Genomic DNA, 57,671 nt, shown 5'->3' with positions numbered 1-57,671 from the left:
GATAAAAGTGAGCATAAATACGAGCAGGTCTTTTTCCTTTTACAAGCTTCGTAACGAGTTCCATCGTTGGCGGAAAGTCTAATAAGATCACATTTTTCTGATCAAGTACCAGTTGTTCTGCATCGATTCCATTCTCCACTACTACCGTATTCGCTAGTAAGTCATTCCATGTGAATAGATCAAGATGATTTTTTTGAAAAAGGACAATGACATTGTTCGCGTCGTCAATGCTTGTTATCCATTGTTTCAACTGTTTATTTCCTCTAATATCAAAAAGCTGCCATTCGTTAACAGCTACATCTTTAAGAAAAATTTGTGGCTTTCTTATATTGTTCCACTCATTAATGGCTAGCTCGCCAATGACGGATATTTTTGAACCTTGTGCAATCTCGTCTACGATCGATCCAAGATGGAAGCCTACCCCATCAAGTGAATGACCAGGCTCTTCAAGTGTAAGCTTAATATGTGTTTGATTCGCACCAATCTTGCGCATCCCAGATATGGCTGTATTTTCAATTAACACCTTCGGTTTTGGATTTTTCATGCCATATGGAGCAAGCATATTTAGTTGATTAATCGTTTCAATACTCGCTTCTTCAACTGTTATTTCAGCATCAAGTTCAGTGATCGGAATATAATCATCGTCTGTTAACTGTTCCTTCGCTCGTTCGTTTAATCGGATTCGAAGCAGATCTACATCCTCAAGCTTTAACGTCATGCCAGCCGCCATTGAATGCCCGCCAAAATGTGGAAGCAGTTCAGATAATGCGGATAAGTTTTCAAACAAATCGAAGCCTTGAATACTCCGTGCGGAACCTTTGGCTAGGCCGGTTTCTTCGTCATAACTTAAAACGATCGCAGGCCGATAGAATTTTTCAACGAGACGAGAAGCAACGATGCCAATGACACCCGGGTTCCAACCCTCTTTTCCAATCACAAGGACATGATCATCATCTGATTGATACTGCTTTTCGACGATTTGAATCGCCTCATTAGCGATTGTCGACACGATCGATTGCCGCTCCTTATTCAGTAAATCAAGCTCTTCCGCTAATTGAAGTGCTTCATCTTCATCATTTGTCATTAATAACTCAACAGCGGGACCCGCATGCTCAAGTCTTCCCGCAGCATTCAATCTAGGAGCAAGCATGAACCCAATTGTTTCTTCATTTACTTCAGCAATTTTTGCTCCAGCAATCTGACAAATGGCTTGAATACCAGGTCTTTCTGTCACAGCTAACTGTTTTAAACCAATTTTTGTTATTAAACGATTTTCTCCGTGCAGCGGCACAAGGTCAGCAATCGTACCGATTGCAACTAAATCAAGCAAATGCGTTGGAACTTCCCCCATTAATGCATGTGCAAGTTTAAACGCAACACCGACACCTGCAAGCTCCTGGAATGGATAGCGCGAACCAGGCAATTTAGGATGAATAATCGCAAAAGCATCTGGCAATTGCTCCCCCGGTTCGTGATGGTCGGTAATAATTAAATCGATTCCAAGCTCTTTTGCAAGTGTCGCCTCTTCCAATGCAGAAATACCCGTATCAACCGTAACAATCAGCTTAATTCCAGTCTCAGCGGCCATGCGAAAGGCGGGTGCATTCGGTCCATACCCTTCCGTAAATCGATTCGGTATGTAATATCTGACATTTGCCCCCATTTCTTTTAAAACCATCATTAAAACGGATGTACTTGTTACTCCATCCGCATCATAGTCACCAAATATAAGAATTGGCTCTTGGTTCGCGATCGCTTCTTTTATTCGCTTCGTTCCACTTTCCATTCCTTCGATCAGAAAAGGATCGTGGAACGGTTCATTTTCGATATACAAAAACTTCTTTGCTGCTTCAACATCATCTAACCCACGATTCACTAATAAAGTCGCAACAAGCGGTGCAATGTTTAAAGTGTCTGCAATATATTTGCTCGCTTCTTCGTTTCGTTCTTTTACTACCCAGCGTGTTTTTGAAAGTAACATTCGCTCACTCCTCTAGACTTACTAATTATACAAAAGTGGCATCATGCTTTCAATGACGAATAGATTTATGTTTACTGATTTTCAAGACAGAAATCGTTTGATTGATTGCTAAAAGGTTGGTGTGGTGGGATGAAGGGCTGGTTTTCGTTACAGGCGCACGCTTTCCATGGAGAGGGTGAGCTTCGGGCCAACAGGATGTTGGTCACGAAGCCGTTGCCACACGATGTGGCGACGGCTTCGTTCCTTAAATTACGCTCCTGCGGGATCTCACCAGGCCCGCCCATCCCACAGGAGTCGGCGCCTTCCACTCCAATCAACACGTTTCAAAATAAGTATGTAATACACCAGAATCAATAAGAAGCTTTGCATCCAATTTCTTTCAATCAAAGTTGGGGCGCATATCGAAGAATATAATCAATGATTCCCTTTTTCATCTGGATTGTATGGATTAATATGAACGAACACATTGTGAACATGTGAGTGGCTCATCAATTGATCTTTCACCTTTTTCCCAATTTGATGCCCTTCTTCTACGGTCATGTATGGATCAACTGAAATTTTCAAATCGATAATGACATAATACCCGTGTTCGCGAGCGTGTAACTGATCGATCGCTTTTACTTGTGGCACCGATAAAATCAACTGTTGAAACTCAATGGTATCTTCTTCATGAAGCACGTGATCAAGTGTATTATGAATCGCATCTGCACCTAGCTTCCAAGCCATTCTTAAAACAAGTAAAGAAACAATCACACCTGCTGCTGGGTCTCCATAAATAAGCCAATTAATATGTAGCTTTGCACCAATGATCGACAGTCCAATTCCAATTAATGCAGCAATTGATGAATACACATCTGAACGATGCTCGTATGCATTGACGATTAATGCATCACTATTTAGCTTTTTCCCTAGTTTGAATTTATAGCGAAACAATGCTTCTTTGACGAGAATTGAAAAAACGACAACATAAATTGCCATTCCACCAGGTGCGATCATCGGGGTAAAAAAAGCTTCTAGCGCTGATTTACCTATTTGCAAACCAGCAATCACTAAGATGACTGCAACGATAATCGCTGCAATCGACTCGGCTTTTCCGTGTCCATACGGATGGTCGTCGTCAGGTGGCTGTTTTGCAGCCCTCAGCCCAATATATACGGCGAATGAACCTGCAATGTCGGATGCAGAATGGACCGCATCCGCAATCAATGCCTTACTATTCGCCTTTACACCTACAACTCCTTTTAACACAGTTAATATAAGATTGATGCCAATGCCTAACCACGCGGCAAACTCAGCTTGCTTGAATCGATCCTCCTGCTTCATGTAAACGCTCCTTTAAAAACAAACTACCTTTATATCTTGCCCAAGGCGACAAAAAACCGCAGATTTTTCTGCGGTTTTTTCTGTTATAAATCATTAAACCTGTGGCTCATCCGACCATTTTTTCTTTTCCTTTACGGTATTAATTGGCCCATTTTTTCTTAATTCCCTTACTTTCAAATCGTACCAAAGCTGTGCGGAAATAAAAATGGATGAGTATGCTCCAGCTAACAATCCGACAAGCAAAGCAATCGAAAAGTTTCGAATGGATTCACTACCTAAAATAAGTATAGCAACAACCGTAATAATAACGGTTAGCACCGTATTAATCGAACGTGTCAATGTTTGGTGCAACCCTTTATTAACAACCTCAGCAATATCTTCTTCCGTCTTCAGGCGTTTTTTCGCAATCATATTTTCCCGAATTCGGTCAAATGTAACGATTGTATCATTAATCGAATAACCAACGATCGTCAAAACAGCCGCAATAAACGTAATATCAACCTCAAGCCTTGTCAAACTGAAGATAGCAACGATAAAAAAGGCATCATGAGCAAGACCGAGGACGGACGACAATCCCATCGCAAATTCGAAGCGGAACCATACGTAAATAATGATCCCGATTCCCGCAACGAGCAATGCGTAAAATGCATTTTTCGCCAGTTCCTTCCCAACTGTTGGGGAAACCGTGCTTACACTTGGATCCAAACCGTATTTTTCGTGAAAATGGTCTTTTAACTGGGCAATGGTATCTGTTGAAAGCACACCTTTAAAGCTAGCCACACCGATTTCTCCATTCGCACCGGAAAGGACAAGGTCATCAGGAACCAGATCGATCGCTTCTAACTCCACCATTACTTCTTCCGTTGTTAATGGCTTGCCACCATCAATTTCAACACGAGTACCACTTGAAAAATCAATACCTAGATTCAAACGGAAAATTGCAAGAATGATTACACCACTTACGAGCAAAATCGTCGATAATGTATAAAACTTTTTCCGATGTTTGACAAAGTCAAAACGATCAAACGGTGTTTTTAAATCATGCGGTGTCAGATTTTCATTCAGACGATGAACCGATGAACGCTTTACACCAAACCAGCCTGGACGATCTTTAAACATTCCACTATTGATCCAGAATGAGAGCAATAAGCGTGAACCATATACTGCCGTAAGAAAGCTTAATAAAATACTGATGATTAACATCGTCGCAAAGCCTTTTACCGAGCTTGTTCCAAAGTAAAATAGAACTCCGGCCGCAAGTAACGTCGTAAGATTTGCGTCTAAGATTGCAACAAACGATGATTTATTGCCCGATTGGAATGCTGATTTTAACGAGCGCCCTACTTTTATTTCTTCCTTCAATCGCTCATACGTTAAAATATTGGCATCGACCGCCATCCCGACTCCGAGAATTAAAGCCGCAATTCCCGGTAATGTTAGAACAGCGTTCATTAAATCGAAAATAAGTAAGATTAAATAAATATAAATGGACAGCGTAATCGTTGCAATTACACCTGGCAGGCGATAAAAAACAATCATAAATAAGAAAATGATTGCAATTCCTACAATACCAGCAGTAACTGTTTGATTCATCGCTTGTTCGCCGAATTTAGCGCCAACAGAAGTCGAATATACTTCTGTTAATTTTACCGGAAGGGCACCTGCATTAAGTAAATTGGCTAAATTTTCGGCTTCTTCTTTCGTAAAGTTTCCTTCAATTGACACACTTGTCGTATTGAATACTTCCCTTACATTCGGAGCTGATAAAAGCTTTGGATGGTTTGGATCCTTGATCGCTTCTTGAAAAGAATCAACTCCTTCTTCGAAATCGAGCCAAATCGCAAGCTGATTATTCGGTGCCATGCTGACGATCTTTTCAGTCACATCACGGAATTTTTTTCGGTCCTTTAATTCAACTAGCACAATGGGCTGATTTGTGTTCGGATCAAACGTTTGCTTTGCAGCACCTTCAACTAGATCTGTACCATCCATCATCATTTGATCATTGACATCACGGAATGTCAGGGTTGCTTGCGTACCGAGCATTTCCCGTGCTTGGTTTTGATCCTCTACACCAGCAAGCTGAATACGAATTCGATCATTGCCTTCAATCTGTATGTTTGGCTCGCTTACACCTAATACATTAATTCTTCGATTCAGTGCTTCTGTCGTATGTACTAATGTTTCTCTGTCGATCTTTTGATCTTTGTTAATTGCTTCAACTTCGTAAAGTACCTCAAAGCCACCTTGGAGATCAAGCCCTAATTTTATATTATTAACGATTGGATTCGATGTCGTTCCGATGATCCCAGCCATAAAGATGACAATGAGGAAAAAGGCAACGATTCTACTTCTTTTTACCATGAACAATCTATCCTTCCTGAACGGTATGCAAGTACATGCCTATTATGAAGTACGGAAAACAGGCTGTCAATTCATGTTATTGCTCTTTGGGGTTAAGCAATGCTTGCAATTCCTCACTTTCCAAATCAGCGAATATGTTTGGCGATTTGAATGCCTCAACAGTTGAAAAATTCATATAATCTCCAATGTTTAACGAAATCACATCTGAAACTAATTCGTATATTCGGATGCCTTCCTTCGGATTCCGCCAAATCTTCTTCGTTAAATAATACCATATATCTGCTTTTTCTACTTTTCCGTATCCAAGAACGGCAAATTCTTCAACCTTGCTCACGAGCGCAGGGGTTAATACGTGAAAATATGAATCATATGGATGATCTGTCCCTTCCATCTTTTTATCCCACCTCCCAAAAATGTGATCGATTATTTGACAACTTGTCATGCTTTGTCCACTTACTCGCATATACTTCATTGTAATCGAACGGAACACATTTGAGAAGGCAGGGAATCAAATGTCAAAGTTTTTTAAAGGGACGCTAATACTCATGGTTGCCGGGCTTTTAACAAGATTGCTCGGATTTATTAATCGAATCGTTATTAATCGAACCGTCGGCGAGGAAGGGGTAGGTCTGTATCAAATGGCAATCCCCACATTCATCCTTGTCGTTACACTGACACAATTTGGATTGCCTGTTGCAATCTCGAAAGCAGTTGCCGAAGCAGAAGCAAAGGGTGACCAAAAGAAAATAAAAAAAATTCTTGCTGTATCACTGGCGGTTACCGGTTCTTTATCGCTTCTATTCACACCTGCACTCATTTTATCAGCCCGTTTTTTATCAGAAACGCTTTTGACAGATCCGAGAACCTTTTATCCGCTCGTGGCAATTGCACCGATTATTCCAGTCATTGCGATTTCCTCCGTGATTCGCGGATATTTCCAAGGCAAGCAAAACATGAAGCCAGCAGCGATCTCACAAGTGATCGAGCAAATCGTTCGGATCGCCCTGATTGCACTATTCGTTAAAAAGTTTTTGCCGCTCGGAATTGAATATGCAGCAGCAGCGGCGATGGTTGCATCAGTCCTTGGGGAACTCGCTTCTCTAGCTTACCTATTTACCATGTTTAAAGTAAAAAAGAAGTTTCCGATTCGCAGAAACTTTTTTAAATCGGTTCAAAGTGGCAAGAAAACATTGCAAGAGCTGCTACAAGTAGCCATTCCAACAACTGGAAGTCGAATGATCGGCTCGCTTTCCTGGTTCTTTGAACCGATTGTCGTTTCTCAAAGCCTACTTATTGCCGGTGTTGCAGCTGGAGTTGCAACGAAACAGTATGGATTGCTTACTGGATATGCTTTACCATTATTAACACTTCCATCATTTATTACGTACTCACTGTCGACAGCACTCGTTCCCGCAATAAGTGAGGCAAATGCGATGAAAAATTATAAATTGGTTGAGCATCGATTACAGCTCGCATTAAAGTTCGCTTTGTTATCAGGTGGACTGGCTGTCATCATTTTATACGTTTTTTCCGAGCCTTTAATGACCATCATGTATGGATCCTCAAACGGTTCAGAATTCATTACACTCATTGCACCATTTTTTATTTTTCATTATTATCAAGGTCCACTGCAAGCGATTTTACAAGCACTTGATTTAGCTAGAGCTGCCATGATTAATAGTCTGATCGGTAATACCATCAAAATAGGTGTTATTTTCGTTCTTGCCTCACGACCGGAATTTGGCATTAACGGTGCTGCACTTGGAATTGCAACAGGCACGGTGTTAATTACAATGCTCCATTATGCAACCGTCTTAAAACGTATTCAATTTACTGTTTATATTCGCGAATATATAAAATTTATTATTGCTTCCTGTTTAGCCGCGTACATTGGATTACTCTTATATTCGCATACATTTAGCCAGATTCACGATCTTCTTCGACTTTTAATAGGCATTGCCATTACGTCGGTTTTATATATTGTGCTTATTTTTTCATTAAAGCTTCTCCGGAAAAGTGACTTAGCACGATTTAAATAGCTTCCTTTTACTCATCTTTTTCGTCAATATAAAATTGTCCGTCTTGATGACTGCAAAAGCTAATGCTGTTTATATCATTGTAGCCTCTCGAATTCAGTTCTTTTCGCAGCCATTGCTCATTCCTTCCGATTTCCTTTAAATGGTCTTGTTGAATATCGCCATCGATAATGAGAGGAAGCGTATAAGAACCGGCTCTACCCTTTTTTCCTTTTTTTATAATCGAAAGCTCTCCGGACGTTTCTAATATCGCAAATTCAACATCCGCGATATTATCAATGTCTTTTGTACGCATCTGCATAAGAAGATCATCGAAATTATAGCGAAGTTTTTTCATTGCTTTTTCGTCAATCTTTCCATTTTTTATAATGATGCTTGGCTCCCCATCAACAAGTTTACGAAACTTCCGGCTTTTTAATGATCCGTAAGCCATACCAATCTGAATAATGAGAAGGACGGCCATTGGAGTGATTGTATGCATGATCGGATCCTTGTGGTCTTCAATTGCTATCACGGCCATTTCACCAAGCATAATGAAGACGACAAGATCAATAACGCTTAGCTCTCCAATTTCACGCTTTCCCATCGCTCTAAAGATGACGAGTATTACGCCGTATAAAAGAATCGTCCGCAAAATGATAATCATATACTTTTCCATTCTGTTTCCTCCTTTTTACCATAGCAATGATTAGTATGCTCAGCGGACGAAAAACAATGAAAAACATATCGATTTAAAATTTAAGTATCGTACTTTTTGAGAGTGTCTGTACTGACTCTTGAAAATAAAAATATTAGATGGAGAGTTTTTTTACAGGACTTTTTAAACATTCTCTTCTAAATCTTAAAATTTCGAATATGAATATGGAAGACAAGTCTTTTTAGGACATCCTTTCTAAGGGTGAGATATGAATAGTTAGCTATATTTTCCGATGATTTTAAAAAGGAGTGGGTCGAAATCGAAGCGAAGAAATTTGGTGTATCTATTATATATGGTGTGACAACCATTTTATTGCTTGCCGCAATCACAAGTCTGATTTTTTCACTTATTTTACATTTTACGAATACTCAGGAACAATCTATCCGTTTACTTATTACAATCATTTCTTATTTTGCCGTATTTGTTGGAGGGTTCATCTGCGGGGGAAAGGCAAAGCAAAAAGGATGGATGATCGGCGGTGCAACCGGGATCATTTATAGCTTCATCGTATTTATGTATGAATATTTGGGCCATGGACTTTTTTTCACGCTCGAACAAACGATCTTTCATACATGTTATATTTTAACCGCCATGATGGGAGGCGTGTTAGGGGTTAACATCTTGTCACAAAAATGAAAAGAAGCGTCGTCAATTTTGACGAGCTTCTTTTCCGTTAATTGATTAGTTATCAGCGTTAATTACATCGCGAATCGCTGCTCGATCGTATGTAAGCCTGCTGCCGTCACCACATAAGATGACAACTTTCCCTTCATCAACAGCATCAACCGTGCCGTGAAGGCCACCAATTGTGACGATTTTATCGCCTTTTTGCAAATTGCTTTGCATATCTTGAACCTTCTTTTGCCGCTTTTGGTTTGGTCTGATCAAAATAAAATAGAACAGAACAAACATTAAAATAAATGGTGATAAGTTAGCTAGTGTTTGCATGTTTCTAGTCCCTCCCTTCGCTCATTGATTGCATATTTAGAAATTTTTCGCGTCAGGACGGTTAAATCCATAGCGCTCAAAAAATTCTTCTTTGAAGTCACCTAAACGATCTTCACGAATCGCATCCTTGACTTGCTCCATTAATTTTAACAGAAAATGCAGGTTATGGTAAGTTGTAAGTCGAATTCCAAACGTTTCGTCACATTTTAATAAATGACGGATATATGCACGTGTATAATTTTTACACGTGTAGCAATCACAATTCTCATCAATCGGGCTAAAATCACGCGCATATTTCGCATTTTTCACAACGAGGCGTCCCTCGCTCGTCATCAATGTTCCATTCCTCGCAATTCGAGTTGGCAATACACAATCAAATATATCGATACCGCGGATTGCACCATCAACCAATGAATCTGGTGAGCCTACGCCCATTAAATAACGCGGTTTATTTGTCGGTAGAAGCGGTGTTGTAAATTCAAGTACACGATTCATCACATCTTTCGGCTCGCCAACCGATAAACCACCGATCGCATAACCAGGAAAGTCCATAGACACAAGATCCTTCGCACTTAGTTTACGAAGATCTTCATATTCTCCCCCTTGAACAATCCCGAATAACGCTTGATCTTGCAGACGCTGATGCGCTTCAAGACATCTTTCTGCCCAACGAGATGTTCGCTCAACAGAATTCTTCATATATTCAGGCGTTGCTGGAAACGGAGGACATTCGTCAAAGGCCATCATAATATCCGCCCCAAGCGCGTTTTGGATTTCCATCGCTTTTTCCGGTGATAAAAATAATTTATCCCCGTTTAAGTGATTGCGGAAATGAACCCCTTCTTCTTTTATATCGCGGAACTCACTTAATGAAAAAACTTGAAAACCGCCTGAATCGGTAAGAATCGCTTGATCCCAATTCATAAATTTATGAAGTCCGCCTGCTTCTTTGACGATTTCATGTCCAGGACGAAGCCATAAATGATACGTATTGCTTAAAATGATCCCTGCCCCCATTGCTTTTAAATCTTCTGGGGCCATCGTTTTCACCGTCGCCAATGTTCCAACTGGCATAAACATCGGCGTTTCATATGATCCATGTGGAGTATGAATCATTCCTAATCTTGCACCTGTTTGTTTACATGTTTTAATTAATTCATAGGTGACTGCTGCCATTCTGCTCAACTCCTTGACGTAGTTGTTGATTTCCGCTGCAGATGCTCGCTTTCCGCGGGCGTAACGGTAAGCCTTCACGGCGCTTCACGCCTGCGGGGTCTCACCTGTTCCGTTATCCCGCAGGAGTCTCACATCTTCCGCTACAATCAACGTGTTTAAAATTAACAAAATATACGATCATAGCCTCACTTAATCAACATCGCATCGCCAAAACTGAAAAAGCGATAACGTTCCCTTACTGCCTCTTCGTATGCATGTAATACATTTTCCCTGCCAGCTAGCGCGCTAACGAGCATAATCAGCGTGGACATCGGTAAATGGAAATTCGTAATCATCCCATCAATCGCTTTAAATTCATAGCCAGGATAGATAAAAATATCTGTCCAGCCATCCTCAGCAACAAAACGGCCATCGTGTTTCGTTGCGATCGTTTCAAGTGTTCTCGTTGAAGTTGTCCCAACCGTAATGATTCTGCCGCCCGCTTTTTTTGTTTCATTTAGCAATGCCGCTGTTTCCTCGGAAACACGATAAAACTCCGCATGCATGTCATGCTCATCAATATTTTCGACGCTGACAGGCCGGAACGTCCCTAACCCAACATGAAGTGTGATAAAAACAATATTAACCCCTTGACGTTTTAACTGCTCTAACAAGTCAACAGTAAAATGCAAGCCAGCTGTCGGTGCTGCCGCAGACCCACGCTCTTTTGCAAACACAGTTTGATAACGCGATTGATCTTCAAGCTGCTCTTTAATATATGGAGGCAATGGCATTTTTCCAAGCTCATCAAGCACCTCATAAAAAATTCCATCATAGCGAAATTCAAGTATTCGCCCTCCATGTTCTTTTTCAGCGATGCAAACCGCCGTTAGCTTACTATCTCCAAAGGAAATAATCGAACCTACTTTAATACGTTTGGCTGGCTTGACAAGTGTTTCCCACTCGTCACCTTCCAACTGCTTTAAAAGTAGCACTTCGATTTTTGCGCCTGTATCAGCCTTCATCCCTAATAATCGCGCAGGAAGAACTTTCGTATCATTTAAAACGAGACAATCACCCGCCTGTAAATACTGATGGATGTTGCGAAATTGTTCATGCAAAATAGCGCCAGACTGTTTATCTAGCACCATCAGCTTGCTCTCCGTTCGATTTTCTAAAGGGGTTTGTGCAATTAACTCTTCTGGTAAATCAAAATCAAACATTTTTACTTCCACTATTATTTAAGCCTCCCAATAAAATACAAAACTGCGGACACGATCACGCTTAAAATGATCGATGTAACGATCGGAAAATAAAAGGTTGTATTGCCTTTTTTAAAGACGACATCGCCAGGTAGCTTCCCCAACTTCAGAAAATGAATGAGAAACCCGACAATGAAGAGGGCAGCTCCCGTAACCATTAATAGTTTAGACATTTTCCTCATCCTTCAGGCACATCAATTTTAAAATGATCATACACCATCTTTGTCACCATTCGCCCGCGCGGTGTTCGTTGTAAAAAGCCAATTTGCAGTAAGTATGGCTCATATACATCTTCAATCGTTGTCGACTCTTCACCGATGCTGGCCGCAATCGTATCAAGTCCGACTGGTCCACCCCTAAACTTTTCGATAATCCCCATTAATAATTTATGGTCAATATGATCAAGTCCCAGTCGGTCAACTTGTAATAATTCCAATGCTTCATCTGCGATTGAATATGTGATCTTTCCATTTCCGCGAACTTGGGCAAAGTCGCGAACCCGTCTTAAAAGCCGATTAGCGATTCTCGGTGTCCCCCGCGAACGCTTAGCAATTTCGACCGCACCATTTTCATCGATATCCGTATCAAGAATGGCGGCTGTTCGCACAACGATATCTGTTAGTTGCTCTTCATTATAATATTCAAGCCTGCTTAATACACCAAATCGATCTCGCAATGGTGCTGATATTGCCCCTGCTCGCGTCGTTGCACCAACCAATGTAAATGGAGGCAAATCAAGTCGAACCGATCGAGCTTCCGGACCTTTACCAATAACGATATCCAAACAATAATCTTCCATCGCAGGATAAAGTACCTCTTCGATCGCACGTGGCAAGCGATGAATCTCATCGATAAAAAGCACTTCTCCTGGTTCAAGCGCCGTTAAAATCGCCGCTAGGTCGCCTGGACGTTCAATGGCTGGGCCTGAAGTCGTTCTCACATTCACACCCATCTCATTGGCAATAACAACAGCGAGCGTCGTTTTCCCTAAGCCAGGAGGACCATATAGAAGAACATGGTCAAGCGTTTCTCTCCTCATTTTCGCAGCTTCAATAAAAACAGCTAAATTGCTTTTTACTTTCTCTTGCCCAATGTATTGAGCAAGCGTTTGCGGGCGGAGGCTTTGTTCAAAAGATTGATCATTGTTTAATGCTTCTCCTGACAATACCCTTTCTTCCATTTCTCCCCCTCCTTTTAAGCTAGTTATTTGATCAGTAGCTGCAATGCTTGTTTAATATATTGATCAGTCGTTAACTCGCCATCTGTAAGCTTTGGACGAATCTTTTTTAATTCACGTTCAGAGTAACCTAATGCAGCAAGAGCTAACATCGCTTCATCTAACGCAATATTTGTTGATACAGTAGAAAGTTCATCCGTTTCAAAATTAGCAAACAAACCTGTCACATCTGCATCAATGACATCATGCAATTTTCCTTTTAAATCGAGGATCATTTGCCGCGCTGTCTTCTTACCTACTCCCGGAAACTTCGTTAAAAACTTTTCGTCTTCATTTTCAATTGCTTGGATCACTTGAACAGGCTCGCCATATGCTAAAATCGCAAGCGCTCCTTTTGGTCCAATCCCCGAAACACTAATAAGTTTTTTAAACATTTGCTTCTGTTCAGCTGTTTCAAATCCATATAAAGCAAGAGTATCCTCGCGAACATGCTGATATGTATAAATAATCGTATCCATTCCCTTTTTGCTCGAAAAAACAAATGGATTTGGGGTTAAAATTTGATAGCCAATTCCGTTATTGTCAATGACAACATGTTCTGGCTCTGTATGTACAATCGTCCCTTTAATATATTCGTACAATTTTTTCTCTCCTATCATATCGCTATCCATCATTGTACCACAAAAGGACGATAATCTCGAAATGAAAAACATACGTTCTTTTATTATCATAAGGAAAAACAAAACATGTTTTCATAAATCCTACATAATCTAGGCAATACGCAAAAAGGGACTGACAAATTTGTCAGCTCCCTTTATCTTCATTTATAACAAATTGCTTCATCGCTTCAAGGACATCTGTATACTCTTCTTTTGACTTCACACGAATCCCTTGTTTTAATTGTTGTTGTTTTTTACCTTCAAGCTTTTGCACATCAATTTGAAAAAAAGATTGAATGACATTTTCCATCTCGGGCTTTCCGTTATAGATGGATAAAACACCATCATCCGAAATACCGAAAAATCCATTTACTTTTAATAAAGGGGAAATATCATCTACTTCTTTTTCAAAAAGCAAGGAGCTATCATCCATATCGATAAGCTGCCAATCTGCATATTTTGCCCAAAAATCATCAAGCGCCCAAATCGTTTCTTGGACAATTTCCTCACTTACCTCACCATCTACATAAAGTGTACGTAAAACAACCTCCAATGTCATTGGACCTTCGATATGCACAACATCTTCTTGAGCCAGCGACTTCGAGTAGGACGGAACGATTAGGCTTAAAGCAAACGCCATGCATATGATGATTCGGGGAAAGGTACTCATTCTATTCACCTCTATCACATCAATCTCTCATTCATAGACTGTCCAAATTTTTACATGAATATTCGAAGTTTCTGGTCTAAGATACAAGTACTTAGACTAAGATGCGAGCCAATCTAGTGATGATACGTGCGCTCAGGTCAAAATACGAAGCACTCAACCGAGTTTACGAGCCGCTTCAGGGAAAATACAAGCCACTCAACCGAGTTTACGAGCCGCTTCGAGCAAAATACAAGCCACTCAACCGAGTTTACGAGCCGCTTCGAGCAAAATACAAGCCACTCAACCGAGTTTACGAGCCACTTCGAGCAAAATACAAGCCACTCAACCGAGTTTACGAGCCGCTTCGAGCAAAATACAAGCCAATTAACAAAAAAACTGCACCTCCCTGAAATATAGGAGTGCAGTTTTTCCGTCATTCACCTTTAGGCTAGGGGAATGTATACAGTATCAATGCTCATAGTTATGATGAACGTCTTGAACATCGTCATCATCTTCAAGCATGTCGAGCATTTTTTCCATTTTCGCTGCTTGTTCTTCGTTCAGCTCTGTTGTTGTTTGAGGAATCATTGTAATTTCTGCGGATGCGAATGTGATTCCTTCCTTCTCTAACGTTTCCTTTACTTCGATGAAGTTCTCTGGATCTGTATAAATTTCAAACACTTCATCGCTTGTTTCAAGCTCTTCTCCGCCTGCTTCAATGACTTGTAGGAGCAAATCATCTTCCTCCATGTCAAATCCTTCTCGATCAATCGCGAGATAGCCTTTGCGATCAAACATATAAGAAACGCAGCCAGTTTCGCCTAAATTTCCACCATTTTTATTGAAGGCTACTCGAACATTTGTCGCTGTTCGATTTCGATTATCGGTTAAACACATGACCATCACAGCCGTTCCACCTGGGCCGTAACCTTCATATAATACTTCTTCATAGTTATCAGCGTTTTGATTACCGCTCGCTTTATCAATGGCCCGCTTAATATTATCGTTCGGCATATTCGCCGCCTTCGATTTTTCAATGACCAAACGAAGGGATGGATTCAAATCCGGATCGGGTCCACCCTGCTTCGCTGCAACATATATTTCTTTCGCTAACTTTTGGAAAATCTTCCCACGCTTCGAATCCTGTGCGTTTTTACGATTTTGTATGTTTTTCCACTTGGAATGCCCTGCCATCCAAAATACCCCTCTCATCATTGTATATTTCTTATCATATATCAAAAGGGGCTTATTCGTAAACAAGCAGACATAATGGCGGGCATTTTTAAATATTCTTAAGCTTTTCCATGGTGGTTTGATAAAATTGCATTCGTTCACGATAATGGTCCTTAAAAGTCCTCTCGAATGATAAGCGAGCATTTCTTTCATTTAAATGACGAACGAAAAAGTTCCATTCGCGAAAAATATCCGTTGGGTACACGAGTGCTGCTAAGAAGGTTTCGTTCTCTACGAATGGTCGCAATTGAGGAAACGAAAGCAATTCCTCCGGACGCCAGCGCAACGCAGGTAAAATACGATTGCAAAATTGAAGCCAATCAATCATCGCCGGCGCAATGCGAATAAGATCAAAATCGATCACATACAACTTTCCATCTTTCCCCCGAATAAAATTATGGTAGGCAACATCCCCATGAATAATACAATACGGTTCCCTTTGGAAAAAATCAGCATCTGCCTTCATTCGTTTAAGTGCCCACTCACCTATTTTCGCGATATTTTTTAAAGTAGGAGAATAGAAGACTTTTTCATTTTCTCGGATAGACTGTTGAAAATCAGTCAAGCGGTTCTCCCATTTTGCGATTTGGTCAAATCGCTGGATTTTATTCTGAAATGCAGAAACAAAGGAACCCGTAGTGAGATGAAATTTCTCCAAAAGCAAAAGCGTCTCGTTCATATTTTGCCGCGAACGATAATGAAACATATTCGTATCATCCCGTTCAATATACTGTATCAACCCAATTATTCTCTCTTCTATGAGAAGTGGATATGGATAAAATAAGTATGATTGATCAAATCCTCCATCCCTCAATTCAGCTGTAAAAGCCATCTGCAATTCTAATCGAGAAAGAGTGGGAAATTCCTTGGCTATCCACATATTCGTTCCGCCTGACAGTAGCCATACTCCTTGTTTTAGTTTATTGATCCGTGTAACTGGAAGCTTGACCTCTTTTCTTATAAAAAGAAGGAGACGACTGGAAAATCCGCCTCTCCTTCTTTTCATTTGTTTATTCATCTTTTTCCTCATTTTGATGACGCATCGGCATCGCATATGTGCCAGCACTTCCTGGCATCATTGGGGCATAAGGCATTGCCCCCGCATAAGGCATTGGTTGCATCGGCATCATATGATGTCCATGCATTTGTCCGTGCATATGTCCTTGACATCCACAGCCGCAACCCGGTTTATGCATCCCTTGAACAGGAGCCCCGTAAAAAGGTTGATATGGCATTTGTTGCATTGGCATCATCGCTTGCGGCTGCTCCATCCCATAATGTGGATACGATGATGACTCACCATCCCATTCCGGATACGCTCCTTCCGTTCCTGGCAAAACCGTTGGCATTGGGGCTGGTTGTGTCATCATTCCCTGAACTTGCGGCATCCATTGTTGAGCAGGCATCCATTGTTGCGTTGGCATATACGAATGCGGCTGGTAACATGGATCACAAATAGGCATCATTGGCATTGGATAGCAAGGCTGATACATTGGCGGTTGGTAAACTTGAGGTGCAATCTCTGGCATTGGAGATTCTGCCTCAACAAATTCCTCTTTTGGCGGTACTGGCGCGGACTGTTGAATTTGAGCCTGTGTTTGACTCATATTCATCATGTAATAGTTATTAATATCAATTTCAGGTAGTGTTGGTGGCATAACCGGATGGTAAATATGCTTCGGCATAACAGGCTGATATAGTTGCTGCGGCTGCTCCTTCGGCTTTTCTTTTGGCGGAGTTACTACCGCTTTTGGAGCCTCCTTATGTTGGATGATAGGATGCTCTGCTTTTGGCATTTCCTTATGACCACCATGGTGATGTCCGCCATGATGTCCTACATGATGACCGCCGTGTTGGCCGCCGTGCGTATGGTGCTGATGTCCACCGTGTTGACCGTGACCACCATGTGTATGATGATGACCACCATGCTGACCGTGTCCGCCATGTGAATGGTGATGACCACCTTGATGGCCGGTCGGCACTTTAATTTTCATTCCAGGCATAATCATGTCAGGGTTAGACAATTGTCCATTCATCTTTTTTAATTCTTCAAAATCCACTCCATATTTTTTGGCGATGTTCCATAGTGTATCTCCTTTTTGCACGATATGGATCTTCACTCAATTCCCCTCCTCAGGCATAAGTCCATATAGTGTATGAACGTGTAGGCAAAATGCTAATAATCTTCTCAAAAACATATGACATCACATTGAAAAATATGCTGGTTGAACGTTTTATGGTAAGCTTTTTACAAGGTTGATTTTTTTAGGAGGTAAAAAAATGGATGATAAAAAAATGCTCGGGGATGAAAGAAGGGAATGGATTCTTTCTCAATTAAAAGAAAGCACAAATCCGATTACAGGTGCGACACTAGCTAAGCATTCAAAAGTAAGCCGACAAGTAATCGTTGGGGATATCACATTGTTAAAAGCAAGAAATGAACCGATTATTGCAACGAGCCAAGGATATATGTATATGCATATTCCAGCTACACAAAAACGGGTTGAAAAAACGATCGCTTGCTTTCATCAACGCGAACAAGCCGAGGAAGAATTACATATCATTGTTGATCAGGGCGTCACTGTGAAAGATGTAAAAGTGGAGCATCCGGTATACGGAGATTTAACCGCCTCGATTATGGTTTCTAACCGTGGGGAAGTTCAATCATTTCTTCAGCAAATTAACGAAACGAACGCCGCTCTCCTTTCAGATTTAACTTCTGGATTTCATCTTCACACACTTTCTGCCGATAATGAGGAAGCCATCGAAAGAGCTGAGCAAGCATTAAAGTTAGCTGGTATTTTAATTGTAGATAATTAAATAAGCTGGAGTGCCATTTTAGGCATCCAGCTTATTTATGCTCCTGAGCTTAATACATCGACCTTATCAACGAATTCTAATCTTCGGAGTTTCACGAGCAACATGTCTAAATCAACCGACATATTCGTCACATCTAGAGATAACGTAACGTTTGCTCTTCCTTGCAGCGGGATTGTCTGGTGAATCGTCAGCACATTACAGGAATTTTCCGCAACGATCGCAAGTAGTTTTGAAAGAGCGCCTGGTTGATCGTCCAAGTAGAAAAACAAAGAAATGATTTTTTCTTTCACAATTCGATGAAATGGGAAGACCGTGTCCCGGTATTTATAAAAAGCACTTCGGCTCAAATCCACCTTCTGAACCGCATCCCACACAGATTCAGACTTCCCACGCTCAAGCAGTTCTTTCGCTTCTAATGTTTTCTTAATTGCCTCAGGTAATACGTCTTCCCGAACTAAGAAAAACCGATAATTTTTTTCATTTTTCTTCTCCACTCATCTTCTCCCCCTACAAAGAAGAACTAATCAATAAACTCAAATTCAAATTCAAATAAACGAACTGTATCTCCATCCTTTGCCCCACGGTTTCTTAAGGCTTCATCGACTCCCATTGAGCGGAGCTGACGAGAAAAACGGCGGACAGATTCATCTCTAGAGAAGTCGGTCATTTTAAAGAGTCGCTCTAATGCATCCCCTTCAACAACAAAGGTACCATCTGACTCTCTTGTAATAACAAACTGATCTGATGCTTGCTCGTGACGATACAAGACGCGATTAACTGTTTCATCTTCTTCTATAATTTCATGAAGTGGAAACTCCGGTGTTTTTTCAAGTTGATTAGCAATTTCATACAATAGATCACGTAATCCTTGCCTCGTCACAGCGGAGATCGGGTAAATCGGATAGTCTTCCTCTACCTTTTCTTTAAACAGTTTTAAATTTTCTTCAGCATCGGGCATGTCCATTTTATTGGCGACAATGATTTGCGGCCTCTCCATTAATCGTAAATTATATTCTTCCAATTCACGATTAATTGTCAAATAATCTTCATACGGATCTCTGCCTTCTAATCCAGACATATCTAGGACGTGAACGATGACCCTTGTTCTTTCAATATGGCGCAAAAATTGGTGTCCTAGCCCAACACCTTCATGCGCACCTTCAATCAGCCCTGGCAAATCAGCCATAACAAAACTGCGCCCATCATCGGTTTCAACAACTCCAAGATTAGGAACAATCGTCGTAAAATGATACTCGGCAATTTTTGGTTTTGCAGCCGAAACGACGGATAATAATGTTGACTTACCAACACTCGGAAACCCAACTAGCCCGACATCTGCTAGCACCTTCAACTCAAGGACGATATTTTTTTCCTGGCCCGGCTCTCCATTTTCCGCCAGTTCAGGTGCTGGATTGGCAGGAGTCGCAAATCTCATATTGCCCCGTCCGCCCCGTCCACCTTTAGCGATGACAGCCTGTTGCTCATGCTCAACTAAATCAGCAATCACTTCCTTCGTATCATCGTCCGTTACGACGGTTCCAGGCGGAACTTTTATAATGAGGTCTGATGCCCCTTTTCCGTGCTGTCCTTTAGACATTCCGTGCTCTCCACGCGGCGCCTTAAAATGACGTTGATAACGGAAATCCATTAAAGTGCGCAACCCTTCATCCACTTGGAAAATGACGCTAGCTCCTTTTCCGCCATCGCCACCAGCAGGTCCGCCCATCGCCACATATTTTTCACGCCGGAAAGCAACCATTCCATTTCCGCCATCGCCGCCTTTTACATACACCTTTACTTGATCGACAAACATTTTTTACCTCACTCCAATCTACCGTCTGGTCACTTAAAAATGGCCTCTACTTGAATGTCCGTTTCATCATTTTTTTGGAATGAAACTTGTTCGACCTTATCCTTATGACATGTAAGCCATTTTTTTATACGAGGTATATCCTTTATTATTCCTGTTAAATGCAATTGTAATCGAAGCTTCCCATCGTTTACATGGATTCCAACATATAAATAGTTATCATTCATTGGCTCATATGCTTGATCAAGCTCATTAAATAAAGAGCGCATCCAAGCAGTCAAACATTCATCATTAAAAAATAGTGGTCCATTTTGTTCAAGGATTTCATATTTTACCTGAAAATGATGCCCTTCCCAATTATGAGTAAGAAGCATCAAAGCAAATTTAGGCAGTTTCAAATTTGTCAATCTGGATTCCTGCCGCATTTGCGCAACCACTTCCTCGATAACTTCCTCTGCCCGCTCTTTTTTCCCAAGTGCTAAATTTCCTTTTATTAATTGAAGTTGATTCAACCAATCATGTCGCGATTGCTGAAGCACTTCAATTACTGTCCACTTTGATTTCATTTATGCATTGCCTCACATTCTGACCAAGTGTTTCTTTAGTATATCAGAAATCGATTGTATAGCATATTCAAGACCTTAATTACAGAAAAAAAGATCATTTATTCGGTTAAGTATTGTCAGAAAACATATGTAATCCTTCTTGAGATTAATAGTAATTAAACCATTCACTTTTTAGTCCTTTTACAATTGTTCAAACCCTCACATATACTGTTGAACAAAAACGAAAAGTTTGTATGAGTTTCTTGGCAAACTCTATGATAGCCTCGACTCATTCCTTGTAGAATGTATCTTCCAAAACGGTATTCATCATTAATTACAAATCGGTTCTTGAGAATTCTGCCCGCTTTGAAATTTTCCAACTCGATTTTCTCCCTCTTTTAGACCAAGGATCTCACTTATCACTTTCGTCGATACTCGCATTCAATTGAACACAACAAATAAAAAAACAGCCGTAATGACTGTATAGATGCAAATTTCTATTCGTTTAAAAAAGCTCTGACCTTTTAAAAGATCAGAGCTTTTTTCATACTTACGCTTCTTTTGCTTGTGGATAAACACTTACTCTTTTCTTGTCGCGTCCTAGACGTTCGAAACGTACTACTCCGTCAACTTTTGCAAAAAGAGTATCGTCGCCACCACGTCCAACGTTTTCACCTGGATAAATCTTTGTACCGCGTTGACGGTAAAGAATTGATCCACCTGTAACGAATTGACCGTCCGCACGCTTTGCGCCAAGGCGTTTTGCATGAGAGTCACGTCCGTTTCTCGTTGAACCTACCCCTTTTTTCGATGCGAAAAACTGAAGATCTAATCTTAGCATGTGTTCCACCTCCTATTTCTGAAAAGTAACCCGTATATATTTCTGATAATCTCGTTCAATCGTCTGCAAAGAGACGATCATCCCCTCCAATAAAAGCTGGGCTTTTTCGAAGGATTCATCCGACAGATCATCAGGAATCGTACATGTTAAGTATCCGCCCTCAGACTGCTCAATGACTGGTTCAACTTCAGTTAAAGCGAACAATGCATTGATGCTGCCAAAAGCGACCGCCGATGCCCCCGCACAGACAATATCCTGTCCATGTTCAGCATAGTCAGCATGACCTCTCATCGTAAAAGAGGTAATTGTACCGTCTGCTTTTCTTACGACTTGTACTTTAATCATCTGTCTTATGCGTTGATTTTTTCAACGACAACTTTTGTGTATGGTTGACGATGACCTTGTTTTTTGTGGTAGTTTTTCTTTGGCTTGTATTTAAAAACAACAAGCTTCTTTTGACGGCCTTGTTTTTCAACTTTAGCTGTTACAGTAGCTCCTTCAACGAAAGGACTTCCTACTTTCACATCTTCTCCGCCAACGAAAAGAACTTTGTCAAAAGTGAATGTTTCACCTTCTGCAACGTCCAATTTCTCAACGTAGATCGCTTGACCTTCTTCAACTTTGATTTGTTTTCCACCAGTTTCAATGATTGCGTACATAGTTGCACCTCCTTAATTAACTCAGACTCGCCATTACAGGTGCTTTGATCATTTCAAAAGCTTACTACCTGCTCTGTGCGGTTGTAGCACGGGTGCTACAAACTAACATAAAAATATTATCATAAGTTCGTATCAAGTGTCAACAACATTCCGCTTTATCTCTTCATTTGTCCCAAAACGCCGGATATAATATTCCGGTTTGCAAAAATGCGTTTGTTTAAAATAAAGACGCAGTTGTAAAAATTCTTCTAACTTTGATACATATTCATTATTTTTTCCAGTAAAAGCATTCCTCGTTGCTTGATCGCATTCAATTAAAACAGCTTCAAATTCTCCTTTCGGAAATCCAAGTAATTCCCGCTCCAGGCTGAAAGCAACTGCTTCCGGACTTTTTACCATACCTGTACCGTGACAGACTGAACATGTTGTTTGGATTGCTTTTGAAAGCGACTGCTTTGTTCGCGCTCTTGTCAGCTCAAAAATCCCTAATTGTGTAAAGCCTCGCAAACGAATATGCTTAGGATCCTGTTTCACTGCCTCTTTTAGAGTTTCTAATACTTGCTGACGATGAAGGGATGAAGTCATATTAATAAAATCAATTAATATCATTCCTCCATAATCTCTTACACGAAGCTGCCTCGCAATTTCCTTTGCAGCGGTAATATTCGTTTTTAAAACGGTATCTGCTGCTAGTTGCCGTCCCGTATATTGTCCCGTATTCACATCAATAATGACCGCTGCTTCCGTTTCATCGATAACGAGATATGCCCCCTCATCTAGTAAAACGATCCGACTTTGCGCTTTTTCAATTTCTATTTCGAGATTGTAGTATGAAAAAAGCGGTTCTTGTTTTAAATGCTGCTGGAATTTCCACTGGGAACGGAATTCGGAACTGATTTTATCGATGATCGCTCGATTTAATGCAATGATCGTTCCACCCTTTAATCGTTCGACTTCCTTATGCAATTCCACTTCAAAGTTGGATTGTTCAATAACTAAAGCAGGGGATTTTACTGTTTTCACTTGCTCAAGTAATCGCGCCCATTCCTCCCTTAATCCTTCCATATCGTGAATAAGCGTCTCCTCTGACTCATTTAACGCTTCTGTTCGAATAATGAACCCTTCCCGACCTTGCTGCTGTTTTTTTAGTCGGGATTTCCATTCCTTTCTCTGCTTCTCACTCGCTTTTCTCGATATCGATATGTATTTTCCTTCGGGCATATAGACAATTCTAGGATTCGAAAACTCAATAATTGCTGATAATAACGGCCCTTTTTCATCCGTTTCATCTTTCTTTACTTGCACGAGAATTTGTTCCCCTTCTCTTAAATAAGAAGAAATTGGAGCGGCTTTTTCAGCATGTAAAAAAGCCGGGAGCTGATCCATTTTTAAAAATCCATTTTTCCCGTCATCAATTGTCACAAATGCGGCATCCATGCCAGGCTTTACACTTTCAACCCGACCAAGATAAATATTGCCTACCTTTGAACGATCTTGTGGTTGCTCAACAAATATCGTCGTAATGGTATTTTGCTCTTTTACGACAAACCGCTTTTGCTCCGTTGATAAATCAATATATATTTCGTTCATTTATCTCATCCTTTTAACAACAAACAGACTAGCAATTCGCTAGTCCGCATTCCATTTCTTTCACTTTAACTTTTCCAACCTGCCGAGTCAATCATGATAAACAATATCCTTAAATTGGGCATGAACTTGCTTTTCTGTAAAATAGGCATAAAGCAATTCATTCTCATCTAATTTTCCAAACAGCGAATTCTTGCCACCTACATTAATAAAATGCTTACAATTCCGTTGAAATTTTTCCATCGCTGTATAAAGAAAATCATCACCTTGCGCAGTAATGGGCTGCAATTGTTTAAATGCTTGATGTTTTCCATAATGTCTTTCAAGCAAAAATCGCATAAACACATATCTTCTTTGCTTCCATTGCATATATAAGCAAAAATATAAATAAATAAAAATTGCCCAAACTTGTAATTGAAATGGTGCGACAAATAGGAACGCCCCGTGAAGCAATAATAAGGCAATGAAAGAGCTGACGAGAGATTGCTTTTGTGCCTCTAGGTACGGCTTCGTCGATGCGAGATATAACTGAATTAACTTTCCGCCGTCCAACGGCCAAATCGGAAGCAAATTAAAGAACAAAATCATCCAATTACATTGAAAAAGAAACGCAGCATCGGTTACTGGAATAAGCGCCAATGATTTTAATACAAAAATAACGAGCGCAATCAAAAGGTGTTGAAGCGGTCCAGCTAAAATAATGATCAACTCTTCTTTAATCGGGCGGTTGCCGTGCTCATCGACTTCACAGAAGCCACCGAATGGTAAAATCATAATTCGATTGATTTTCCATTGAAAAAATTGGGCTGCAAACGCATGTCCGATTTCATGTAAAAAAACAATCATAAATAAGCCGAGCAATTCCCAAAAAGATCCCGTTATGATTGCTAATCCGGCAATGAGCCAAAAAAAGGGATGAACATGAATCTTCCTTACCAGCTGGATATATTTATTCAAAGCTCATCACCTGAATTGGATCGATAAATTGATCCTCTTGCTTAATCGCAAAATAAAATTGTCCTTTTCCTCCATCATCAGAGGAAACAGTACCAAGTACTTTACCTGCTGATACTTTTTCATACGGTTTTACGACAATCTCATCCATTTTGCCATACCATGATTTCGTTTGATCCGGATGTTGAACGATCACTGTATTTCCCGTATCTGCCTGTTTTCCAGCAAAAATAACTGTTCCTTCTGTCATTGCTTCAACTTCAGCATCGCTACCCGTTTCAATGATGATTCCTTGATGATCGTCGGAAAATCCCTCTAATATTTTCCCAGAAACCGGTAGAGAGTAACTCATTTCCTTACTATCTAGCGCCACTTGCTCTTGATTGCTTGTTGGAAATAGTGCGAGCGGTTTGCCAAACGTCCCTTCATACCAATGGGAAACAGCCGCGAATTGAAACTCCTTTTTCATCGTCGTCGTAATCGCCGTTCTCGCTTTATCTAAAGTCGGTGATGGTGATTCATATATAATCGCAGCGATTAGCACTAATGCCGCTGACATAAGTATTTTCAAAATAAATACATTTCTATTCCAAAGCGGATGAAATGAGGTATCCGGCTCTGACTGAAAAATTGCTTGATCCACATCATGTTCATAATCATATGCATCCGATATATTGCTTACTCTTGCATCTCTATAAACAGGATATTGTTTACGTCGTTTGGCTAACCGCTTCCGAATCTCATTCGCTCTCTCATTCATCCCTCACCACCATCCTCCTTATCCATTTCTATTACAATATGACTTGTCCTTTAGAAATATACGGATCATTCATTTTTTAAAAATAGAAATACGACTTGGATGAACGACCTTGAAACATCCGAATGTACATATTTTGAATAATTTTTGATTAATTACACCATCTCAGGTAATTCGACTTGTAAATCAAAAAAGCTCCCGCAACAAAATCGTTACGAAAGCTTTGATTCTCTTAAGCTCGCATACCAAAAAACTTCTTGAAACGAGCGAATACACCTGTTTTTTCATCCTTTAATGATTGCAGCGGCACTGATTCACCTAAAATTCTACGTGCGATGTTACGATAAGCAATCGACGCTTTGCTATTAGGGTTTAATGCGATCGGTTCCCCTTGGTTTGCCGTTCGAATCACTTCCTCATCATCTTGAACGATTCCGAGTAAATCAATCGATAAATGTTGAGCAATCTCATCAACATCAAGCACATCGCCACTTTCCATCATTTGACTGCGAATCCGATTAATAATTAATTTTGGGCGCTCAATATGTTCTTCTTTTTCAAGCAATCCGATGATTCGGTCTGCATCACGTACAGCCGATATTTCAGGTGTTGTAACGACAATTGCTCGATCTGCTCCAGCGATTGCGTTTTGATAACCTTGTTCAATTCCTGCGGGACAATCGATAATAATATAATCGTAATCCTGCTTCATCTCCGTCACAAGTTCTTTCATTTGCTGCGGATTGACAGCTGTTTTATCACTCGTCTGTGCTGCTGGAAGCAAAAACAACTTATCTTCGAATCTCTTATCCTTCACAAGGGCTTGATGTGGTTTGCAACGACCTTCGACGACATCAACTAAATCATAAATGATTCGATTTTCAAGTCCTAATACGACATCAAGATTTCTAAGACCAATATCCGTGTCGATTAAACAAACCTTCTTCCCTTGGAGGGCAAGCGCAGTCCCCAGATTAGCAGAGGTGGTCGTTTTACCAACCCCTCCTTTACCTGAAGTGATTACAATCGCTTCACCCATTATAGTGTCCCCCTTTGAATCTAGTAATATTCGGTCTCAAGTGCTTTAACACTTGTAAACGGTCTATAACAATTTGATTCGTTCTATCTATGTATGCGCACTCCATTTGATGGTGTTCCTCTTTATCGTAATGATCAGGAGCGCGACTAATACAGTCGTAAATTCTTAGCTGGGAGGGTGTCATGAATGAAGCGACAATGACAGATTCTGCTTTACCCGTATAGCCAGCATGTGCTACACCTCTTAATGCCCCCATAATAAAAATATTGCCTCCTGCTTTTACCGTTCCTCCAGGATTCACATCACCGACAAGCAGCAAATCACCCTCAACTTCTAGAACTTGGCCAGACCTGACAATCGTTGCAACGGATGTAATTTCCTGTTCATCAATATATTGTTGAGCTTCCGCTTTCGTAACCACATTGCTCTCAATATGATCAACAATTAAATTGCGTTTTTGGCGAATTAACTCTTTCAACTCTTCCTGTTGTTGCTCATCCAAATAACGATTTCCCGCTTGAATGCTAACGGAAATAAGCGGACGATCATCATCCACTCTATGTAATTCCGCAAGCTTTTCCTCCAGTTCTACTAATAACTCTTTATAGGAACAGCGATCATTCAATTGCAATGAAAGTCCATTTTTCGTTCCTTTAATCATGATATTTTGTTTGTTTTTCATAATGTACGGGCTACATAAGAAATGCAGAAGCACCTTGGAAAGCTTCACAAAGCAAAAGGTTGTGACAGCACTAACGTAAGCCTAAGTGGATTGCCACAAGGAATCGACCTGTGACTTTAAATCGTCCAAGTCAAAAACTAATCATTTCTTATCATTTAAAAAGGATTTCTGCCCTCATGTCTCCTTTCAACACCAAACAATCAAGTCCATACCTTCATCATACATAAAATTGATCCTTGCGTCATCTCTCTGCTCCATTCGACACATACTAGCGTTTTTCCTCTTTTCCAGGAAAAATAAAGGAGTTATTCAGCTAATTTTTCTTTTTGGCTCGATTGTAACCAGCGGGAAAAAGGAAAATAGATTATCAAACAAAGAATCGCATTACAAATAAGTGTTGGCCAGAGCCGCAATGACGCAAATTCCGCTGGTGGCATACTAACTCTTAAGACGAGAACCGCGAATGCATATACAAGCAATTCAACAATCGCCAGATGCAACGTAATAACAATCGTTGTTGTGAGTATATTGACATGCAGTATCCTAATCATTTTCGTCGTTAAATAGACAGCAATTGGATATAAACAAAGGTAAATGCCGATTGTCCCTGTGTAATAAACATCGAAAAGCAGACCGAAAAGCAGCGCATATAGTAATGCCTGATTTCTAAAATAATAAATACCCGTCATCATTAATAACACGAGGATAAAATGTGGAATGATGTGACGTTCTTCTCCAAAAAGAACATGTGGCGTGAAATTAACAAATAGACTTTCTCCATAAAAAGCAAGGATGAAAAACAGAGGAAGAATAATGCGCTTCATCATTCTGCCTCCTCTTGCCCATCTTCTGGACGGACGATCACTAATACATGCTCAAAGCCATAAAAATCAGCTGAAGGTTCTACATAAGCGATTTGAGTGAGGCCATATTGATCCAAGCCAAGCTCCTTCACTTTTCCAACGTCAAGCCCTTTTGGAAAAACACCACCTAAACCGGATGTAATAATATTTTGTCCCTCTTCAATTTCTTGATCCAATGGCAAATCCTTCATTAATAGCAGTTTTTTTTCACGGTCATAGCCGTCAATGAGTCCATAAATTTCCGTTTCCCCTTGAATAAGTGCGGAGACTCGATTTTTCGTGTTCTCAGAGCTTAATAATTCAACGGTTGCCGTCATTTCTGACGTACTAATTACTTTTCCGATTAACCCTTTTGAGGTCATGATTGCCATATCTGGTTTGACCCCGCTTTTCTTACCTTTATTAATAATAATTTTTTCATACCAACGATCAGGGGTCCGGCTAATTACAGTTGCCTGAATCGCTGTGTAATCACGGAGATTGTCCGTTTTATTTAAAACTTCCCTTAGTTCCTCATTATCTCTTTTTAAATCCGATATTTCCTTTTCAAGCTTTGCCAGCTCCTCTAAGCGCGATTTAAGCTTTTTATTTTCTGTGTATGTATTTTGCAGATCCTTTATATTTTCAACAAGTACGACAAGTTTTTGCGTGGGTATTGAAACAAGAGACTGACCGAAGCCGATAACGTCTTTAACGAATTGCTCCGGTCGAGAAATATTTTCTCTATCTCTTAAAGAAAATCCGATCAGTGACACGAGAATAATAATGCTGACAAGCAGGATAATCAGACGCTTGTTAAGAAAAAATTGCGGCATTATTTCCACCTCTTACTATTCTGATTCCCCGACAAACGCACAATCAGACATGTGCTTGCGCTTTTCTTATTATCTTGAATCCCTTGCCTTATTTTTGAATAAATCAATATGATCCAAAGCCTTGCCTGTCCCAATTGCTACACAGTCAAGCGGCTCTTCGGCGATCAATACAGGCATTTTTGTTTCCTCACTAATGACCTTATCTAAATTATGCAATAATGCGCCGCCGCCAGTTAAGACAATTCCACGATCCATTATATCAGCAGCAAGCTCTGGTGGAGTTTTTTCAAGCGTATTTTTAACCGCATCGATAATTGTGAATACCGTATCATGCAAGGCACCTGAAATTTCTTCCGCTGTAATTTCAATTGTTTTCGGTAATCCCGTTAACAAATCACGACCACGGATTTCCATTGGTGCAATTCCCTCTGTGTCACCAGCAGATCCGACCTCCATCTTGATTGCTTCTGATGTGCGATCACCGATTAGCAAATTATACGTTTTTCGAATATAAGTAATAATCGATTCATCGAAATTATCACCCGCTGTTCGAATTGACATGCTCGTCACAATTCCCCCTAGTGAAATAACGGCAACTTCCGTCGTCCCACCTCCGATATCAACGACCATGCTCCCTGTTGGTTCCCAAACAGGCAAGTTCGCTCCAATTGCCGCAGCAAATGGCTCTTCAATCGGATAGGCATCACGTGCGCCAGCCTCTCTTGTCGCATCAAGAACAGCTCGTTGCTCAACTGCTGTAATTCCCGATGGCACACATACCATTACGTACGGTTTTCCCCCAAAGCCTTTCGCTTTTGCAGCACTTTTAATGTAATACTTCATCATCGAAGCAGTCGTTTCATAATCGGCAATGACGCCATCTTTCATTGGACGAAGTGCAACAATGTTCCCAGGTGTACGCCCAATCATATTTTTCGCATCATTTCCTACTGCAACAATTTTTTTCGTATCTGTTTGTAATGCAACAACAGACGGCTCCCGTAGCACGACACCTTTTCCTTTTACAAATACAAGTGTATTTGCAGTACCTAAATCAATCCCTAAATCTTTCGTTCCGAATCCAAACATCGTAATGTATCTCCCTTTCTCTTTCCAAATGCCATGCTTTATTTATAAATTGGACTTATTTTTACTCTTTGTCCGTATTGCTTTTATTTAATCGAATCATTATCTTTTTAGACGATTTTTGTAAAAACATAAATACAATTATATCTTATCGCTTTAAAAAATCATAGTGTCACATATAGCCTTTTTCCTTCATACTGACATATTTTCGATCGCCAATGACTAAATGATCAAGAATTTCAATACCGACCATTTTTCCGCATTCTACAAGCCGCTTCGTCACCTCAATGTCTTCACGTGATGGTGCGGGATCTCCGGAAGGATGGTTATGGAAGCAGATAATTGAGGCTGCTGAACGGCGAAAAGCTTCTTTGAAAACCTCGCGCGGATGCACAATCGAGGCATTTAAACTACCAATGAAAATTGTTTGACGGTGGATTACTTGGTTTTTGGTGTTAAGATAGAGGCAAACGAAATGTTCCTGACTTAGGAAACGCATATCGTTCATGACATAATTTGCCCCGTCTTCAGGGCTGCGGATAACAAAACGGTCATCATAGCTGAGATTGCTAATTCTTCGACCTAATTCAACTGCCGCGGAAAGTTGAACGGCCTTCGCCTGGCCGATTCCTTTTATATTCATCAGTTCTTCAATCGCGGCATCTTTTAGCCACATCAGTCCGTCAAACTGGGTAAGTAGACGGTTCGCTAGTTGGAGAACGGACTCTGACTTCGTACCTGTTCGCAATAAGATCGCTAATAACTCTTGATTTGATAAGCTTTCAGATCCATTATTAATAAGCCGCTCTCGCGGGCGATCTTCAGCCGGAAAATCACGAATCATCAGTGTTTCTGTTTCCAATCATTGTTTCCTCCTTTATCTACCTCGGTGGAATTCCGACGAAGATATATCGTTTATTTAGCGTGAAGGAGTGACACCCATTTCAGCCAAAACGCGTGCTAGCCGAGAAACTGGAAGACCGACAACGGAATAATAATCGCCAGATATCGATTTTACAAATAAAGCTCCGAGTCCTTGAATCCCGTAAGCCCCAGCTTTGTCGAACGGCTCCCCGCTATCTATATAACGCTCAATTTCTTCCTCTGATAATTCCCAAAATTCCACATCGGTTTTTTCATAAAAAACATATTCGACGCCGTCATGTAAAACGGCTACACCAGTATAGACTGAATGAACCCTACCGGACAATGTCCTTAGCATTTGTCGCGCTTCTTTCTCATCTTTAGGCTTTCCAAGCACAAGCTGATTACTCACGACAATCGTATCAGAACCAATGATATACGATTGCGGATATTGTCGGCTAACAGCGGCCGCTTTTCTTTTTGCAAGGACGGTTACAATTTCAGATGGTGATAAGCTAGTTGAAACGGTTTCGTCTACATCGCATGAATGGGAAATAAAAGGGATGGATAACTTTCCTAGAAGTTCTTTTCTGCGCGGTGATGATGAAGCGAGTATGAGGTTTGACATGATGAGGATCCTACCTTTCTAGTAGATCGGGAGATACGTTCTCATCGTACCAAAATATGTACAAATAAACAAGCTACACTTCGCGTCCTCCTAAGTCTTTTTAGGAGGATGCGTCGTGATAAAGCACAATATATTCTAATAAAGCTTGTTGAGCATCATTCACTTTTCCCGCATCCGCCGAATTATTTGAAAAACTAGCTAAATGAGAATGAGCTGCAACGAGCTTCGTATGTAACTCTTTTATTGTTTCTTCAACATTGTTTTTTTCAGATCCTGCTTGCAGTACTTTATCAATTTCTACAAGTATATCTGCATTTACTTTTCCAGTTAATAAACCACTTGCAGCTTCACCCGCTAACTTCAAAAACACTTCATGCTCCGCCGTAAATTGACGAGCTTCATCCTCACTTGGAAAAGTTAGCTCTCCCCCGCCTTTTAATGTAATCTCCTTCGGATAAACGATTAGTTCTTCTTTTGTTTGCACATGCGTTGCTAATGATTTCACAGTCGTATACGTGTCTGCACTGCCAACCAGTACATAATACATACCATCCATCGACAGATTTGTTGACGAGATGCCACGCTCAGATAATTCCTTTAAAAACTGCTCTGCTCCTTCACTTGCTGTATATACATTAGCTTGTAAAACTGGAACGATAAAAGAAGGCAACTCCATTGAATAGGCTGAACTGTTCCCTTCGACAGGTGTCTCATTTGTATTTTCCGCAACTTTTGTTTCCTCAACAAGAGCAGACTTCGGCTCTACATCCTTCATCATTTTCAATAATAAGACGCCAAGTAAAAGTCCGACAGCAATCGCTGTAATGATCGAAATAATGAGAACAGGCAAACCTGGAGCAAATTTACGCGGTAAAGAAGCAGTAAAAAAAGATGCGCGTCGTTTCGAAGCATGATTCACCTTATGAAACTTTGGTACTTCCTGCACATTTGTTTCCGGAAGCACCCAATCGAACTCCTTCTCATCTGCCTGTTCGTCTGCTGCGGCGGATGCTTCTTCGTCTGCTGTTTGCCAATGATTAATAATTACATTTTCATTATAGTCATGTTCTTCTCCATTAATTTTTATTTTAACTGTTGGTCGTTCTTTTTTTTTCTTATTCATTTGATCCATCCCTCCGCCCGCAAAGTTTGTTTTATGCTATCACATCGGTAAAAAAAAAGGACAAGACATTTGTCGTCTTGTCTTAAAAGCTTTTCGTCATTTTTTTACTTTTTAAGCATAGATAAAGAGGATGTTACCGATTATGACGTTACAAATGTGATCAATCTTCAACATTTTCCAAAGCTGAAATATTTTGATGCAAATTTGACCAGAAGCGATCGCAAACCACACCTATTTTCGCTATAATAGATAGGTAGAATTAGCCTATAAAACGGGCCAAAAGTCACAGGAGGATTTCAATGAAAAAAGCTAGAAAAAAAGTTTCTTCAAATGAGCTAATAAAGAAGCAATTATTATTTTCTATTTTCGATAAAACCAAGGACCTTAGCCCTACTTCTTCAAGAGATTTGAATAGCGGTCGCTTAACAAAAATACAACATGCCTTTCATTTGATTGATATACGATGAAAACGATTATTTTCGTTTACGCGTTGTTATTCGGATCATTTTATAATGTTGTCGGTCTACGTGTCCCGCTAATGCAATCAATCGTTCGACCGCGCTCCGCATGTCCAAATTGCCATCAAACTCTTTCATATCGAGAGCTGATTCCTGTTTTTTCTTATTTGATGCAACGTGGAAAATGCCGACACTGCCATACACGGATTTCCCCCGTTTATCCGATGATGGAGCTTATTACAGCAAGCTTATTTGTTTTCGCCTTCGTTAAGATCGGTTGGTCATTTGAATTGCTTATCGCTTGGACACTTATATCATTGCTTGTAATCATTACGGTCTCTGATCTTGCCTATAAACTAATCCCTAATAAAATCCTTCTCGTATTCGCGGGAATTATCCTAGCAGAACGGGTTGTTCAGCCCCTTTTACCTTGGTGGGATTCTTTATTAGGAGCAATTGTTATGTTTGCGATTTTACTGACGATTGCGGTTATAAGTAATGGAGGGCTTGGCGGGGGCGATGTCAAATTGTTTGCAGTAATCGGACTTGTTCTTGGTTTAAAGTTAAGTTTACTTGCCTTTTTTTTCGCCAACCTTATTGGGGCCATCATCGGTGGAATTGGAATGGCATTACGGATTGTAGAACGGAAAAAGCCGATTCCTTTTGGACCGTTTATCGCCATCGGTACATTGATTACATACTTTTATCATGAGGCGATTTTTTCATGGTATTTTGCACTTATTTCGTTCTAAAAGATTTTAAATCTGCCAAACTCCATTCCCATCGGCATGTACGGGCATATTGCAGACGAAGCACTTGCCCATAACGCCCGGCACGTTCGTACCTCTATGAATGCAGATCTTTGTTCCTATTCAATTAACGGAATCAATCCAAAGCTTGCCTTTGGATCAGCTATATTTTTGGAAGTGTTTACACTTTTTCACTTAGTCAACTCATTGGAATATTGTCATGGGAGAGGTAGGGATATTTATAGATGCCAAAGAGGAATTTTCAATTACAAATTACTGTTTTACTTATTGCCTTTTCCCTTTTCATTACTTTTGTTATCGCCTTTATTGACCATAATAAACTAAAGAGCAGAGTGATTGAAGAGCATAAACTTAGATTGACTTTAGCCGAGTCAACCATTTTAACTTCGCTTCATACAGTTGACAAAGCCTATCATTTATTTGATGACGAGCTGGCAAATAAAATGAAAAAAAACTCAGAAAGATGGCTTGCTTATTACACTGAAAATCCAAATGTAGATCAGTGGGATATGGATGCTTTAAAAGAAGAGTTTGGTATGGATGTGTATATTATTAATGATAAAAATGTCATTATCCGTAGTTCTTTCAAAGAGGATATAGGCCTTGACTTTCAAAATTGCTGCGTTGAATTTTCAAAAGTATTGGACAAAAGAAGAAATGGGCATATTTTTGCCGATGATGGGTTGGACGTTCAACAAAAAACAGGTGAATTAAAAAAATTTAGTTATATGCCTACTCCTGATCACAAATATTTGCTTCAATTAGGATACGCACTCGATGACGAACATATTTTTAATGAATTCAATGTGTGGAAAGTAATTGCCGATTTAGAAACATCATTCGATTTCCTTTATAAAATACTGATCCGCAATTCGGAAGGATATGTATTGAGAGATCGAATTGAGGCCGAAATGCCCGCTGATCGGTTGGCCGTTTTTCAACAAACCGTCGATTCAGGCGTTACTCATGAAATCGACGGAACATGGAATAACAAAGCGGCAAAATATCGCTATCTCCCATATAAAGCTGATGAAGAGAGAGGAATTTCGACCAATCGAGTCGTCGAAATCGCTTATCACGAAAACGAATTAAACAGACAGCTAAGCAAATATAAGAATGAGTTTATCATACAGCTACTCGTCATTTTAACGATCGCTCTCTTTATTTCTTTTATTATTTTCCGCTGGGTGGCAAAGCCGATGCATCTAGCTTTCCATGATAGTTTAACAGGACTTAAAAACCGAGCAGCGTTTGAAGAAATCGTAGAAGAACGACTCAAACGGAAAGATCATCCTTTCGCATTAATGATGATCGATTTAGATAACTTTAAATTAGTGAATGACCATCTCGGACATTCCGAAGGCGATCAACTGCTGATCGTGACCGCCGATACGATTCAACATTGTATTGGCAAAGATAACATACCAGCAAGATTGGGCGGAGATGAATTTATCGTTGTTTTCCCTCAGCATAAGGAACAAGACATTACAGAAATTTCATCGTTATTGATTCATCAAATTCGTAGAGAAATAAAGGGCATCATTGGTTCCGACCATATAGATGTAACGGTTAGCATCGGTATTGCCTTCTCTGAAGAAGGAGATAGTTTAAATACATTGTACGAAAAAGCAGACATCGCTTTATACGAATCAAAGAAACGAGGGAAAAATCAATATCAAGTATATGGCGAAAACACTCGTGAACGATATGGATAGAGTAAAGGCTGTTCGCAAATAATACGGATCGGAAGGACTGAAAATTGAGATGCTTTTCTTCTAACATCATGGACTGTTTCCATTATTCAATTGATATAGTGTTTGGCATTCTAGAGGATATGTCATATTCGAACTGCTTTACATGAACTTGTACAGTAAAGGATACTAAAAAAAGTGAACTCCAGCTTTTCATAAACTGGAGTTCACTTGTATAGGTCCTTTTTGAACACTTACGATTTATGTTTTCCCCTTGAATTAATTTTGTTTATATAAACAACGGACGGACTTATTATGATAGTTCTTCTTCTAATTGGGATAATAATGTAATTACAACCTCTGAAAATTTTAAGACTTGCTCAAAAGCTTCTTGAGACGCTAATAAATCACCTTGTTCATAGCATTTAACTGCTTCCTTCGCAAAATGGTGTACGGCTTTATGAGGCTCTTCTAACTGAATAAATGCAGGCCTTTCTTTCACTCCCGAAGATAAATTACTATAGTACCATTTGCCTAGTCTACACGTTTTATGTGAAATTACCTGCTCAGAATTCAACTTTTCTATTCCTAGAACCATATTATAAACTTTCCATTTCCAGAGAAGATGATCGGTTTTCGCAACCTTAATAATGTCTTTTGAAGATAAGCGAATATTTGTTGTAAAAAAAGTATTACGATATTCTTCCATCTGTTTACTTAATTCAAAAGTAACTTTAGCAGTTTGCTTGGCAATTTCTTGTGAACTATTGCTTAATTCAAAAACAATCGAGTTACGTTGTGCAATTTCATCCACAGCTGATGTTTGTTCCTCTGACATTGCCGCAATTTGTGACGTAGCCTGATTGATGTCTTGCATTGCTGACACAATCTTGTTTAGCGCCTCATCTGCAACCTTTGCACCATCCACGCTTTTTCTAATCAAATTTTCTGTATTACTCATTTGTTTAGTTACCAGGCTTGAAAAGTTCTGCAACGTTTCCATATTCGTCGATATTTGTAATGTTTGTTCCTTTGTATGCTCAGCCAATTTCCTTACTTCCTCTGCCACAACCGCAAATCCTTTTCCATGTTCCCCAGCTCTTGCTGCCTCAATACTCGCATTTAATGCAAGTAAGTTTGTTTGCTCCGTAATTTGCTTTATCACTTCAACTATATGATATGTTTTTTCTATCTCCTGATTAAGCTTGTCTACTTGATTAACCACTTGTTCATAAACTTGGCCGACTTGTTTGATATCTCCCATCGTTTCATGGACAATTTGCTTGCTCTCTTCTGCTGATTGAAAAGCTGCTTCTGTTCCTTCAGCAACTTTAATTGCATGATTTGCCACTTCCATAATCGAAGCATTCACTTCTTCTGTCGCACTTGAAACACTAAAGCTCTCAGCATTCATATCATTCATCTGTGTGATTAACTGTTTTGATGTATCGAGTTGAGTAGTGTAATTCAGAGTATCGGAAATGCCAAACAAAAAAGATTTGAACGTTTCTTCCATGTAAACTTCAACGATAAGCTGCTGATCAAATGCAGCTAATTTTTGAATAGAGAGAACGGTGTTCATCATCCGGTTTGGTTGGCCGTGAAATTTTTCCATTACAATGGAAGTCATAATCTGTATTAACAGATGGTGCGCTGAAATAAAGTGTTCCGCAGTTAAATTAATGTGACTGTGCACCTGCCCAATTGTTATTCTTGTCGAGATATACTCTTTATTTACCTCAGCTTGCAAAAATTGATCCAAGTATTTTTCCATTGTTATTCTTAAACGTTCAACGGTTGAGTAACTAGTGATAATATCTTTTAAATGTTCAACCGCTGTAATATTATTATAGAATTGATTAACGATTTCTTTTTTATAAGGTGAAAGGATTGAAGAAGCCTCGCGAATATCAGCTAAATTCTCTTTGCTAATATTCATAAAGGCGAGTCGCTCTTTTATCCGATTTCCCACTTCTGTAATCTCAGTTTGATCTGAACGATTAATATATTCATCCCATGATTTTGTTTTTTTCATAAAGAGCCTCATTATACTCTTTACCCCCATTATGTTCTATTTTTTTATAGTACCTTGCTTGGTAAAGTTAATATTGATTTACCTTAGATGCAGCCTTCTTAAATAAAAAACAGAAAGCCGCTCACTGCTTCAGTTACTTTGGAGCTATTATTACCTGTCCTAAAGTTTTCTATTGAAATATAAATACCGAAACTTTCTAACATCTTAAAGCATGAAAAAATTTAGGTTATCTGATCACATAAGATTTTAAATGCATAAAATACCCTCGGCGCTTTAATTGATTTGCGAGTAGCATAATGATCTAGTTTGAATTTAGGATTCAATCAATCAGTCATCAGGTAGATTTTCCACCTTTCTGTGATGTGTTATTCGGTTTCTTTAACAAATTTATAGATATCCCCTTATATTGCAGAGTTTATATCTTTTGAAATTTATATAAATCAGTAGGTTCCAACAATGGATCTTGATCTTTAAATAATTGATCATTTTTACGAAATAATCTTCTTTAAAACTTTTTCACCAGCCTGCCAGCAAATATCCGATTTCATTCGCATATAATTTAATAAAAAAACCGCCCCCAAAAATTGAAGAGGTCGGTTGCACTACTAGCTCCTAGACAATCAAGTACCCATATAGGATTGCCTGTTCATCACTCTCATTATTAGGTATTGAGTCTTGCAGTAATAATTTTAACTCATCGACAATTTTATACTTTTCACTTAGGTAAGTCTAGGATAACTTTACCAAAATTGTAAAAAGGATTTAGATATACCGTTTGTTCAATAGGTTTAAAATATTGGCTATTATAATTGCATTTCTTACTCATATAAGTCAACAGAATTTCATACTAAATCTAACTTTACATAAAACTACTAAATTAAAAAGTCCATCTGGGGGAACTTTTTAATATCTTTCTACCTTAGAGCTAACATATCTCCTACTAATTGAAAGTCTATCCGATTGTTATTGAAGAGAGCGCCCTTGCGGAAAAGTTTTATTGTTCGTATGGTACTTCCTTTACAAATTCAAGCGGTATACCGGTGCTATTCCCTCCCCCGCCAGCAGAAATTGGCCCTTCAGTAAATTGCATTTTATTATAGGTTAATGTAGCACCACCGGTAATTTCATATGATTTCGCAACAATCGTTCCTTTTATCGCGCCATTTGTATGCTCGAATTTCGCGTTCGGTGCGAGAATTATAGGGGAAGTGCTCCACGCGCCCCCTGCCATTTCGAAAAGTGTTCCACCCGTAAACAGATTTCCATTGAATCCTCCCCCTGCCGTAAATCTTATATTAGCTTTTTCCGCATAGATAGAGCCGTAAAGCTTTTGGCTCCCCGCCAATATAAGTCGATTATCTGGTTGCTTAGATCCTTTTAAAAAAATATTGATCCGACTAACATCTCCACCGTCGTTAATGGAGCTTCCACTCCCAAAACTAATTTCATCTGTTACATATATCGTAAGTTTTCCAGTGCCTAATAATTTAATATGACCTGTTGGAAGCAGAAGTTTATCCACCACGATTTCCTTATCTGTATTGCCCACATTTATATTTAATGTAAGGTTGCTCTCAATCTTAATTTGATTAAAATGCTGGGATTGACTTAGTTCAATCGTTCGACCTGTACCACCACTTAAAAAGATGTTTCTCTCATTTGCAAAAGGAAGTGTGGGGAACTCTGGGAAATTAGGAAGTTTAGGAAATTCCACCAGATCAGCCCCAATTGCTTTTGGAAATGATGTCATCCAATCTGGCTTATTGATCGCTATTCCATCAAAACCTTTTGGTACATAAATCCCTCCAGTAACGTTTGGACCACCACTAACGATAATACTACTTGCTCCAGCTTTTCTAGTTCCAATATCGCCAGAAATCGTTCCGTTTTTAATCGTTATCGTATCCTCAACAAATAATGCCATTTCAGGAATAACTAGATTGCCACCATTATTTTTCGGCTGCCATTTGAGTGAAAACTTCTGTTCTAGTGTTCTTTTTTTATTGTCAATATATCCTTGGGAAGTAAGTGTATATTCTCTCCGGTCGCCTTGATTTGTCTCAGTAACGCTTATTTCTGCCCTTGGTTTCTGTCCAAAATGTTCTTCAAACTCCTCGGTGCACGGTTTGCTCATAACGATCCTTGAAGCGAGTGTACTATAAAAATTTTCTGCATTATTTGTGTTACTGTATACTTCATCAATGATTTCTTCGATTTCTGCCATTTCTAATGTCATGCATGCTTCTGCAATATAATAGGCAGACTGATCGCTTCTCTCCCCAGCTGTTGTTTTCACTGAATTGGTCGTCATTGTAACAAGCCCTAGTCCTAGTGCGGAAAATAGAACGATTAGCAATAAAACACTAACGAGTGAATATCCTGTTTCATTGTGAATTAATGGATTGTGTTTTCGAAAGTATTTCAAGCTAATCACCCTTTCTGATCGTGATTTTCGTTTCCACTTTTTTATCTATCTGATTAATGATCTTTAATTCAAATCGTTTATTTCCAAATGAGTCTTCTACTAGTTCCCCATGAAATTCTTTGATCTTCTCACTGAAGATTACTCCATCCTTTTCGATTGATTGATTATCGGAATTATATTCATAGACAGTATCATCAAGCGCAATCCTTCCACTTTCCGCTTGAATTACTTTCGCCTGCCGAATTTCCTTTGTCATCACTTTTGCTACATAAGTAATATCAAATAGGGAACCGTTTTGGTCATATTGCTTTTTATACTGGTTTTGCATAGTGGTGATGATACTTGTTAAAAATAAAAGGATAATCACTCCGATAACTGTCACAGCAAGAAGCTCGACAAGTGTCATGCCTTCTTCATTTTTCATTAATTTATTCATTCAGATTCATCCCTCCAAAGGAGGATCGTTTCCATTTTTGCTCGTACGGCGTTCTTCTCAACAATTTCCACGATTACATGATTCATGTTTGGCTTTATTTCATCTTTCTGGAATCTGATTCGCGCATACATAGAGGTATCCAATGTTTTTTCAAAAATGAGCTCTTTATTGGAATCATTAATGAAAGTATAGCCTAATGAAAGAATCGCATTTTTACTCCCATTAAAGGAAGTGCTTATGCTAGATGAATAGACTGCCTCCATCTCTGTTTGCGCAAGATAGGTAGCATCCTGTATCTCTTCAGCTGTTTTATGCGTTGTCGCGGATTGAAAAAACACCGTAAAAAAAGTCATTAATATTATCGAAATAAGTACGATAGAAGCGAGTAATTCAATAAGTGTTACGCCTCTCTCCTCTATTAAAATGATTGAATTAGAGTTTTTCATTAAATCACCGAATCCGCTTTTTTCTATTGCAAAATTCCTCATTGGTCAAAATAATACGTGGTGATCACAATTGTGAAATTCATTATGCTCGTTGAACTTTCTTGATCAGGCTGGAAAAATTTTAACTGATCAACACTCGTAATCCGGTCAAGCATTTCAATTTCATTCATAAACTTCATAAAATGATCATAATCGGGGGAAAGAACCGTTAGTTCAGCCGTAATCGAATGAAGTCCATCGGGTTTGCTGACGCCCGTAGATGCTGCATTTTCTCCTTCCTCATCAACCTCGTTTTCATTACTATCATAGTGAAACTCTATATTATTAATAAGACTATCACTGGCAGTTTCAACTTTCTGAAAGGATAATACCAACTTTTCCAACTCCGGATGCAACGGTATTTTCGATAGTAAAGGAGAATCTTCAACTGAATTCTCTGCTTCGCTCTTGCTTTTTGCTTCAAGAATGGCAATATCTCCTTCCAAAGTAACCTTCATATTTTTCTTGCTTTGTAATTCTGAAGATAACGGTTGTAAGAAAGCTAGGTAGATAGATAGCAATAATAAGAAAAATAAGCTTAACAAAAGTAAAAACAGCGTCCTTTTTTCCTCAAAAAGATTATTCATTTTCGGTGTTCTCCTTTTTTAATGTTGCACGATTGATCTGAAAGGAGTAGGTGACTACGTAGCGCGAGGGCAGATTTAATGCATCTTCAACCTCTGGCTCCGTTAGTACGGTTGAAATCCGATTTATTTTTACATTTTTAACTAAATCAGACTCAGAAAGCTTAGCTACGTAGGAAGAAACATCCGTCATATTTGCAAATTGTGAGATGACTTCAACATCGTTTAACTTATAATGATACTCATTCATATTCCCAGTAGGAGGTAGATAACCTATTAATCCATCGATTAGTTTTGAAGTTTGCAACACATACTTTTCCGCATAATCAACAGCATTTGTTAATTTTCCTTTATCAAACGATCCTTCAAGCTGCCCTTCCAACGTTTCTTTTCTTAAAATCAGCTCATTATTTTTGTTTGTCACGGATTTTATGTCTTGTTTTAAGACAATGTACTTGTATGTCATAAATAATATCGTTAATAGTGCAATTACAATCCCAACAATAAATAATAAATATAATAAGGAACGTTCCTTTTCCGTTTTAGGCAGTAGATTAATATCAGGAAGCATGTACATCCCTCCCTTTCAGGACTAGACCAAGCGCTGGGATAAAACATGGATGAATTTCATGTGAGGTCGGGAGTACTTTTAAAAAGCTCGTCGGTCGATTCAAATGTTGCTCCATTTTTTTCTTTACTTGATCAAGCTTAGGATAATCACCACTAAGAATAATATGTGTGATATTCCGTGTGCCCTTATGTAATGAATAGCTATAAAAATCCATAATTCGTTCAATCTCATTCATCTGCTCATCAATGAGATGATCAAGGTATGGTTCACTTCCGGTATATGTCCAATCTACTACTTTTTCCTGATCTAACGTATATCTCCAATCTTTTGTATCGACCTCTAACTGTTGATGGCGGGTAAAATCCAATTGATTGTCAGAAAAAACACTAATATTTGTTGAAGTTAAATTAAGTTCAAAAAATAAATAGATTTCATCCTTACGACTTTGATCCGTTTCATAAAAATAGCGGTAAAGACCTAGAGATCGAATATCAGCCGCATGCGGTCGAAGTGACACATCTGAAAAAAGGTCGATATATTTTCTGATCTCTTCTTCAGGTGCGGCAAATAACGTCGCTTTTGATGTTTCTATATCTGCTGATTTATCTGAAGGGTGTACATGAACATCTAAAACTGGATTCTGAAATGGAAGGTGCAAACTCTGGCCCATCTCAAACATAAAATGTTCACGTATTTCTTTTCCTTGTAAACGTGCGGGGAAATCAACCGGTCGCATAATCACAAGCGAGTCTGGTACATAAAATCGAACAGCAGCATTCTTCAGTTTCCAATCACGCACTAACTGTTGCATGAAGTCATAAAATCCGATTTCATCAACAACTTTTCCTTGTTCAATCAGTCCAGCCGGAATTGGCCTTTCTCTCAATTGCTTTATATCCGTCATTTGTTGGCCATGACTTTCCACCATACGAACGACATAATCGTCAATTACAATATTGGCAAACTTCTTAGTTTTCATAAATGCTAGCATGATGTCCAACTCCTCCTAGATAAGCGATGTTGTAGCATCACCAGTTTGTCGAATAAATTTTGTAATCATATCTTTTCGCAACCTCACCAAATTTGGTGAGATTGCGAAAAGATATGATTTGCTTTATTAGTAAGTACCTCGACACTTATTGTGCCGAGGTATTTATCTAAGCGTTAGCTCCCTGAAGTATAACCACAAGCTACTTTTCTACCTTCATTAATAACTGTTTCAGGTACACTTGTAATTGTACAACCTGTACCTCCGTCCATTGTTACACTGTAAACATCACCAGACTTTGTAACCGTTCCAGAATAATCTTCTGGCTTCTTTGTCCACGGATCCATAAGTTCACCAATAAAGCCTTCCGTTTTTAGTGTTTCAGAAGTAACCGAACTTAAATTGCCAGCATTTGCTTCATACAATTTAGCGGCTGAAATCAATTGCTGAGCATTTGCCACATGTGCATCCGCCTTAGAATTTTCAATTACCTTTCCAATTGATACAAACGCAATTCCTCCAACGATCGCAAGGATAACAACAACAGCTAGCAACTCAACGAGCGTTAACCCTCGTTCATCTTTTTTCAATATCGATAATAGCTTTTTCATTATAAATTCCTCCATTATTTTCATTGTTTAATAGATAAAGTATAAGAGCGAGTTTGTTTCGTTTCCTTTAATCACCTCCTTAAGATACCATTCCATCTATTGAACCTCTGAAAAGATCGAGAACATCGGGATCATAATCGCCAGGACAATGAATCCGACGACGCTGGCAAGAATGATGATCATGAATGGTTCAATTAATGATTTTAATGCATCGACACTGCGCTCAACTTCGTCTTCATAGAAGTCGGCAATTTTAGCGAGCATGTAGTCAAGTGATCCGGTTTGTTCGCCAATGGCGGTCATTTGTGAAACGAGCGGTGGAAACACCCAACTGTTTGCAAGCGGCTCTGAAAGCGGGCTTCCTTTTTCTAAATTGTCGCGCGCTGCTAGTACGACTTTTCCAATGACCGGATTACCCGTTACCTTTTCAACAATAGCGAGTGCTTGCAAAATCGGAACAGAACTTGCAAATAAGGAAGATAGTGTCCGTGTCATTCTTGCAATTGCCGCTTTTTGCAAGAGCACGCCAAAGATAGGCATTTTCAACAAAGCAACATGAATCGAATAATGAAAAGTCGGATTATTTTTAAAGAAAAATAGAAAGAGAGATACAATGAATACGATAATGATCAAGCCGAGCCACCATAATTTTCGGATCCATTCGCTCATATTTACGACCAATTTCGTAATTGAAGGAAGTTCGCCTCCAAATTGGTCAAACATGACCGTGAAATTTGGCACGATTGAGAGCATTAAGAAAATGACAACCGCAATAATTACAAAGAACAAGACGATAGGATACGCCATCGTTGATTGCACTTTTTTCTTTAAATTGTATTGATTTTCAAAATAATCGGCGAGTCTTTCTAATGTTTCGTCAAGATTTCCTGTCATCTCTCCCGCTCTCACCATGTTGACGAAAATCGCCGGAAATATTTTTGCGTGTTTTTGGATGGCATTGGAAAAGGCAATGCCGCTTCTTAGCTCTCCTTCTACCTCATTTAAAGCTTTCGCCAGCCCTTTGCTTTCTGTTTGTGCAGCTAAAATGCGAGTAGAATCAACGATTGAAATTCCCGCATTAATCAATGTCGCAAATTGACGGCAATAAATAACAAAATGTTGATGCTTTACTGAATTTCCGTTAAAGGAAATATTTTGGTTAAAAATTGTTGCCTTTGTTTCTACTACCTCACGCGGACGAATTCCCTTTTCCTGCAATTGATGAATTGCTTGATTTCTCGTTTCACTTTGAATTGTGCCCCGTTTCAGCTTTCCTCTCTTCGTTCGACCTACATATTTGAATACTGCCATTCATAATCACCCACATTCACTAAGTAGGGCTTAGCTGCGTCATTTGAGATGATACCACCAGCAAGCAGTTCACTGATCGACATCTCCAATGTATGCATACCTGATGCACGACTCGTTTGCATAATATTTTGGATTTGTTCTACCTTTTCATTGCGAATTAAATTGGCAATGGAAGGATGATTGATTAAAATCTCTGTTGCAGCAATCCGACCAGCCCCATCCATTCTTGGAAACAATCGCTGTGAAATGATTCCTTCCAGCACTGCGGCAAGTTGCAGACGGATTTGTTTTTGCTGATGTGGAGGGAACACATCGATAATTCGGTCAATCGTTTGTGATGCATTATTCGTATGTAACGTCGCGAGAACAAGATGACCTGTTTCGGCAGCTGTGATCGCCGTCGAGATCGTTTCAAGGTCACGCATTTCACCGACTAAAATCACATCGGGATCCTGACGCAATGCCGCCCTTAAGCCGGATGAAAAGCTTTTTGTGTCTGAGCCAATTTCTCGCTGATGAACAATGGAGCGCAAATGATTATGCATGTACTCGATCGGATCTTCCAATGTAATAATATGCTTGGAGTAATTGCGATTAATATAATCGATCATTGCTGCCAGTGTTGTCGATTTTCCCGATCCGGTTGGTCCAGTTACAATGATAAGGCCATGCGGTTTTTCTGACATTTTCTGCAAAATCATTGGCATTTGTAATTGCTCAATCGTTGGAATCTCTGATGAAATCACCCTTGCGGCAAATCCAATTTGATTACGCTGAACATACACATTAATCCGAAAACGGGCGACGCCTTCTAAACTATAAGCAATATCAATCTCACCATCTTCGATTAGCGTTTCCCAATCGTCTTTCTTCACAATCCTTCGTGCCATTTTTTCAATTGTTGCTCCAGTTAATAGGACGTTATCAAACGAACGCAGCTCGCCGTTCATTCGATATATAGGAGGCGAATCAACTGTAATATGGAGATCGGAAGCGTGCTCTGTATATGCAGTTTTTAGCAATTTATGTATGTCATATGGCAACATTATCCCTCCTAGTCCATCGCTGAAACTCGCAAGACTTCTTCTGTCGTTGTTAGTCCTCGGGCAACTTTTAATAGTCCATCGGTCATTAACGATACCATTCCTGACTGTTGTACATACTTATGAATCGTATTTGCACTTGCGGCATTCATAATCAGCTCCCGTATTTCATTGTTCACCGGAAGCACTTCATGGATTGCAAGCCTGCCACGGTATCCGGTCATTGTACAGCTCGCACAGCCTTCTCCTCTTTTGACGGAATCAATCTGAATTCCGCTCGCTTGAAAGATTTCCTTTTCACGCTCTGTTGGCTCAACGGTTTTACTACAATCACGGCAAACGCGCCGTACTAACCGTTGGGCAACTACCCCTGTTAGTGATGATGAAATTAAAAATGGTTCAATCCCCATATCGATCAAACGGGTTAATGCAGCAACAGCACTGTTCGTATGTAGCGTACTTAATACTAAATGACCCGTTAATGATGAGCGGATAGCAATTTGTGCCGTTTCAAAATCACGAATTTCTCCAATCATGATAATGTCGGGATCTTGGCGCAAAATTGAACGCAAGCCACTTGCAAATGTCATACCAATCTCATCGTTAACATGAACTTGGTTGACCCCTGCTAATTGATATTCAACGGGGTCTTCAATCGTAATAATATTGACTTCCTCATTATTTAAACGATTTAAGGCGCCATACAGTGTCGATGACTTACCTGATCCTGTCGGTCCCGTAATTAATATGATTCCATTCGGTTTTTCAATCATTTGAATAAACTTGTGTAAATTGTCTTCCGAAAAGCCGAGGTTTTCTAAATTATTTAAGGCATTGCTTAAATCGAGAATCCTCAACACAATTTTCTCGCCATAAATAGATGGAAGTGTAGAAATACGAATATCAATCGGTTTAAAATTAATATTTATTTTGACTCGTCCATCTTGCGGCATGCGATTTTCTGTAATATTTAAATTACCCATAATTTTGATTCTGGCGATGATGACGTTTTGCATATGTTTTGGCAAGGATCGTTCCGTTCTTAATACACCATCGACACGAAAGCGAACTTTTAATTCTGTTTCCATCGGGTCGAAGTGAATATCGCTTGCCCTTTGTGTTACACCGTGGGAAATGATTTGATTAACTAGCCGAACGACTGGTGAATCTTCATCAGTAATACCAGCTTCATTTAATTTTTCTTCAGGCGTAAAACCAATCAGCGCCTCATCTACTGACCCTTGCAATTCATAATACTTGGAGATCGTTCGTTGTAACTCTTCCTTTGTTGCGAGGGCAGGAACAATTTGACAGCCCGTTGCCATTCGTAATTCTTCAATCGCAAAATAATCCATTGGATCGGACATCGCTACAAACAATTTATTTTCCTCTTGCCGGATTGGCATCACTTGATGACGTTTAGCTAAATCTTGTGGAATCAGTTGAATAACTTCCGGATCGAGGGAATATTGGTAAATATTAATATGGGGGATCCCTAGCTGTCGTTCTAGTGTTTCGGCTAATTGAAGTTCTGTTATATGTCCTTCTCGTAAAAGAGCGTCTCCTAACCTTTCATCAGGTAATTGCTGCTGCAAAGCAGCTTCTAATTGTTGCATCGTTAGTAAGCCCGCTTCAATAAGTAAGTCCCCTAATCTTTTCCTCGACACAACCCTCACCCCATTTTGTCATCTCTTATCTAAAGTTGTATTGTCCTCGTATACTGACTAATCCCCATTTAACCAACGAAAAAAACCTCTCCATTACAAATAATGGAAAGGTCGGTTGCACCACTGGCTCCATACGACTAAGGTGCCCAAATAAAAGTCGTATTTCATTGCTCCCTTTTTAGTTCTTTATTACTAGATTATTTACTTCTTAGATTAATCGTATCGCTGAAATTTGTCAATTATTTCATTGGAATTTTTATTTAATACAACAATACATGACAAATGTTTTATAATCAACTATATTTCGTAGTTTTTTAGGGTAATTTTTTAATATCCCTAGGCATTTTATACCAATAAAAATGAGTGCATTTTTTAATGCACTCATTTTCTATATTTTTACATATTCTGCAACTCGGTTTCTTCCTGCCCGTTTTGCGCCAATGTATAAGGCGCGATCCGCATGCCTGATTAAGGAAATTGCATCTTCTGCATCTGCTGGTGCTGTTGCAACTCCGATGCTCGCTGTTATCGATACTTCTACCATGCGTTGCTGCGGGTCTAATTCGTTTTTAATCATAAAAGGAGTTTCAACAATCATTCGCCGCACTGATTCAGCAAACTCCATCGCATCACGCTGATTCACATCAGTCAAAAGGATGACAAATTCCTCTCCCCCATACCTTGCGACTAAACCGTGACCATCCACAAAATAGCGAAGACAAGCAGCAAGTCTTATTAAAATTTCATTTCCTGCTTGGTGGCCGTATGTATCATTCACATGTTTAAAATGATCGATATCAAGCATAATGATCGATAGGTTTGAAATTTGTCCCGCCTCAAGATCGGAAAATCGTTCATTTAAGAAGTGCTCGAAAAAACGGTAGTTATATATCTTTGTTAATGCACAGCGCTCACTCTTTGTTTTTGTTTCCTCGTAATGACGAGCATTGACAAGAGCGACGCTAAAATATGAGCATAGAATATTAGCAATCATTGATTGATATTTTTCAAATGCTCGTTTGCGTTTTGCTGCAAGTAATAAAACTCCTTCCACCTCTTGCCCTCTAATAATTGGCATACACATGATGCTTTCAATCCGCTGTGGCTGTTGTTCAGTTGACCATTTTTCCCATTCTGATTTTTCATTATATATAACGGTTGTTTTCGTTGCCCATACATAACGAGCAACACCGTGACCGGTTTGAAAAGGGTGAACTTCTTCTATTTCTTCATTATCTTTTTCCATTTTCCGCAATAAAACAAGACCTTCTTGTTGAATATCAAAAATGTAGGCGTAATCAACAGGTAAGATTTCTTGGATCTTCTGAATGAATAAATCCAATACTTCTTGCAATTGCAGCCTTCCTGTTAATTGATGACCGATATCGGCTACTTTCTGTAAATGATAGTTTAATTTTTCAGAAGAATTGTAAAGCTTTAATACAAGAGCAAAACTTAAAAATGGAATACCAATGAATACAATAGACCATACACCCATATATTCGTTCAAATAATAAAAGCCAATTCCAAGTGGGAAAATCACTAGAAGAATTAGCGCTTCCCATATAAAGTCTTTACCAAAAAATCTTTCTCTTTCTCCCTTAATTTTTGTTATGACTTGAAGTAAAAGTTGATTCATTAGAAAATAGAGCGTTTGAAAAACAAGAAGTGGAACAATCAATTCAGATAACGGTGATAAACCAATTTTTCCTCCTGCCACAAAAAAGCCAATACCCGAAATCAACGATGTTAAAAAGAGCATAGAGGAGTTAAGGAAATAACGATGAAGCTCATGTTTACGCAACCTTAATTTAAGCATCACACAAATAGTCGCCGCTTGTAACATGAGCATTTCAAAAAATAGTCCGTACGATAGAAAGGCAGCTAATGTAATCCAATGAGTTAAAATGATGGTCGTTCCATTGATGATAATCGGAATACAAGCAATCATACAAGCAAGTACTGTAAATAAAAGCATTTCCCACATACTGATTGTGTCCGGAGGCGAAATGACAAAGGCTAGCCAAGAACTGAATGTAGCAAGGATAAGCCAAATGATAAAAACGACTCCATTTTTCGATTTACTCATCCTACATTCACCTCCGCTAGCCGTCTAATCTTCCATTGAAAACTTATTTTATCAAACTACATTAAAATTGTCACCCTATTTAGAAAACTCACTCACGATGATTTTTTGTAAATCGGGTTTAATCGAAGATATAAAATACAATGAGCCTGTTATAGCAAGTAAGTCATTAGGCTCTAACGTAGAAACAAGCTCTTTTAATAATGAAAACCAATCATTATTCGCAATTACAGTTGGATTTTCACTTCGTCGTTTCAGCTCGTTCGCCGAAGCCGCCCGTGGGAAATCGAATTCTGTCACATACAATTGACCATCCAATTCGTTCATGATCGTAAACATTTCTGTGAGGTCCTTATCTCCTAATGCTGAAAAAACAAGCTTGATGTTTCGATCCGCATAACGTGATTGGATTGCATCGACAAATGCACGTACCCCTTCGCGATTATGTGCCCCATCAAGCAAAATGATAGGATCGTTGTGCAACAATTCCATTCTTCCTGGCCAATACGCTTTTCTTAAACCAGCACGGAGCGCAGATTCACTAATGTTCATAACGCCTTGATCTGTTAAATAAAGCAATGCTGCAATGGCTCCAGCTGCATTTTCTGTTTGATGCTTTCCAAGTAAACTTACTTGCAAGCCCTCAAATGTATATTTGGTCGTTGAAAATGTAAACTGCTCACCTGCTTGGATCGGTTCATAATTTAATATCGTAAAATTTATTCCAAGTTGAAAAAGCAATGCATGCTTTTTTGCGGCTTCAGCTTGAATGACATGAAAAGCCGCTTCATCTCGCACACTAGTAAAAATCGGGGTATGCTCTTTAATAATCCCAGCTTTTTCATAAGCAATGTCCTCGATAGAATTCCCCAGAATTTGGACATGGTCCATCCCGATATTTGTAATGATCGATAAAAGTGGTTGAATCACATTCGTTGAATCAAATCGGCCTCCAAGCCCAACTTCAAAGATCGCAAAGTCGAGTGGACGTACTTCACCAAAATAATAAATCGCCATCGCTGTAATTACTTCAAATTCGGTTGGTGCCCCATAATCGGTTTTTTCGAGTTCATCCGCTAATGGTTTGATTGCATTGACAAGTTGGACGATTTCTTCATCGCTAATCGGTACACCATTAATACTAATTCGTTCATTAAACTGTTCAATATAAGGCGATGTGAAAGAACCGACTTCATAGCCCGCCTCAACGAGAATCGAGCGCAAATATGTAACAGTTGAACCTTTTCCATTCGTTCCACCAACGTGGATCGATTTTATTCTTTTCTCGGGGTGACCGAGTTTTTCTAACATCCACTCCATTCGAGAAAGTCCTGGCTTGATACCTAGCCTTAGGCGTGAATGCACCCATTCTAGTGCCTCTTTATATGTATGCAACATTCAATCCACCTCATCAATTTATCATGAGCAAAACGCCCAGCCCTTTTTAATCAGAGCTAGGCGCATGCCATCAACTTACATCGATTTCAATTCCTTCATTCTTGTTTCGACTGTTGCACGCTTTTCTACATAATCTTTTTCTTTTGCTCTTTCTTCGTCAACAACAGCTTGTGGAGCTTTGCTTGTGAACTTTTCATTCGATAATTTCTTTTGAACTCGATCTACTTCTTTATTCCATTTTTCCCATTCTTTTTCTAGGCGAGCAATTTCTTCATCAATATTAATCAAATCTGCCAAAGGAAGGAATAATTCAACACCTGTTACAACCGCCGTCATTGATTTTTCAGGCGTTTGTAAGTCCGCTGCGATTGTCAATTCTTCAGGATTACAAAATCTTTCGATGTACTGTTTATTTTCCTCAAGTGCCGCTAATGTTTCTGTATCTTTCGCCTTTAACATAAGCTTAATCTTTTTGCTCATCGGTGTATTTACTTCCGCGCGAATATTTCGTACTGCACGAATAATATCCATTAGTAGCTTCATTTCACTTGCAGCAGATTGATCCGTGAACTGCTCATTTACTTGTGGCCAAGCAGCTACTGTAATCGACTCTCCATCATGCGGAAGGTTCTGCCAAATTTCCTCGGAAATAAATGGCATAAACGGATGGAGCAAGCGCATTGTATTGTCTAATACGTAAGCAAGAACGGAGCGCGTTGTCTTTTTAGCCGCTTCATCTTCACTATATAATGGGAGTTTCGCCATTTCAATATACCAGTCACAAAGGTCATCCCAAATAAAATTGTATAACGCACGACCAACCTCACCAAATTCATATTTATCAGCTAGCTTTGTTACGGTTTCGATCGTATCGTTCAAACGTGTTAAAATCCATTTATCAGCAACTGATTTCTCACCATTTAAATCAATTTCTGAGAATGTCATACCGTCCATGTTCATAAGGGCAAATCGGGATGCATTCCAAATTTTATTAGCAAAATTCCAAACAGATTCGATTTTCTCCATACTGAAACGTAAATCTTGCCCTGGCGAGCTACCTGTTGCAAGGAAATAGCGTAGGGAATCAGCCCCATATTGATCGATGACATCCATCGGATCGACACCGTTTCCGAGTGATTTACTCATTTTCCGACCGTCTTCGGCACGGATTAAACCGTGAATTAATACATCTTTAAACGGGCGTTTTTCTGTGAATTCAAGTCCTTGGAAAATCATTCTAGATACCCAGAAGAAGATAATGTCATAGCCTGTGACTAAACAATCATTCGGATAATATCGTTTAAAATCTTCCGCTTCTGGATCAGGCCAGCCCATCGTTGAAAATGGCCACAATGCCGAACTAAACCACGTATCAAGTACATCCTCATCCTGCTTCCAATTTTCTTCATCCGCAGGAGCTTCATGTCCTACGTATACTTCGCCTGTTTCCTTATGATACCAAGCCGGGATCCGATGTCCCCACCAAAGTTGGCGTGAAATACACCAGTCGCGAATGTTTTCCATCCAATGCAAATACGTTTTTTCAAAACGATCAGGAACGAAATTCACTTTTTCCTCTTGTTTTTGCAGATCAATCGCTGCATCAGCGAGCGGCTGCATTTTTACAAACCATTGCGTTGATAAATACGGTTCTACGACTGCACCACTGCGCTCTGAATGACCAACGGAATGCATATGATCTTCAATTTGGAATAGCACTCCGTCAGCTTGAAGGTCTTTTACGATTTGTTTACGGCAAGCGAATCGATCCATCCCTGCATATTTTCCAGCATTTTTATTCATCGTTCCATCTTCATTCATGACAAGTACACGCTCAAGATTGTGGCGATTTCCAATTTCAAAGTCATTCGGATCATGTGCCGGAGTAATTTTCACCGCTCCTGAACCGAAATCTTTATCAACGTAATCATCAGCAACGATTGGAATTTCTCTTCCGATAATTGGCAAAATCACTGATTTACCAATTAAATGCTTGTAACGCTCATCTTCAGGATGAACCGCAACAGCTGTGTCACCAAGCATCGTCTCTGGTCTTGTTGTCGCTACTTCGATAGCACCAGTACCATCTGCCAACGGATAATTCATATGATAAAAAGCGCCTTGAACGTCTTTATAAATAACCTCAATATCCGAAAGGGCCGTTTTCGTTACTGGATCCCAGTTAATAATGTATTCGCCGCGATAAATGAGTCCTTTCTCATAAAGAGACACAAACACTTCACGAACCGCTTTTGAAAGCCCCTCATCAAGCGTAAAGCGTTCGCGGCTATAATCTAAACCGAGTCCAAGCTTTGCCCATTGCTGACGGATATGATCTGCATATTCCTCTTTCCATTTCCACGTTTCTTCTACGAATTTCTCACGGCCAAGATCATAGCGTGATTTCCCTTCTTCGCGAAGCTTCTCTTCAACCTTCGCTTGTGTCGCAATCCCGGCATGATCCATCCCAGGGAGCCATAAAACATCATAGCCTTGCATTCGCTTCATTCTTGTTAAAATATCTTGCAACGTCGTATCCCATGCATGGCCTAAATGAAGCTTGCCGGTTACGTTTGGAGGGGGGATAACGATTGTGTACGGCTCTTTCTCCGCATCATCTTTCGCTTCAAAATACTTACCATTTAGCCACCATTCATAACGACCCTTTTCAATTCGTTGCGGCTCATACTTTGTAGGCATGGCCAATTCATTTTGTTCCATTGTATTTCCTCCTTCATTGTTTCCAAATACAAAAAGCTCCCTTCGTCAAAAGGACGAAGGGAGCGCGTTCGCGGTACCACCTTTTTTCGCAGAGCATCAGAAAAAGCTAATGCATCCGGCACTTAACAAGTTAACGGCTCTTCACCGGCTTCCATTACTTTTAATTTCACAGAAGCAGCTCAAGGGCGACTTTCCATCAGGGCCGTTTAGGAAATCTCCCACCATTGATTTCCCTCTCTTTAAAACAGCTTACCAACGTACTCTTCCCTGTCAAAGCTTTTATTCAATCATTCATCTTTACAATATCATAGCGAATGAAACGAACGAATGTCAATTATTTTTGATATTATTTTTCTTTTTCTAGTCTAGGCACCATTTCATAAAAACATACATAAATTATGAATAGAAGAGCCTAAGGAGGTTGGAAAATGAAAAATAGGTTTAACCAGCATACGTTTCAAGCTTGGATGCGAAACTTCAAAGGAGTATGTAAACAACTCATTGTCCCTTTTTCTATTTTTCAAGCAATCCGCACTTTTTTATTTCCTAGTACACTCGATGTTTTATTACTCGCTATTTTCATCGGGCTTGCACTCGCATTTCATTATGAATGGTTATGAAAAGTCCCCTGTCAAATTAAGATTGTCAGGGGATTATTGTTGCTGGTTTTTTTGTTGTTCCGTTTCTTCCATTTTCATAACGATAAACGCTGTGTTTCTCATTTGCCAATAATGCCTCTGCAAGTTTTGTACAAACTTCATTTCATTCTTATTCTCAGGTGTAGAAAAATATTTTTCTACGACTCGAAAAATTGCCCCGGGATGTGCTAAATAACTAAGAAAAAGTTGCGTTTCTTCCTGTTTAAATGGGAAATGGCGAAAATATGCTCCAAGCCATTCGACGCTTTCATTAAATTGCTTTGGATGTGTTTTCAACATTTTTGCTAAAAACGGCAATAAATCATGTATTGGAGAAGCACTCGTCGCTTGCTCAAAATTGGAGAAAAAACCGAGCCCCTCTTCGTTATAGAGGAAATGCTCAATCGACAATTTTCCGTGGATGACAACACTTCTCGCTTTCGTCTCCTCGATTGATTCTTCATGCCATTTCTTTAATTTTTCCAATGCGTATTTTTGTGCACCAGCAATTTCATGGTAGTACGTGCAAAACATTAATTGGAAAGGGGACATATACCAGGTTCTTTCACTGATTTCTATATAATCTTCCAACGCCTCCTGTTCTTTTTCCCATCTTGCTGTTGTCTGATCGAAATGTTCTTTTCGTTCCTCTTTACTCACTGGCACTTCACGGACTGATAATGTATGAAGCCGTGCTAGTTCTCGAAATAATTGATGATGTCTTTGCGAATAATCATCCCGCAGCTTATTTTCAAGCCACGGCATTAAGTAATACAATGATGTTCCTTCTAATATCGCATAACGTCCATCAAGGGTTGAGTAGATTGGGACAATCCGATTATATCCTCGTTTGTAAAGGAACTGTACATAATGGAGAAAATGGAGACTTTGGTCAGCATTCATTTGCTTTAAAGCAAATTCGCCATTTTTTGTGTACACTTTATACACCTTACCAAATCTCTCCATATATTCAGCATTTAGCCCATATAGCTTTACCATTCTTTTTACATCTTCGTAATCTAATGGAGCCATCTAACCACCTACTTCAATTTAAAGAAGCGCCCTCCTATGAACATGCTATTTCCGCTGTAACGGATTATTTTTTACCGGAATGTACAAAACTTGCCCTGCATACACATCCTGATTCGCTTCCAATTGATTTGCCCATAAGATTTGTTGAGCAGATACATTGTATTTTTCTGCTAATCCTTGAATCGAATCACCGTGCTGTACAAAACACATTTTAAGCTTTGTTGATGCTTCTTCCTCTTTTCGTGCGAAGAAATCCGCAAAGGACATTGATTTATACTTATCTTTCTTCTTTTTATTCTTCGCTTTTTCCTCTACTTCTTCATTTACGATTTCGTGTGAGGATGACTCGATGTCAGGCTCATTATGATACGAAGAAGATGGTGACTCATGGTCACGTTCATTATAAGCGGACTGAAAATAATCCCTTGTTAGTTGTGCTAACGTATCCATCGTTACTTCAGGTAATTTAGGGAATGGATGTTGAACATGCTTTGGCGGCCAATCTGGGTTTGATTGTGCTTGTGAAACGATGTTCGCCATTACTGTAAATGGATCATATAGGTTATTTGTTGATTCTTCCTGAGCCGCTTTCGATATCTTCCGGTGCACTAATTCCATGTCAGTTTCTTCCGCTTCAACCTGCTCTATGCCTTCTACATAGTTCACTTCCATTTTCGCTTGCGGATAAACCATTTCTTCCGCTTTAGAGACAACTTCGATTTCCGCTTGCGTATGATCAGGCTCTTCTGTCCTGGCAATGACTTCAATTTCTACTTCTTCCTCCATATCGTCTGTTTCTGCCAAGAATTCCTCCACAGGCTCCTCAGTTATTTCTTCCTCATCTCGTTCTGTTTCGATTTCCTCATCATCCAACTCTTCATATATTCCTTGAATTTGAATTTCAGCAAGAATTTGCAGCCTCGTCTGATCTTTTAGGTGGTAGTCAAATGAATCGAGCAGCATATCAACTTCTGAGATGTCATTAATTTTGCGTTTTGGGATCGCGATTTCTATTGGAAAACGATGGTAAAATTCACTTTCCATTTCATTACGCACTTCCACCGACTGAATATACCTTTTACCTATTTCCGGAAATTCCTCTTCACCTGGCCCATTCGCATGTTTATATTCTCCGCTTAATTCTAGAGCTCCTTGTAAAATGACGTATTCAGCATCTTCATCATCCATATTAATTATATGTGGATCTAATGAAATAGAAATAAGTTCATCTACTCCCTGTCCGGTTTCGAACCAGACTGAATCATCTAATGAAAACCGAATGGTAGACTCTCGGCGATCTGGCAAATCAATTCCTCCTTTCAATTCCAGGGACGATAATAATCGGTCACTTACATCTTATGAGCGAGAATATTGATTATGTATAAGAAAATCATTGGAATTCATTTTATATGGGAGAGTGGATATGAAACTAAGGGGAATTAGCATAAATTTGGCATTGGTAAGCGGCATTCTAAGCGATCGACCCATTTCTTAGCAGTTACATCCGTTCAAAAACGAACATAAAAACAGGAGAAGAAAATACGCTTTTCTTCTCCTGTTTGCTAATTTAAGCACGAATGGTTGCGAATGCTTTTTCCGCTGCTTCGATGGTTGCTTCAATGTCTGCATCTGTATGTGCAGTTGATAAAAATAATCCTTCAAATTGTGAAGGCGGTAAAAAGACGCCATTATTTGCCATTTCTCTGTAATAGTTCGCAAATAATTGCAGGTCGGACGTTTTTGCTTGTTCATAATTATACACATCTTCATTTGTGAAGAAAATGCCAACCATTGAGCCTGCACGATTGATTGTATGTGGAATGCTATATTTTTCAGCCGCTTTCTTTAATCCCGCCTCAAGCAAATCGGCTTTGCGATTAAACTCTTTATACGTTTCCGGTGTTAATTGAATCAATGTTTCATATCCGGCAGTCATTGCGAGTGGGTTTCCGCTCAATGTTCCAGCTTGATAGATTGGGCCACTTGGAGCAATTTGTTCCATAATCTCCGCTTTTCCGCCGTACGCACCGACAGGTAAGCCACCGCCAATGACTTTTCCTAAGCAAGTAAGATCTGGTGTTACCCCGAAATAGCCTTGTGCACATGTATAATCAACACGGAATCCTGTCATTACTTCATCAAAAATAAGCAATGCGCCGTATTC

At 39.5% G+C, this 57,671-nt stretch carries 56 protein-coding genes, 1 riboswitch and 2 other annotated features (2 of these 59 running past the window's edge); of the genes, 7 read left to right on the top strand and 49 right to left on the bottom strand.

The features are described 5' to 3' along the window. The 4 genes from recJ to KHA95_RS13080 all read right to left on the bottom strand — a co-directional run. On the bottom strand, nucleotides 1-1,981 hold the 5' portion of the coding sequence (gene recJ / locus KHA95_RS13095) for a single-stranded-DNA-specific exonuclease RecJ (RefSeq protein WP_213137949.1). 389 nt of this gene lie to the left of the window's left edge; only the first 1,981 of its 2,370 coding nucleotides appear in the window; it begins with the start codon at nucleotides 1,979-1,981; the stop codon falls past the left edge of the window. Nucleotides 1,982-2,395: 414 nt separating this feature from the next. Further along, the gene (locus tag KHA95_RS13090) at nucleotides 2,396-3,304 is read right to left on the bottom strand and encodes a cation diffusion facilitator family transporter (protein WP_213137948.1); all 909 of its coding nucleotides are present in this window, start codon (nucleotides 3,302-3,304) and stop codon (nucleotides 2,396-2,398) included. Nucleotides 3,305-3,397: 93 nt separating this feature from the next. Continuing rightward, entirely contained in the window at nucleotides 3,398-5,668 is a 2,271-nt protein-coding gene (secDF, locus tag KHA95_RS13085) for a protein translocase subunit SecDF (RefSeq protein ID WP_213137947.1), read from the bottom strand. Between the two features lie 76 nt (nucleotides 5,669-5,744). After that, nucleotides 5,745-6,059 carry a post-transcriptional regulator gene (locus KHA95_RS13080; protein WP_213137946.1) on the bottom strand — a complete coding sequence of 105 codons (315 nt, stop codon included), beginning with the start codon at nucleotides 6,057-6,059 and terminating at the stop codon, nucleotides 5,745-5,747. A 121-nt stretch (nucleotides 6,060-6,180) separates the two neighbouring features. Here KHA95_RS13080 and spoVB point away from each other — a divergent pair, with 121 nt between their 5' ends. Further along, entirely contained in the window at nucleotides 6,181-7,707 is a 1,527-nt protein-coding gene (gene spoVB, locus KHA95_RS13075) for a stage V sporulation protein B (RefSeq protein WP_213137945.1), read from the top strand. 7 nt (nucleotides 7,708-7,714) lie between these two features. Here spoVB and KHA95_RS13070 read toward each other — a convergent pair whose 3' ends face one another. Then, nucleotides 7,715-8,362 (bottom strand): DUF421 domain-containing protein, encoded by a 648-nt coding sequence (locus KHA95_RS13070; protein WP_213137944.1) that lies wholly within the window; start codon nucleotides 8,360-8,362, stop codon nucleotides 7,715-7,717. A gap of 261 nt (nucleotides 8,363-8,623) precedes the next feature. Between KHA95_RS13070 and KHA95_RS13065 the strand changes: the two genes are divergently transcribed. Beyond that, nucleotides 8,624-9,037, top strand: coding sequence for a TIGR04086 family membrane protein (locus KHA95_RS13065; RefSeq protein WP_349305481.1), 414 nt, complete (start codon nucleotides 8,624-8,626; stop codon nucleotides 9,035-9,037). 45 nt (nucleotides 9,038-9,082) lie between these two features. Here KHA95_RS13065 and yajC read toward each other — a convergent pair whose 3' ends face one another. From yajC to safA, 10 genes are all read right to left on the bottom strand, one after another. Continuing rightward, complete coding sequence (gene yajC / locus KHA95_RS13060) at nucleotides 9,083-9,349, bottom strand: preprotein translocase subunit YajC (RefSeq protein ID WP_213137943.1); 267 nt, start codon at nucleotides 9,347-9,349, stop codon at nucleotides 9,083-9,085. 36 nt (nucleotides 9,350-9,385) lie between these two features. Next, a complete protein-coding gene (gene tgt / locus KHA95_RS13055) occupies nucleotides 9,386-10,525 on the bottom strand; it encodes a tRNA guanosine(34) transglycosylase Tgt (protein ID WP_213137942.1) in 1,140 nt (379 codons plus the stop codon). A 185-nt stretch (nucleotides 10,526-10,710) separates the two neighbouring features. Continuing rightward, nucleotides 10,711-11,727: a tRNA preQ1(34) S-adenosylmethionine ribosyltransferase-isomerase QueA gene (gene queA / locus KHA95_RS13050; protein ID WP_249316907.1), complete on the bottom strand. Its 1,017-nt coding sequence runs from the start codon at nucleotides 11,725-11,727 to the stop codon at nucleotides 10,711-10,713. Between the two features lie 14 nt (nucleotides 11,728-11,741). Further along, nucleotides 11,742-11,948, bottom strand: coding sequence for a DUF2905 domain-containing protein (locus KHA95_RS13045; RefSeq protein WP_213137940.1), 207 nt, complete (start codon nucleotides 11,946-11,948; stop codon nucleotides 11,742-11,744). After that, a complete protein-coding gene (gene ruvB, locus KHA95_RS13040) occupies nucleotides 11,945-12,946 on the bottom strand; it encodes a Holliday junction branch migration DNA helicase RuvB (protein ID WP_213137939.1) in 1,002 nt (333 codons plus the stop codon). Before ruvB ends, KHA95_RS13045 begins: the two co-directional genes overlap by 4 nt. 23 nt (nucleotides 12,947-12,969) lie before the next feature. After that, nucleotides 12,970-13,584, bottom strand: a complete 615-nt coding sequence (ruvA, locus tag KHA95_RS13035) for a Holliday junction branch migration protein RuvA (RefSeq protein ID WP_213137938.1) — start codon at nucleotides 13,582-13,584, stop codon at nucleotides 12,970-12,972. A gap of 163 nt (nucleotides 13,585-13,747) precedes the next feature. Continuing rightward, the gene (locus tag KHA95_RS13030) at nucleotides 13,748-14,272 is read right to left on the bottom strand and encodes an intercompartmental signaling factor BofC (protein ID WP_213137937.1); all 525 of its coding nucleotides are present in this window, start codon (nucleotides 14,270-14,272) and stop codon (nucleotides 13,748-13,750) included. A gap of 447 nt (nucleotides 14,273-14,719) precedes the next feature. Then, nucleotides 14,720-15,445, bottom strand: a complete 726-nt coding sequence (locus KHA95_RS13025; RefSeq protein WP_213137936.1) for a YebC/PmpR family DNA-binding transcriptional regulator — start codon at nucleotides 15,443-15,445, stop codon at nucleotides 14,720-14,722. Between the two features lie 88 nt (nucleotides 15,446-15,533). Next, nucleotides 15,534-16,502, bottom strand: coding sequence for a phosphotransferase (locus tag KHA95_RS13020; RefSeq protein WP_213137935.1), 969 nt, complete (start codon nucleotides 16,500-16,502; stop codon nucleotides 15,534-15,536). Then, a complete protein-coding gene (gene safA, locus KHA95_RS23385; RefSeq protein ID WP_481748440.1) occupies nucleotides 16,495-17,604 on the bottom strand; it encodes a SafA/ExsA family spore coat assembly protein in 1,110 nt (369 codons plus the stop codon). Before safA ends, KHA95_RS13020 begins: the two co-directional genes overlap by 8 nt. A 160-nt stretch (nucleotides 17,605-17,764) precedes the next feature. On the opposite strand from safA, the gene KHA95_RS13010 reads away from it, so the two are divergent. Continuing rightward, complete coding sequence (locus tag KHA95_RS13010; protein WP_213137934.1) at nucleotides 17,765-18,304, top strand: transcription repressor NadR; 540 nt, start codon at nucleotides 17,765-17,767, stop codon at nucleotides 18,302-18,304. Between the two features lie 35 nt (nucleotides 18,305-18,339). On the opposite strand, the gene KHA95_RS13005 is transcribed toward KHA95_RS13010, so the two are convergent. From KHA95_RS13005 to KHA95_RS12925, 17 genes are all read right to left on the bottom strand, one after another. Beyond that, nucleotides 18,340-18,798: an ACT domain-containing protein gene (locus KHA95_RS13005; protein WP_213137933.1), complete on the bottom strand. Its 459-nt coding sequence runs from the start codon at nucleotides 18,796-18,798 to the stop codon at nucleotides 18,340-18,342. 26 nt (nucleotides 18,799-18,824) lie between these two features. Continuing rightward, nucleotides 18,825-20,117, bottom strand: coding sequence for a GTPase ObgE (gene obgE, locus KHA95_RS13000; protein ID WP_213137932.1), 1,293 nt, complete (start codon nucleotides 20,115-20,117; stop codon nucleotides 18,825-18,827). A 29-nt stretch (nucleotides 20,118-20,146) separates the two neighbouring features. Next, the gene (locus KHA95_RS12995; RefSeq protein ID WP_213137931.1) at nucleotides 20,147-20,680 is read right to left on the bottom strand and encodes a Spo0B C-terminal domain-containing protein; all 534 of its coding nucleotides are present in this window, start codon (nucleotides 20,678-20,680) and stop codon (nucleotides 20,147-20,149) included. 529 nt (nucleotides 20,681-21,209) lie between these two features. Further along, nucleotides 21,210-21,500 (bottom strand): 50S ribosomal protein L27, encoded by a 291-nt coding sequence (rpmA, locus tag KHA95_RS12990; protein WP_213137930.1) that lies wholly within the window; start codon nucleotides 21,498-21,500, stop codon nucleotides 21,210-21,212. Nucleotides 21,501-21,512: 12 nt separating this feature from the next. Then, nucleotides 21,513-21,845 carry a ribosomal-processing cysteine protease Prp gene (locus KHA95_RS12985; protein ID WP_213137929.1) on the bottom strand — a complete coding sequence of 111 codons (333 nt, stop codon included), beginning with the start codon at nucleotides 21,843-21,845 and terminating at the stop codon, nucleotides 21,513-21,515. Between the two features lie 5 nt (nucleotides 21,846-21,850). Then, nucleotides 21,851-22,159, bottom strand: a complete 309-nt coding sequence (gene rplU, locus KHA95_RS12980; RefSeq protein WP_213137928.1) for a 50S ribosomal protein L21 — start codon at nucleotides 22,157-22,159, stop codon at nucleotides 21,851-21,853. Between the two features lie 13 nt (nucleotides 22,160-22,172). Further along, nucleotides 22,173-22,252: a sequence feature (ribosomal protein L21 leader region), on the bottom strand. A gap of 39 nt (nucleotides 22,253-22,291) precedes the next feature. Next, complete coding sequence (locus KHA95_RS12975; protein ID WP_213137927.1) at nucleotides 22,292-23,749, bottom strand: Rne/Rng family ribonuclease; 1,458 nt, start codon at nucleotides 23,747-23,749, stop codon at nucleotides 22,292-22,294. Between the two features lie 87 nt (nucleotides 23,750-23,836). After that, on the bottom strand, nucleotides 23,837-24,703 hold the full coding sequence (locus KHA95_RS12970) for a M50 family metallopeptidase (protein ID WP_213137926.1): 867 nt from the start codon (nucleotides 24,701-24,703) through the stop codon (nucleotides 23,837-23,839). Next, nucleotides 24,696-25,460, bottom strand: coding sequence for a M23 family metallopeptidase (locus tag KHA95_RS12965; protein WP_213137925.1), 765 nt, complete (start codon nucleotides 25,458-25,460; stop codon nucleotides 24,696-24,698). Before KHA95_RS12965 ends, KHA95_RS12970 begins: the two co-directional genes overlap by 8 nt. 229 nt (nucleotides 25,461-25,689) lie before the next feature. Then, entirely contained in the window at nucleotides 25,690-26,496 is an 807-nt protein-coding gene (gene minD, locus KHA95_RS12960) for a septum site-determining protein MinD (RefSeq protein ID WP_213137924.1), read from the bottom strand. Next, nucleotides 26,489-27,178, bottom strand: coding sequence for a septum site-determining protein MinC (gene minC, locus KHA95_RS12955; protein ID WP_213137923.1), 690 nt, complete (start codon nucleotides 27,176-27,178; stop codon nucleotides 26,489-26,491). The genes minD and minC overlap by 8 nt, the downstream gene beginning before the upstream one ends. A 305-nt stretch (nucleotides 27,179-27,483) precedes the next feature. Next, nucleotides 27,484-28,002 (bottom strand): rod shape-determining protein MreD, encoded by a 519-nt coding sequence (gene mreD / locus KHA95_RS12950; protein ID WP_213137922.1) that lies wholly within the window; start codon nucleotides 28,000-28,002, stop codon nucleotides 27,484-27,486. Beyond that, a complete protein-coding gene (mreC, locus tag KHA95_RS12945; protein ID WP_213137921.1) occupies nucleotides 28,002-28,856 on the bottom strand; it encodes a rod shape-determining protein MreC in 855 nt (284 codons plus the stop codon). Before mreC ends, mreD begins: the two co-directional genes overlap by 1 nt. 69 nt (nucleotides 28,857-28,925) lie before the next feature. Continuing rightward, a complete protein-coding gene (locus KHA95_RS12940; RefSeq protein WP_213137920.1) occupies nucleotides 28,926-29,945 on the bottom strand; it encodes a rod shape-determining protein in 1,020 nt (339 codons plus the stop codon). Between the two features lie 169 nt (nucleotides 29,946-30,114). Further along, the gene (radC, locus tag KHA95_RS12935) at nucleotides 30,115-30,786 is read right to left on the bottom strand and encodes a RadC family protein (RefSeq protein ID WP_213138088.1); all 672 of its coding nucleotides are present in this window, start codon (nucleotides 30,784-30,786) and stop codon (nucleotides 30,115-30,117) included. A 75-nt stretch (nucleotides 30,787-30,861) separates the two neighbouring features. Further along, nucleotides 30,862-31,434 carry a Maf family protein gene (locus KHA95_RS12930; RefSeq protein ID WP_213137919.1) on the bottom strand — a complete coding sequence of 191 codons (573 nt, stop codon included), beginning with the start codon at nucleotides 31,432-31,434 and terminating at the stop codon, nucleotides 30,862-30,864. 100 nt (nucleotides 31,435-31,534) lie between these two features. Next, nucleotides 31,535-32,557 (bottom strand): hypothetical protein, encoded by a 1,023-nt coding sequence (locus tag KHA95_RS12925; RefSeq protein ID WP_213137918.1) that lies wholly within the window; start codon nucleotides 32,555-32,557, stop codon nucleotides 31,535-31,537. Between the two features lie 299 nt (nucleotides 32,558-32,856). On the opposite strand from KHA95_RS12925, the gene KHA95_RS12920 reads away from it, so the two are divergent. The 3 genes from KHA95_RS12920 to KHA95_RS12910 all read left to right on the top strand — a co-directional run bounded on the left by KHA95_RS12920 (nucleotide 32,857) and on the right by KHA95_RS12910 (nucleotide 35,500). Next, nucleotides 32,857-33,024 carry a hypothetical protein gene (locus KHA95_RS12920; RefSeq protein WP_213137917.1) on the top strand — a complete coding sequence of 56 codons (168 nt, stop codon included), beginning with the start codon at nucleotides 32,857-32,859 and terminating at the stop codon, nucleotides 33,022-33,024. Continuing rightward, entirely contained in the window at nucleotides 33,021-33,767 is a 747-nt protein-coding gene (locus KHA95_RS12915; protein WP_213137916.1) for a prepilin peptidase, read from the top strand. Before KHA95_RS12920 ends, KHA95_RS12915 begins: the two co-directional genes overlap by 4 nt. 242 nt (nucleotides 33,768-34,009) lie before the next feature. After that, nucleotides 34,010-35,500 (top strand): GGDEF domain-containing protein, encoded by a 1,491-nt coding sequence (locus KHA95_RS12910; protein ID WP_213137915.1) that lies wholly within the window; start codon nucleotides 34,010-34,012, stop codon nucleotides 35,498-35,500. 289 nt (nucleotides 35,501-35,789) lie between these two features. Here the strand turns inward: KHA95_RS12910 and KHA95_RS12905 are convergent, their stop codons facing one another. The 14 genes from KHA95_RS12905 to KHA95_RS12840 form a co-directional block, all read right to left on the bottom strand. Beyond that, nucleotides 35,790-37,511 carry a methyl-accepting chemotaxis protein gene (locus KHA95_RS12905; RefSeq protein ID WP_249316860.1) on the bottom strand — a complete coding sequence of 574 codons (1,722 nt, stop codon included), beginning with the start codon at nucleotides 37,509-37,511 and terminating at the stop codon, nucleotides 35,790-35,792. A gap of 994 nt (nucleotides 37,512-38,505) precedes the next feature. Next, nucleotides 38,506-39,936, bottom strand: a complete 1,431-nt coding sequence (locus KHA95_RS12900; protein ID WP_213137913.1) for a DUF7305 domain-containing protein — start codon at nucleotides 39,934-39,936, stop codon at nucleotides 38,506-38,508. A 1-nt stretch (nucleotide 39,937) separates the two neighbouring features. After that, a complete protein-coding gene (locus tag KHA95_RS12895) occupies nucleotides 39,938-40,372 on the bottom strand; it encodes a PilW family protein (RefSeq protein WP_213137912.1) in 435 nt (144 codons plus the stop codon). After that, a complete protein-coding gene (locus KHA95_RS12890) occupies nucleotides 40,369-40,818 on the bottom strand; it encodes a type IV pilus modification PilV family protein (RefSeq protein ID WP_213137911.1) in 450 nt (149 codons plus the stop codon). The genes KHA95_RS12895 and KHA95_RS12890 overlap by 4 nt, the downstream gene beginning before the upstream one ends. A gap of 38 nt (nucleotides 40,819-40,856) precedes the next feature. Continuing rightward, nucleotides 40,857-41,444 (bottom strand): type 4a pilus biogenesis protein PilO, encoded by a 588-nt coding sequence (pilO, locus tag KHA95_RS12885; protein ID WP_213137910.1) that lies wholly within the window; start codon nucleotides 41,442-41,444, stop codon nucleotides 40,857-40,859. Next, the gene (locus tag KHA95_RS12880) at nucleotides 41,437-42,012 is read right to left on the bottom strand and encodes a hypothetical protein (protein ID WP_213137909.1); all 576 of its coding nucleotides are present in this window, start codon (nucleotides 42,010-42,012) and stop codon (nucleotides 41,437-41,439) included. Before KHA95_RS12880 ends, pilO begins: the two co-directional genes overlap by 8 nt. Next, entirely contained in the window at nucleotides 42,002-43,003 is a 1,002-nt protein-coding gene (pilM, locus tag KHA95_RS12875) for a type IV pilus biogenesis protein PilM (protein WP_213137908.1), read from the bottom strand. Before pilM ends, KHA95_RS12880 begins: the two co-directional genes overlap by 11 nt. A gap of 173 nt (nucleotides 43,004-43,176) precedes the next feature. After that, nucleotides 43,177-43,611, bottom strand: coding sequence for a type II secretion system protein (locus tag KHA95_RS12870; protein ID WP_249316858.1), 435 nt, complete (start codon nucleotides 43,609-43,611; stop codon nucleotides 43,177-43,179). A gap of 96 nt (nucleotides 43,612-43,707) precedes the next feature. Then, nucleotides 43,708-44,922, bottom strand: a complete 1,215-nt coding sequence (locus tag KHA95_RS12865) for a type II secretion system F family protein (protein ID WP_213137906.1) — start codon at nucleotides 44,920-44,922, stop codon at nucleotides 43,708-43,710. After that, on the bottom strand, nucleotides 44,901-45,965 hold the full coding sequence (locus KHA95_RS12860) for a type IV pilus twitching motility protein PilT (protein ID WP_481748439.1): 1,065 nt from the start codon (nucleotides 45,963-45,965) through the stop codon (nucleotides 44,901-44,903). The genes KHA95_RS12865 and KHA95_RS12860 overlap by 22 nt, the downstream gene beginning before the upstream one ends. 11 nt (nucleotides 45,966-45,976) lie before the next feature. Further along, nucleotides 45,977-47,641: a GspE/PulE family protein gene (locus KHA95_RS12855; protein WP_213137904.1), complete on the bottom strand. Its 1,665-nt coding sequence runs from the start codon at nucleotides 47,639-47,641 to the stop codon at nucleotides 45,977-45,979. A 91-nt stretch (nucleotides 47,642-47,732) separates the two neighbouring features. Continuing rightward, nucleotides 47,733-47,816, bottom strand: a riboswitch (cyclic di-GMP riboswitch). 204 nt (nucleotides 47,817-48,020) lie between these two features. Continuing rightward, nucleotides 48,021-49,721, bottom strand: a complete 1,701-nt coding sequence (locus tag KHA95_RS12850; RefSeq protein WP_213137903.1) for a sensor domain-containing diguanylate cyclase — start codon at nucleotides 49,719-49,721, stop codon at nucleotides 48,021-48,023. Between the two features lie 75 nt (nucleotides 49,722-49,796). After that, the gene (locus KHA95_RS12845) at nucleotides 49,797-51,116 is read right to left on the bottom strand and encodes a bifunctional folylpolyglutamate synthase/dihydrofolate synthase (protein WP_213137902.1); all 1,320 of its coding nucleotides are present in this window, start codon (nucleotides 51,114-51,116) and stop codon (nucleotides 49,797-49,799) included. A 75-nt stretch (nucleotides 51,117-51,191) separates the two neighbouring features. Then, nucleotides 51,192-53,837 (bottom strand): valine--tRNA ligase, encoded by a 2,646-nt coding sequence (locus tag KHA95_RS12840; protein ID WP_213137901.1) that lies wholly within the window; start codon nucleotides 53,835-53,837, stop codon nucleotides 51,192-51,194. A 46-nt stretch (nucleotides 53,838-53,883) separates the two neighbouring features. Beyond that, nucleotides 53,884-54,120 (bottom strand) — a binding site (T-box leader). A 145-nt stretch (nucleotides 54,121-54,265) separates the two neighbouring features. Between KHA95_RS12840 and KHA95_RS12835 the strand changes: the two genes are divergently transcribed. After that, a complete protein-coding gene (locus tag KHA95_RS12835) occupies nucleotides 54,266-54,457 on the top strand; it encodes a hypothetical protein (protein WP_213137900.1) in 192 nt (63 codons plus the stop codon). 33 nt (nucleotides 54,458-54,490) lie between these two features. On the opposite strand, the gene ysxE is transcribed toward KHA95_RS12835, so the two are convergent. From ysxE to hemL, 3 genes are all read right to left on the bottom strand, one after another. After that, entirely contained in the window at nucleotides 54,491-55,507 is a 1,017-nt protein-coding gene (gene ysxE, locus KHA95_RS12830) for a spore coat protein YsxE (protein WP_213137899.1), read from the bottom strand. A gap of 45 nt (nucleotides 55,508-55,552) precedes the next feature. After that, a complete protein-coding gene (locus KHA95_RS12825; RefSeq protein WP_213137898.1) occupies nucleotides 55,553-56,812 on the bottom strand; it encodes a LysM peptidoglycan-binding domain-containing protein in 1,260 nt (419 codons plus the stop codon). A 262-nt stretch (nucleotides 56,813-57,074) separates the two neighbouring features. After that, nucleotides 57,075-57,671, bottom strand: partial view of a glutamate-1-semialdehyde 2,1-aminomutase gene (gene hemL, locus KHA95_RS12820; RefSeq protein WP_213137897.1) — the 3' end only. Its footprint extends 693 nt past the window's final position; 597 of the gene's 1,290 nt are visible here — the last part of the coding sequence; its start codon lies beyond the right edge, outside the window; its stop codon occupies nucleotides 57,075-57,077.

The organism is Bacillus sp. FJAT-50079, from assembly GCF_018343515.1.
In the GTDB taxonomy this organism is placed as follows: domain Bacteria; phylum Bacillota; class Bacilli; order Bacillales; family Bacillaceae_C; genus Lederbergia.
This window is presented reverse-complemented; position numbering and strand designations above follow the sequence as displayed.

What these genes read in the sequence shown, in the direction of transcription:
- KHA95_RS13020 (WP_213137935.1), bottom strand. Translation starts at nt 16,502, where the DNA reads ATGAATAAACAAATGAAAAGAAGGAGAGGCGGATTTTCCAGTCGTCTC.
- KHA95_RS12865 (WP_213137906.1), bottom strand. Translation starts at nt 44,922, where the DNA reads ATGGCAGTATTCAAATATGTAGGTCGAACGAAGAGAGGAAAGCTGAAA.
- KHA95_RS12840 (WP_213137901.1), bottom strand. Translation starts at nt 53,837, where the DNA reads ATGGAACAAAATGAATTGGCCATGCCTACAAAGTATGAGCCGCAACGA.
- yajC (WP_213137943.1), bottom strand. Translation starts at nt 9,349, where the DNA reads ATGCAAACACTAGCTAACTTATCACCATTTATTTTAATGTTTGTTCTG.
- KHA95_RS13080 (WP_213137946.1), bottom strand. Translation starts at nt 6,059, where the DNA reads ATGGAAGGGACAGATCATCCATATGATTCATATTTTCACGTATTAACC.
- KHA95_RS12930 (WP_213137919.1), bottom strand. Translation starts at nt 31,434, where the DNA reads ATGTCAAACCTCATACTCGCTTCATCATCACCGCGCAGAAAAGAACTT.
- pilM (WP_213137908.1), bottom strand. Translation starts at nt 43,003, where the DNA reads ATGCTAGCATTTATGAAAACTAAGAAGTTTGCCAATATTGTAATTGAC.
- KHA95_RS12920 (WP_213137917.1), top strand. Translation starts at nt 32,857, where the DNA reads ATGAAAAAAGCTAGAAAAAAAGTTTCTTCAAATGAGCTAATAAAGAAG.
- KHA95_RS12995 (WP_213137931.1), bottom strand. Translation starts at nt 20,680, where the DNA reads ATGAAATCAAAGTGGACAGTAATTGAAGTGCTTCAGCAATCGCGACAT.
- ysxE (WP_213137899.1), bottom strand. Translation starts at nt 55,507, where the DNA reads ATGGCTCCATTAGATTACGAAGATGTAAAAAGAATGGTAAAGCTATAT.
- KHA95_RS12905 (WP_249316860.1), bottom strand. Translation starts at nt 37,511, where the DNA reads ATGAAAAAAACAAAATCATGGGATGAATATATTAATCGTTCAGATCAA.
- ruvB (WP_213137939.1), bottom strand. Translation starts at nt 12,946, where the DNA reads ATGGAAGAAAGGGTATTGTCAGGAGAAGCATTAAACAATGATCAATCT.
- KHA95_RS12850 (WP_213137903.1), bottom strand. Translation starts at nt 49,721, where the DNA reads ATGAGTAAATCGAAAAATGGAGTCGTTTTTATCATTTGGCTTATCCTT.
- spoVB (WP_213137945.1), top strand. Translation starts at nt 6,181, where the DNA reads ATGTCAAAGTTTTTTAAAGGGACGCTAATACTCATGGTTGCCGGGCTT.
- KHA95_RS12895 (WP_213137912.1), bottom strand. Translation starts at nt 40,372, where the DNA reads ATGAATAAATTAATGAAAAATGAAGAAGGCATGACACTTGTCGAGCTT.
- pilO (WP_213137910.1), bottom strand. Translation starts at nt 41,444, where the DNA reads ATGAATAATCTTTTTGAGGAAAAAAGGACGCTGTTTTTACTTTTGTTA.
- minC (WP_213137923.1), bottom strand. Translation starts at nt 27,178, where the DNA reads ATGAAAAACAAACAAAATATCATGATTAAAGGAACGAAAAATGGACTT.
- KHA95_RS12910 (WP_213137915.1), top strand. Translation starts at nt 34,010, where the DNA reads ATGCCAAAGAGGAATTTTCAATTACAAATTACTGTTTTACTTATTGCC.
- KHA95_RS12890 (WP_213137911.1), bottom strand. Translation starts at nt 40,818, where the DNA reads ATGAAAAACTCTAATTCAATCATTTTAATAGAGGAGAGAGGCGTAACA.
- KHA95_RS12940 (WP_213137920.1), bottom strand. Translation starts at nt 29,945, where the DNA reads ATGTTTGGATTCGGAACGAAAGATTTAGGGATTGATTTAGGTACTGCA.
- rplU (WP_213137928.1), bottom strand. Translation starts at nt 22,159, where the DNA reads ATGTACGCAATCATTGAAACTGGTGGAAAACAAATCAAAGTTGAAGAA.
- KHA95_RS12870 (WP_249316858.1), bottom strand. Translation starts at nt 43,611, where the DNA reads ATGAAAAAGCTATTATCGATATTGAAAAAAGATGAACGAGGGTTAACG.
- mreC (WP_213137921.1), bottom strand. Translation starts at nt 28,856, where the DNA reads ATGCCGCAATTTTTTCTTAACAAGCGTCTGATTATCCTGCTTGTCAGC.
- KHA95_RS13025 (WP_213137936.1), bottom strand. Translation starts at nt 15,445, where the DNA reads ATGGCAGGGCATTCCAAGTGGAAAAACATACAAAATCGTAAAAACGCA.
- secDF (WP_213137947.1), bottom strand. Translation starts at nt 5,668, where the DNA reads ATGGTAAAAAGAAGTAGAATCGTTGCCTTTTTCCTCATTGTCATCTTT.
- radC (WP_213138088.1), bottom strand. Translation starts at nt 30,786, where the DNA reads ATGATTCGTGATTTTCCGGCTGAAGATCGCCCGCGAGAGCGGCTTATT.
- rpmA (WP_213137930.1), bottom strand. Translation starts at nt 21,500, where the DNA reads ATGCTAAGATTAGATCTTCAGTTTTTCGCATCGAAAAAAGGGGTAGGT.
- KHA95_RS12880 (WP_213137909.1), bottom strand. Translation starts at nt 42,012, where the DNA reads ATGCTTCCTGATATTAATCTACTGCCTAAAACGGAAAAGGAACGTTCC.
- KHA95_RS12965 (WP_213137925.1), bottom strand. Translation starts at nt 25,460, where the DNA reads ATGAATGAGAGAGCGAATGAGATTCGGAAGCGGTTAGCCAAACGACGT.
- KHA95_RS12925 (WP_213137918.1), bottom strand. Translation starts at nt 32,557, where the DNA reads ATGAATAAGAAAAAAAAAGAACGACCAACAGTTAAAATAAAAATTAAT.
- KHA95_RS13070 (WP_213137944.1), bottom strand. Translation starts at nt 8,362, where the DNA reads ATGGAAAAGTATATGATTATCATTTTGCGGACGATTCTTTTATACGGC.
- KHA95_RS13010 (WP_213137934.1), top strand. Translation starts at nt 17,765, where the DNA reads ATGGATGATAAAAAAATGCTCGGGGATGAAAGAAGGGAATGGATTCTT.
- KHA95_RS13045 (WP_213137940.1), bottom strand. Translation starts at nt 11,948, where the DNA reads ATGAGGAAAATGTCTAAACTATTAATGGTTACGGGAGCTGCCCTCTTC.
- minD (WP_213137924.1), bottom strand. Translation starts at nt 26,496, where the DNA reads ATGGGTGAAGCGATTGTAATCACTTCAGGTAAAGGAGGGGTTGGTAAA.
- mreD (WP_213137922.1), bottom strand. Translation starts at nt 28,002, where the DNA reads ATGAAGCGCATTATTCTTCCTCTGTTTTTCATCCTTGCTTTTTATGGA.
- KHA95_RS13090 (WP_213137948.1), bottom strand. Translation starts at nt 3,304, where the DNA reads ATGAAGCAGGAGGATCGATTCAAGCAAGCTGAGTTTGCCGCGTGGTTA.
- KHA95_RS12835 (WP_213137900.1), top strand. Translation starts at nt 54,266, where the DNA reads ATGAAAAATAGGTTTAACCAGCATACGTTTCAAGCTTGGATGCGAAAC.
- tgt (WP_213137942.1), bottom strand. Translation starts at nt 10,525, where the DNA reads ATGGCAGCAGTCACCTATGAATTAATTAAAACATGTAAACAAACAGGT.
- queA (WP_249316907.1), bottom strand. Translation starts at nt 11,727, where the DNA reads ATGTTTGATTTTGATTTACCAGAAGAGTTAATTGCACAAACCCCTTTA.
- KHA95_RS12975 (WP_213137927.1), bottom strand. Translation starts at nt 23,749, where the DNA reads ATGAACGAAATATATATTGATTTATCAACGGAGCAAAAGCGGTTTGTC.
- KHA95_RS12915 (WP_213137916.1), top strand. Translation starts at nt 33,021, where the DNA reads ATGAAAACGATTATTTTCGTTTACGCGTTGTTATTCGGATCATTTTAT.
- KHA95_RS13030 (WP_213137937.1), bottom strand. Translation starts at nt 14,272, where the DNA reads ATGAGTACCTTTCCCCGAATCATCATATGCATGGCGTTTGCTTTAAGC.
- obgE (WP_213137932.1), bottom strand. Translation starts at nt 20,117, where the DNA reads ATGTTTGTCGATCAAGTAAAGGTGTATGTAAAAGGCGGCGATGGCGGA.
- KHA95_RS12985 (WP_213137929.1), bottom strand. Translation starts at nt 21,845, where the DNA reads ATGATTAAAGTACAAGTCGTAAGAAAAGCAGACGGTACAATTACCTCT.
- KHA95_RS12845 (WP_213137902.1), bottom strand. Translation starts at nt 51,116, where the DNA reads ATGTTGCATACATATAAAGAGGCACTAGAATGGGTGCATTCACGCCTA.